Below are 57,671 nucleotides of genomic sequence, written 5' to 3' on the forward strand. Positions count from 1 at the left end.
TGTAATTAACATCAAGGGTGGTATGCTTGAAGGTAAGCTTACTTCTAAGGAAGAAATCAAGCAACTCGCTTCTATTCCAGGTCGCGAAGGATTGCTTTCAATGCTTGTTTCTGTATTGCAAGCTCCTGTGCGTGACTTCGCTTACGCCGTTAAGGCTGTTGCTGAATCTAAGGACGAAGACTAAGATTCAGATTTGTAATTATTGTAAATTGTATTTAATTTCTAATATCTAAATTTCGGAGGATACTTAAATGGCTTTAGATACTGAAAAGATTATTGAAGAATTAAAGGGTGCTACTATCCTTGAATTAAACGACTTAGTAAAAGCTATCGAAGAAGAATTTGACGTTACTGCTGCTGCACCAGTTGCTGCTGCAGGTGCTGCTGCAGGTGCTGCTGCTAAGACTGAATTCGATGTTGAATTGACTGAAGCAGGTCAAGAAAAGGTTAAGGTTATCAAGGCAGTTCGTGAAATCACTGGTCTTGGCCTTAAGGATTCTAAGGACCTTGTTGATGGCGCACCTAAGGTTATCAAGGAAGGCGTTTCAGAAGACGAAGCTAACGACATCAAGGCTAAGCTTGAAGAAGTTGGCGCAACTGTTACTGTTAAGTAATTTCGCCTTTATATTAAAGGAAGACAATCTACTTTATGTGGATTGTCTTTTTTTTGCTTATTTTTGTTATAATCTTACTAGAAGCGAGGAAAGATATGGCAGAACAATATTTTACTGAAAATCCCAATGTTGAACATGACTTGAAAATAGTTGACTATCACTTAGATGGTATTGATTTGAAATTAACGACTGATGCTGGCGTCTTTTCGAAGAATCGAGTAGATTATGGCAGTGGCGTTTTGATTCGAAATATGTTGGCAGAAAATCCTGTGGCTGGTGATATTTTAGATGTTGGTTGTGGCTACGGTCCAATTGGCCTTTTTGCTGCGAAAAAGTGGCAGCAGCGTCAAGTGGACATGGTTGATGTTAATGAACGGGCAATGGATTTGGCTAGAAAAAATGCTGAAGTTAATGGTGTAAGTAACGTTAACATTTTTGCTTCCAATGTGTATGAAAATGTTAAAGGTAGTTATGCTATGATTTTGACGAACCCACCAATTAGAGCTGGTAAGAGCGTGGTAAGCGAGATTTTGGCTAAGAGTGCTGATCATTTGCTTGCTGGTGGTGAGTTACTAGTTGTGATTCAGAAAAAGCAAGGAGCTCCTAGTGCTAAGAAGTTGATGGAAGCTACTTTTGGTAATTGTGAAATCCTTGAAAGAGATAAGGGATACTACATTTTAAAGAGTGTAAAATAAAAAAGCCGCAGAAGCGGCTTTTAGTTTACTTATACATGATTAAGGTATGGAATCCTTCCATATCTCCTAAGAGGCCTAGATTTTTTAAGGAATCAAATTTGATATCGACAATTTCATAACCGTCATCTTGTAAGTGATTGATGATAGTTCCAACCTGTTCGGTGTATTTGGTTTCAACACCAAAGTTTAGGTTGTTTAAAAACTTGCTAAAGCTGTTAATCATTACGATGTGAACTTTGCCATCTTGTGCAACTAGTTGCGGCTTAACTTCTTTTTCGTAGAGATTAGCACCACTTTGTTTACGTGAGTTTGATAAAAATCCCATTACTGCCACCTCATAATCGAAATTTATAATATATAAGCAATAATAGCTTATGAATGATTTTTTGACAATGGAATTTAGAAAGGACTAACTATGTTTTCGAGTGAAGAAAAAAAGCATTACATGACACTTGCTTTTGATGAGGCTAAAAAGGCCGAAGAACAAGACGAAGTGCCAATTGGTGCAATTGTGGTTGATCCCGATGGTAAGGTGATTGGGCGCGGTTATAACCGGCGCGAGCTTGATAATATCGCTACCCACCATGCCGAAATTTTGGCCATTAATGAAGCTTGTCAAAATTTGAATTCTTGGCGCCTAATTGACTGCAGCTTGTTTGTTACTTTAGAGCCTTGTGCAATGTGCGCCGGTGCAATTATCAATGCCCGGCTAAAAGCAGTTTACTATGGCGCACCTGATCATAAGGCTGGAGCTAGTGGCAGTGTGGTTGACTTGTTTAAAGTTGAGAAGTTTAATCACCATCCTCAGGTTGTCCCTGGACTTTTTAGAGAACAAGCTGGTCAAATGCTAACTAACTTTTTTAGGGCGATTCGGGCCAAGCAAAAGGCAAAAAAAGCCCAAGAAAAAGCAGATGATGCTAGCCAAAATGACGAAAATAAGTTATCATAGTTTACGGGCAATGTTTGACTTTTGAACCGTGTCAGGACCGGAAGGTAGCAGCACTAAGATTGTTCAGGCATGTGCCTTTTATTAGATAATTAACAAGCTCCTAGCAGCACTAGCTAGGAGTTTTTTTACTAAAGGAGTAAAAGATGGCTTATCAAGCGCTATACCGTAAGTGGCGGCCACGGACTTTTGCAAGTGTCGTCGGTCAAGAAGCTATTACCGATACTCTAAAAAATGCAATTATTCGGAAGACTGTTTCCCACGCATTCTTGTTTGCAGGGCCAAGAGGGACTGGTAAGACTTCTTGTGCAAAGATTTTTGCCAAGGCCTTGAATTGTACTAATTTGCAAGATGGTGAACCCTGCAATGAATGTGAGAATTGTAAGAGTGCAGATTTAGGCTCGATGCCTGATATCATCGAAATTGATGCCGCTTCTAACAACGGGGTTGATGAGATTCGGGAGATTCGAGATAAGGTAAAGTACGCCCCAACTCAAGGTAAATATAAAGTATATATTATTGACGAAGTTCATATGCTTTCAATCGGAGCCTTCAATGCCTTACTGAAAACATTAGAAGAGCCGCCTGAGCATGTGGTTTTCATTTTAGCAACAACTGAACTGCAAAAGGTTCCAGCAACAATTATTTCCAGAACTCAGCGTTATAACTTTAAGCGGATTACGCAGGCTGACTTAATTAAGCGGATGGAATATATCCTGGATCAAGAGCAGATTCCATATGAAGAAAAGGCCCTTGAAGTTATTGCTCAAGTAGCTGATGGTGGGATGCGGGATTCGCTCAGTATTTTGGACCAGCTCCTCAGTTTTGAAAAGGGGAAGGTTGAGTATCAAGATGCCCTTGATATTACCGGATTTGCTGCTAGAGAGCAGACTGAACAGCTTTTATTAGATTTATTAACTAAGAAAACGCAAGCTGCTTTAGAGTTAAGTCGCAACTTACTGAAAGCTGGAGCAACAGCTAAAAATATTTTGTCAGAGTTGATAGATTTAACTACTCAGACAGTATTAGTTTTGAAAGCTGGACAAAAGAGTAAGTTTTTAACGGCAGACTTTACAGTGCAAGTTAAAGATGTAGATGAAAAGAGCTTCTTCCAGCTGATTACGGCAGCTAATGAAGCTTTGAATGACTTACGCTATACCAATCAAGAACAAATTGCTTTAGACGTTTTTATTGTTAAGACTAGTCAAGAGCCAAGTACTGCAGCAGTAACTAATAGTGAAACTGCTAATGGCAATGTTTCTCAATTAGAAATAAAAATTAAGAATTTGACTGAACAATTAGCTAATTTAAGTCAAAAAGTCAATAACTTACGTCCTGGAATTAGTTCACAACAAGTCTTTCAAATTGATGATGCACCTAAAGTTAAGAAAGCTAAACAGTCAGAAAAGCCTGCACCTAAACCAGTTAAGAAGAAAAGAGTTAATAATGAACTCAATAAAAAGGCTGTCTATGCAGTTTTAGAAAAGGCGACTAGGAAAGACTTAGAAGCAATTCGGGATGTTTGGCCAGATTTACAATCTGTTTTAGGAGTCTCACAAAGGGCATTGCTTGATGTACTTGAACCAGTTGCTGCAAGTAGTGATAAGGTAGTAATGAAGTGTAAGTATGCCTTATGGTTTGAAAAGACCAGCTCAGATACTGATTTAATGCAATTATTAACCAGTAATCTCTCCAAGTTCTTAAAGCATGATTTAGAAATTGTGTTAGTACCCGATAATGACTGGCTCAGTGTGAGAAAAGAATTCTTAAGTAAGCATAAAGATGAAATCTTACGTCGGCAAAAAGAAAATAAGGCTGAAATCGAATTAGACGATAGCGATAAAGAAGATGAAGCTGCAAAAAAAGTTGTTGATAAGGCCAAAGAATTCTTCGGAGAGGATATAATAAACATTAAAGACTAATAAATAATCAAAGTGAGGTAATAATTATGGGAAAAAGACCTAGTTTTGGTGGCATGGGTGGAATGAACATGCAACAAATGATGAAGCAAGCTAAGAAGTTGCAAGCTCAAATGCAAGAAGAACAAGCAAATATCACAGCTCAAGACTTTGTAGGTAAGTCTGCAGATGATATTGTAATTGCCACTTTTTCTGGCGATAGAAAGTTAAAGGATATTCAAATTAAGCCTGAAGCTATCGATCCGGATGACCCAGATATGTTGCAAGATTTAATCATTGATGCGGTAAACAAGGCTTTAGCGGAAATTGACCAAGCTACTCAGGCAGGTTTAGGTAAGTACACCAAGGGGTTATTTTAATGCAATATCCATTACCAATTGCGCGTTTAATTGAAAGCTACATGAAATTGCCCGGAATTGGTGAAAAAACAGCAACTCGCATAGCCTTTTACACTCTCGATATGCCTGAAGATGATGTGGAGCAATTTGCTCAATCACTTAAAGATGTAAAGACTTTGCTTCATGAATGTTCAATTTGTGGCAATATCACTGAAACTGATCCATGTGCGATTTGTCGCGATAGTAACCGTGATCAAAGCGTCGTCATGGTAGTGGAACAACCCAAGGATGTTATGGCTTTTGAAGAAATGGGCGAATACGATGGACTTTATCACGTTTTGCATGGTGTACTATCACCAATGGAAGGTAAAGGGCCAGAAGACATCAATATCAAGACTTTAATTACTCGTTTACAAAAAAATGATGAGATTAAAGAAGTGATTATTGCCCTGAATTCAACACCGGAAGGTGAATCAACTGCGATGTACATTGCTAAATTACTCAAACCTGCTGGAATTAAGGTGACTCGTTTAGCAAGTGGTTTGGCAGTTGGAACTGACATTGAATATGCCAATTCAATTACTCTAAAAAGAGCAGTTCAAGGGAGAATAAACCTATAATGTTCAACAGAAAAGAAAAAATTAAACAACTAGGTGATGAGCAATTAATGGCAACTATTTCTAAGTTGCAAAGACAACTTTTGAATGAACAAGAACTTGATCCAACTACGCTTGATTATTCTGAAGATAATATAATTGCTGATAAAATTTTGAAGGCTAAGTACAGCTTTTTATATAATGAAGCTCGCCGTCGAAATACTAAATCTAGTGTAACTAACAATGCAATCACACAATAATTAGGTCCAATTTTGGACCTTTTTTTGTATTTTAGACTGTTAATCGGCTTTTCTTTCAAGTAAAATCAATAATTGGAGGTTTACTCAATGAAGTCAGGATATTTTATTACTTTTGAAGGACCAGATGGTGCTGGAAAAACCACAGTTATTAACAAGTTAGTCGATTTACTTAATTTAGGGGACGAAGTTTTATTAACGCGTGAACCAGGTGGTTCAAAGATTGCCGAAAAAATTCGTGAGATTATTTTAGATCCTAAAAATGAAGAAATGGATGACAAGACCGAAGCCTTGCTCTATGCAGCAGCTCGGGCCCAACACTTAGAAGAAGTGATTAATCCAGCTTTAAAGGCTGGAAAGTTAGTCATTAGTGACCGTTATTTAGATTCTTCTTTGGCCTACCAAGGAATGGGCAGAGGTTTAGGAATAGATGCGGTTTATCAAATTAATCAGTTCGCAACTGATGGCTTATTACCTGATTTAACGATTTTGCTTGATTTAAAGCCCGAAGAAGGATTAAAGAGAATTGGCAAATACCGTTCTGAAGATCGGCTTGAATTAGCTGGCTTAGAATTTCATCAAAAGGTTTATACTGGTTATCAAGAAGTTGCTAAGAAATATCCTGAGCGAGTAAAGATGGTTGATGCAAGTCAGTCAGTCGATCAGGTAGTAGCTGATTGCTTGCAACTTATTAAAGAAAAATTACCTAACTTAGTAAAAGGAGAGTAAAAATGAAATTAGTTTATGCAATTGTCCAAAATAAAGATGCTAATCTCCTAGCTAAAAAATTTTCTGAAAATGGAATTAGAGCAACTAAACTAGCATCAACTGGTGGCTTTTTAAGTGAAGGTAATACTACTTTTATTATCGGAATTGCTGATGAAAAAGTAGCAGATGTAATGAAGGTTATCAAAGAAAATTGTCACCAAAGAGAAGAATTTGTCAGTCCAGTTGTTAATTCACATGCTGGTGAATTAACTCAACCAGTTCAAATTAAAGTTGGCGGTGCGATTGTCTTTGTTACCCCAGTTGATGAATTTCGTAGGTTTTAAATGATTGATTTAAAGAATGCAGCGACTAAACCCTGTCAGCTGTTGAAGTCAGCGGTTAATAAAAAGCAATTGGCACATGCATATTTGTTTTCGTCTAAGTTAACACAGCAAGCCCTAGCGACTGCATATTGGTTGGCATGCTTAGTTAACTGTACAGGCGATAATAAGCCAGATGGGACTTGTCGCAATTGCCAAAGAATTCTCTCAGGCAATCATCCAGATGTTTTCTTGGTGCAGCCAGAAGGCCGTAAAAGCCTCTCAATTGAGCAAATAAGACCTTTAAAAGAAGAATTAGCTAAAAGTCCGGTTGAAGGAACCCGGCGCTTTTTCATTGTTGAATCAGCCCAGTTATTAACTATGCCCGCAGCTAATGCCTTACTAAATTTGCTTGAAGAGCCAGTAGCACCAGTAACGACGATTTTGCTAACCAATAATCCAGAGCAAATTTTGCCTACTGTACGTTCAAGAGTTCAAACGATTGAATTTGTTCAAGCTGATACTGATAGTAAGACTAGTGAATTACTTGAATATGGTCTTAGTGAAGCTGAGATAGAAAATTTGGGTGATACAAGTAAGCTTGATCAAAGTATTAAGTATTTCTATCAAGAGCTAATTGCTGGTGATAAATTGGCTTTTGTAAGTGCACATAAGCTTACAAATCAACTTAAAACTAGCGAACAAGAACAATATGTTTGGTTCTGCTTAAAAAAGTGGTGCCAAAAAGACTTAGTTCAAAATCAAGCCAGTGGTCGCTTATTATCCAAATTGGTAGAATGTGATAAAATGCAGGCAAGCAACGTTAGCTTTTTAAATCGATTAGATTATTTAGTTTTAGGATAGTAGGTGAAATAAGGTGGACCCATATACAAAATTGCGACAAATGCGTCAAACACTTGAAGCAATGTCAAAAATGGTCGGAGGATTAGAGGATGATATCCTCAATGCCCTCAAGGAAAATACCGAATTAAAAGTTGAAAACCAACTTTTGCGTGAAAAACTTGATAAAGTAACTGCGAAAAAGACTGATAAAGAAGTTATCAAGAGTCAAAATGGGTTAGAGTCATTACGAAAGATTTATGATTCTGGATATCATATTTGTAATATGTATTATGGTACCCACCGTGATCCAGGAGCAGATTGCATGTTTTGCCTAGATATATTGGATAATTTTGAAAATAGGGGTAAAATATAGTCATGCAAATACAAAGTAGTTTTGCAAATGATGGGGGAAAGCTATATTTGGTTCCAACCCCAATCGGTAATTTAGAAGATATTACACTTCGCGCTAAGCGAATCTTGACTGAGGCAGATTATATTGCTGCAGAAGATACTAGAACTAGTGGAATTATGCTAGATAAGATTGGTATTCATAATAAGATGATTTCTTTTCATAAGTATAATTCTAAGCAGCGAGCACCAGAATTAATTGAAATGATGAAAAATGGCACTGTTATTGCTGAAATTAGTGATGCAGGGATGCCGGTGATTTCTGATCCAGGTTATATTTTGGTTCAAGCCTGTATTGAACATGATATTCCAGTTGTTCCTTTGCCAGGACCATCAGCTTTTGCGACCGCTTTAATTGCTTCTGGCTTTGATGCACAGCCATTTACTTATTATGGCTTTTTACCAAGAAAAGCTAGTGAGCAAAAACCTTTCTTTGAGCAGATGGAAAAAGCACGTGCAACTTCTATTTTTTATGAAGCACCGCACCGCTTGGTTAAGACTTTGACAACTTTAAGTGAGGTCTTGAAGCCTGACCGTGAAATTGTTTGTGCTCGTGAATTAACTAAGATTCACGAAGAATTTGCTCGAGGCAGTATTAGTGAAGTCTTGGATCACTTTAAGACAACTGAACCACGAGGAGAATTTGTAGTACTTGTTTCACCTAATACTGAAGAAGTAGCTGTTTCACTGGCTGATTTAGTTAAGCTAGTTGATGAGTTAGTTGCTAGTGGTAAGAGTAAAAAGGATGCAATTAAAGAGGTTGCTAAAGAAAATGGCGTCTCTAAGAATGATTTATATGATTTTTATCATCAAGGATAAGGTATGGAATATCAAGAAAAGTATCAAATTCAATATGCCGATTGTGATGAGACAGGCACAATTAAATTACAAAATTTAGTTGATGCCTTTATGCATGTTTCAAATCGTCAATTGGAGCATACTAAGGCTAGTTCAAAGGCAATGAATTCTGCCAACTTAGGCTGGGTAGTGACTCAGTATCAAATGGATATTCAGCGTCTTCCACAAGTTGGTGAAGTAGTCACACTTGTTACTAAGCCTACTGGTTATAATCGCTTCTTTGAATATCGTGATTTTTATTTGCGATTTAATGGCCAAGAATTAGTCAAGATTCAAAGTCAATGGGTCATCTTAGATTTGGAAAAGCGTAAGATTGTTCCACCAGATAGTGAGCTAATGGCTAGCTTTGAATCACCGTTACTAGCACATAATCCGCGCTTACCTAGAATAAAAGTGCGTGATAGCTATGATAAAAAGCGAAGCTATCACGTGCGCTATGATGATTTAGATTTAAATCACCATATGACAAATTCCCATTATTTTTCTTGGATGCTAGACATGCTAGAGCGTGAATATTTGAATCAACATGAATTAACCAAGGTTGATATTAAGTTTAGTCATGAAGTTTTGTATGGGCAAGACGTACGTTCAGAGTGTGAACTTGACGGTGATACTAGTTATCATCTAATTTCTCAAAATGGGCAATCATCGGCAATTGCTGAATTTGGATGGAGAAAGCGACAGGATGAAGAACAATAAACTTTCTTTAAAAAAATTAGTAATCATAGCCATAATTGTGGCAGTTAAGCTTTGCTTATCCTCAGTTGCAATTGGTCCGGCCTACTTTAAACTAGGCTTTGCTTTTTTAGGTAGTGTTGCCTTAGGGTATCTAGTTGGCCCCTGGTGGGGTGCAGTTGGTGGCTTTTCAAGTGGGTTGGTTCATTTTATTGTTTTTGGTGATAAGGCTAATTTCTTATTTGCAAGCTTGCTGTCTGCAAGCTTGACTCCACTTATTTATGGTTTATTTTTATATAAATATCCACTTAAGTTTTGGCGAGTGGTCGTAGCTCAACTTGCCGTTAGTGTCTTAATAAATATTGGCTTAACTAACTTCCTTTATGCTTGGCAAAATGGCCTGTCTATCGAAGTTGCTTTTATTCAGCGTTTACCCAAAGAGATGTTACTTCCTTGGGGACAGATGCTTTTGAGTTATTTATTATTATGTTATTTAGTTAGAATTAAATCTAAGGTTATAAATTTTAATTCTTAATGCTGGAGGTAAGTACCTTTGAAGAAATACTTTTTTAAATTAAACTTGAGTCAGTTAGTCTTTCTGGGATTAGTTATAGCCATAAAAATTATTTTAGGGCGCTTTTCCGTTGGACCAGAACTTGTTAAAGTAGGCTTAGGCTTTATTGGTAGTGTTGCTTTAGGCTACTTTTTTGGACCCATTTGGGGTGCAGTAGGTGGCGGAGTTAGTGACTTAGTTTCATCAGCTTTATTTGGTAATCAAGGTGGCTTTTTTATCGGCTTTACTTTGACAGCAATGTTAGGGCCAATGATTTATGGCTTCTTTTTCTATGAGCAACCTAGGAAAATTTGGCGAATTGTTGTTGCTACAGTGACTGTAACTTTTTTGGTTAACATATTGTTAAACACAATTTGGTTACACCTCCTTTATAAGGTCAATTTCCAAGTGGCCTTTAATGCCAGAATCTTAAAGAATTTAATTGTGCCTTGGTTACAAATGATTATCATTTATTTTGTGCTTGATGGTTTGAGCCGAGTAAAAACACGTATGAATAAGTTAGAAAAGAGTAGAATGTAATGAAAATTTTGTCTGTTTCAACGGCAACTAATTTCTTAACAGTTAGCGTTAGTGAAGACGAACAAATTTTAGCAGAATTAGAAGAACAAGATCAGAGAAATCATAGTGAGCATCTTGATCCTATGATTGATCAAATTTTAAAACAAACTAAAATTCCCTTACAAGAAATCGACCGTTTTGCAGTTGCAATCGGACCAGGTTCTTATACTGGTTTAAGAATTGGAATTACCACAATGAAGATGTTTGCTAGCATCTTAAATAAAGAAGTGGTACCAATTTCAACTTTGGCTGCCTTAAGCCAAAATAATGAAGATAAGACGGCTTTAACTTTAGCAGCACTCGATGCTAGAAATGACAACTATTTTGCTGGGGCTTATTTAGCTAAGGAAAATTTAATTGCAGATGGGCACTACCATTTTGATAAGTTATTTGCCAAGTTAAAGGAAGTAGTTCACCAAAAACAAATAAAAAAGCTTGTGGTTTTGGGGAGCAGTTTGGCTAAACATCAAAGTGAAATAGAACAATTACCATGTGAGGTTGAGTTTGGAACTGATACAGCTAATCAAATTCATGCTCACCAAATAGCGTTACTTGCATTAGATGCTATAACTGTAGCACCTGATCAATTAGTTCCAACTTATTTACGCCGAACTCAAGCGGAGATGGACTGGCATGAAAAAACAGGAAAGCCTTTTGAGCCGGATAGCAACTATGTTGAAGAAGTTTAGTCATTTTTTTGAAAAACCGGCCGAAGTCGATTTGAGTTTTAACCCTTATGTTACTCAAATTTCAGGTCATACTTTACAAGTAATGCAAGCTAGTGATAGTAATATTAGTGACTTGCTCAAGCTAGAAGAGAAAGTTTATTCTGGTAGAACACCTTGGAGCTCTTTTTCATTTGCAAGTGAACTTAGAAAATGGCATAACTCAGTCTATTTGGTAATTTATGAAGGAAGCCAGCTAGTTGGTTTCGTGGGCGGAAGATTTATTCCATGCGAAGGCCATATTACTAATATTGCAGTTGACCCTGCTTATCAAAATCAAGGCATTGGAACTTATTTAATGAAATTGATGATTGATATGGCTCGACGTAATGGTGCTAACCAGGTGACCTTAGAAGTACGAGTAGACAATGAAAAAGCCCAAATGCTTTATCGTAATTTAGGATTTGTTGATGGCTTTGTCAGAGTAGGATATTATCGAGAAGATCATGTAGATGGCTTAGAAATGATCTTATATTTGAAGGGAAAGAAGAAGTAAAGTGACAGAAAAAAAGGATATTCGCATTTTAGCTTATGAAAGTTCTTGCGATGAAACTTCAACTAGTGTCATTAAGAACGGCTGTGAAATTGAAAGTTTAATCGTTGCAACTCAGATTAAGTCGCATCAAAGATTTGGTGGTGTAGTTCCAGAAGTTGCTTCTAGACACCATATTGAAGTTATTAGCCAAATTACTAAAGAAGCGCTTAGTGAGGCTAAGGTAACTTGGAATGATATTGATGCTATTGCAGTTACATATGGACCAGGCCTAGTTGGAGCTTTGTTAATTGGAGTAAGTGCGGCTAAGGCAGCAAGTATGGCGACAGGAATTCCATTAATCGGAGTTGACCATATCATGGGGCATATTATGGCAGCACAACTTGAAGATAAAATTGAATATCCAGCTTTAGCTTTGCAGGTATCAGGTGGACATACTGAGCTTGTTTTAATGCATGATCCAATTCATTTTGAAATTATTGGTGATACACGTGATGATGCAGCTGGAGAAGCATATGATAAGATTGGCCGAGTTTTGGGAGTAAATTACCCTGCAGGTAAGACGATTGATAACTGGGCTCACCAAGGTAAAGATACTTTTAATTTCCCACGGGCAATGCTTGAAGATGATGATTATGATTTCTCATTTTCTGGACTTAAGAGTGCTTTTATTAATACTTGTCATCATGCTGATCAAATTGGGGAAAAACTTGATAAATATGACTTAGCTGCAAGTTTTCAAGCGGCTGTAGTTGATGTCTTAAGTCATAAAACAATTCGAGCAATTAAAGAATTTAAGCCTAAGACTTTTGTTTTAGGTGGGGGAGTTGCTGCTAACAAAGGCTTACGTGAACGCTTAGAAATGGAGATTGCTAAGTTAAAAGATAAGCCAAAAGTAATTATTCCTCCAATGAAGTTATGTGGCGATAATGCGGCAATGATAGGAGCTGCTGCATATAATTTATACCAGGCAGGTAAGTTTAGTAGCTTAGACTTAAATGCAGATCCATCACTTGAACTTCCTTATGCAGATTCAGTTCTAAATTGATGAAATTTAAAATTATTACTTATAAAGGTATGCAAAAAGAGCAGTCAATTATTTGACTGCTCTTTTATTATCCTAACTAAAATTATTAATCAAAGTTAACTTCTTTGTCGTTAACTTTAACGCTGTATTCAAGACTTGCTAAATCAAGGTTCAAAACAGCTTTTCTAGTCTTAGCCTTGTTTTCACGAATGATTTGGATTTGGCTTTCGCTAGGAGTAGTGATATCGATGCTACCTTCTAAGTCAAAGGCTTCTTCTTCGTTTCTGAATCGTAATAAGTTAAGTAATTTAGCAACTACTGGACGCTTAACTTCTTCAGCTACTTCATCAACTTCGTAGTAGTGACGGTTAATGTTTCTACCTTCCTTAGTTTCTTCAAGTAACTTCAAGTCGTTTTGACCAGCAAGTAAACCAACGTAGTAAACTTGTGGGATACCAGGTGCAAAGACTTGAACAAGACGTGAAATGAAGTACTTCTTGTCATCGTCACCTAAAGCTGAGTAGTAAGTAGTGTTGATTTGGTAAATGTCAAGGTTGTGGTATTCAGCTGAAGAGTACTTACGCTTAACATTAGCACCCACCTTGTATAATTCGTTAGTGGTCATGTCAATTTCGTCATCAGCTAAAATGTCCTTGGCATCAACAACACCCAAACCATCGTGAGTATCCAAAGTAGTGAATTGCTTCATTGGGCTCTTACGTAACCAATCAGCAAGACGCTTAGATTTACCATTGTAAAGTGAGTAAAGTAATACCATAGGTAAAGCAAAGTCATAAACAAAGTATCCGTGTTCACTAACCTTGAATGGGTACTTGTAGTGTTCGTGAATTTCTGGAAGAAGTTGAGCATCAGTACCCTTTAAGTCATCATTAGCTTCTTTTAATAAGTCCCAAATTTCTGGTTCAACGAAGAAGTCATTACTATCAAGCTTCTTAACTGCGTATGCAAATGCATCTAATCTGATTAAACTTGCACCGTGGTTTGCCAAGTTAACTAAGTTATCCTTAACGAACTTCTTAGTAGTTTCAGTTCTAATATCTAAGTCAAGTTGGTCTTCACCAAAAGTGTTCCAGATATTAGTCTTAGTGCCATCAGCAAATTCAATAGTTTGGTATGGTGCACGGTCCTTACGCTTGTAGATTAAGTCTACATCTGCTTGAGTAGGACGATTTTCTGGCCAAAACTTATCCCAGTTAAGGTAAAGGTCCTTGTACTTACTCTTATCCTTGTTTTTAACAAAGTCCTTGTAGTATTCAGAGTGCTTTGATAAGTGGTTAATCATGAAGTCAAACATAGTGTAGTACTTGCTTGATAATGCTTCAATATCGCTCCAGTCACCGAACTTTTCATCGACTTTGTCGTAAGTCATTGGTGAAAAGCCACGGTCTCCAGCTGATGGGAAAAATGGCAAGATGTGTAAACCACCAATAGCACCCTTTAAATAATTTTCCAAAACATAGTTTAGGTCTTTGAGGTTGTGACCCATACTATCAGGGTAGGTAATTAACATTACTTTGTTTTGTAATTTCATAACTATTTACTCCTTGTTATAGCGCTTTCAGTTGATTTTATATTGAAATTGTATAAAATAGTTGTATCATATGTAACTATTTACACAAATTTACATAAAATACAATCTCATATTTTATTATAACGAAAACAAGGTGATAAAGTGAATGCTAATATTAATGATGTAGCTAAAAAAGCTGGAGTTTCAATTGCGACAGTTTCACGCTATGTAAATCAAAATGGTTATGTTGCTAATGCAACTGCAGAGAAGATTGAAGCCGCAATTAATGAATTAAATTATAAGCCTAAAAACGGCCATAGGAACACTAATACTTCCAGATCAATTGGCATAATTTTTCCTTCGATTCGCAATCCCTTATTTTCAGAATTATTTACACATATTGAAAAATCACTTGCAGAAAAAGGATACAGCAGTACTTTATTTTTAGATAATAATGAATCACATAGTATTGATGACTATGTTGATTTAATTGCTCAAGGGAAGATTAAAGCAATTATTAATAGCTCTCCTCTTAAGACTAAAAAAATAACTTATCAAGGCGTTCCAATTGTTTCATTTGATCGTAATCTTGGACCTAGTATCCCAATGATTTCATGCAATAACTTAGACGGTGGCTTCAAGATCGCTAAGGAAGTTCTTGCGAGAAAAGCTAAGAAAATTTTGATTCTATCTGGGAATAAGCAAGACTATTTTCCAATCACTGACCGGATAAAGGGAATGGTTAAGGTTTTTAATTACTATAATCTAGATATAAAAACAGCCTATACTGATTTTGAAAGCTCTGAAATTGTTCGCAAAGTGCAAATTGATAAATTAATAAAAGATAAAGAATATGATGCAATTTGTACTACAGATGATATCACGGCATTATTGGTTCGAGAACAAGCTAGTCTGATTGACTACAGCCCAATTATTACCGGCTTTGATGGATCAACCTTTATTAACCACTTATTCCCTAATTTAATTACGATTCGGCAACCACTAGAAGAAATTGCGGGCTTATTGGTAGAAATCTGTCTAAGTCAAAGTGAGAATTACAAAGAAAACATCGAAAAAAGATACATTTTGCCTGTTGAGCTAATTAGATAAAGTAAATTTATTTAAGCCTTGGATTATAATCCAAGGCTTTTTGTTTTGCTTTATTTTTTATAAGGTGATAAAAGTAATTTTTAGTAAACATCAACCGTTTTTATCCTTATTTTGGTAAACGTTTCAAATTCAATATTTACAACACTTATACCCTAAATAAGCACTACTACCGCATCGGTGTAAGTGTTTACAAAAAATGAATATAAAGGTACTATGTAACCGTTAACAAAAGACAAATTTAAAGAAAAGAGTAGTAATATGATCACATTTGATGAACAACAAAAAGTTTTTAACCTCTCAAATTCATCTATTTCTTATCTCTTCTCAATTGAAGAAGGCGGATTACTAAGTCACCTATACTATGGCCCTACGATTAGAGGCTATCATGGTGAACGCTTCTACCCAAGAGTTGATCGTGGGTTCTCTGGTAATTTACCTAATTCAATGGACCGCACTTATTCAAAAGATGATTTGCTCCAAGAATACTCTGGTAACAATACTGGCGATTTTAGACTACCTGCCGTTGTAATTAAAACTAAAAACGGCGCAAGAATGACTGATTTTCGTTATCACTCATACAAAATTATTGATGGCAAGCCCAAGCTTGATGGTCTGCCACAAAGTTATGTAGAAAGTGATCAAGAGGCTCAAACATTGGAAGTAACTTTACGTGATGATGTTATCAAGGCTGATTTAGTTTTAACTTATACAATTTATCGTGATCGCCCAGTTATCACTAGAAATGCTCGTGTGATTAACCGTAGCGATGATGCTTTCTACGTTGAAAAGTTAGCTTCCATGCAACTTGACTTAACTAAGCAAGACTACGATTTAGTTTACTTACCAGGCCAATATGGGGTTGAACGTCAAACAAGACGTAAGTCAATTGATCAAGGAATTTTTGAAATGTCTAGTCGGCGCGGTGCAAGTTCTCACCATATGAATCCATTTGCTGCAATTGTTGATAAGAACACCGATGAATTCCACGGCAATGTTATGGCAACCTTACTTGTATATTCTGGCAACTTTAAGATTAGTTTGGAAAGTGACCAAATTGATCAAATCCGTTTGCTTGCTGGAATTAACGATGACAATTTTAGCTGGAAATTAAATCCAGGTGAAAGCTTCCAAACTCCTGAAGCTATTAACGTTTACTCAACTAAGGGACTTAATGGTATGACTAAAGTTTTCCACCATTTATTGCGCGAACGAGTAGCACGTGGAAAATGGCGGGATCGTCAGCGTCCAATCATTATCAATAACTGGGAAGCTACTGAAATGAACTTTGATGCTGCTAAGCTTGAGCAAATTGTTGAAGAAGCTAAGCCGCTAGGCATTGAAATGTTTGTCTTAGATGACGGCTGGTTTGGTCACAGAAATGATGACAATTCGAGTCTTGGTGACTGGTATGTCAATACCAAGAAAATTGACTTACATAAAGTAGCTAACCAAACTCACGACGCTGGTATGAAATTTGGTCTATGGTTTGAACCAGAAATGATTTCTAAAGATTCAGACTTATATAAGGCTCATCCAGATTACGTTTTGCATGAACCTGGACGTGGAATGACTTTAGCTAGAAACCAATTGGTACTTGATTTTAGCCGTCCAGAAGTTGTTGACAATATCTTTAATCAAATTTGCAAGATTCTAGATGATGTAGATATTGATTACATCAAGTGGGATTGCAACCGGAACTTAACTGAAGTTTATTCAGCTGCTTATCCAGCAAATCAAGAAGGTGAAATTGCTCACCGTCATATCTTGGGTGTCTACAGTTTAATGGAAAGATTAATTGAAAGATATCCAGATATCTTATTTGAAAGTTGTTCTGGTGGTGGTGGTCGTGATGATGCAGGACTACTTTACTACATGCCACAATGCTGGCCATCAGATAATACAGATGCTAATGAACGCTTAAGAATTCAAGAAGGCACTAGTTTAGTTTATCCAATGTCTTCAGTTACTGGTCACGTTTCTGCAGTGCCAAATGGTCATACAGCCCGCATTACTAGTTTCAAGATGCGTGGCGATGTTGCAATGAGTTCAACATTTGGTTATGAATTAGATCCAGGTGCATTAACTGATGCAGAAAAAGCACAAGTAAAAGAGCAAGTTGCCTTTTATAAGAAGCATCGACAATTAGTCCAATTTGGTAACTTCTACCGCTTGCAGAGTGCTTTTACTGGCAACCATGTTGCTTGGGAATTCGTTAGCCCAGACAAGAGCGAAGCCTTACTCTTTATGTATCGTAAGCTAAGTTCAGTTCGCTATGAAATTGTTAATACCAAGATGTATGCCCTTGATCCTGATAAGAATTATCAAGATAGTGTAACTGGTAAAGTTTATGGTGGGGACGAATTGATGAATGTTGGATTATTTAGAGATCCAACCCATAAAGGTGATTTTATTAGTGAAGTTCATTACTTCAAAGAAGTTAAATAATTGAAATAATAAATATTTTGGAGATAAAAACATTATGCAAAAGTGGAAAAATACCATTGCCTACGGATTAGGGGCATTTGGACATGACTCATTTTACGGAATTTTAAATACTTATTTATTAATGTTTATCACTAGTATTATGTTTTCTGGTGGAGATAAACATTACACTACTCATATGGTAGCCATTACAACAATGATTATCATGGTGGTTAGAATTATCGAATTAGTGCTTGATCCATTTATTGGTTCAATGATTGATAAAACTAATTCCAAATGGGGAAAGTATCGCCCTTGGATTTTAGGAACTGGTTTGATTTTGGGATTAGGCAGTCCATTCTTGTTTACTACTATGAATGGTTTATCTACCAAGAATGGAAACTTGTTCTTAATTTTATTCACTATTATGTTCTTTGTTTTGTATATTGTATATGCATTTAAGGACATTTCTTTCTGGGGATTATTACCAGCAATGTCATTATCATCAGATGATCGTGGTTTTACAGCTACCGGTGCGAGAATTGGCTCAACTATTGGTGGTAACATTATTACTGTTTTGTATGCAGTTTTGTTAACTTACTTCTCAGGTTCAAGTAACTTTAATGAACATGGTTGGTTCATGTTTGCATTAGTAATTGGTTTAACACAATTTGTTGGTGCAGCCTTCACTGCCTTTGGTACTAAGGAAAAGGCTTCTATTGTTACTGATCAAAACCAAAAAGAAATTACTATTGGCCAAATTTTTAAAACTATTGGTACTAACGACCAATTAGGCTGGATGTCACTTTCATACATTATTTATGGTCTAGGTACCTCAATTACCAACAGTTTTATGCTTTATTACTTCCGTTATGTACTTGATGCACAAGATAAGTGGCAATATGTTGGTTGGTTAGGTATTTTTAGTGGATTTGTTTCAATCATCTCATATCCATTCTTAGCTAAATTCTTTGGTCGTCGTAAGATTATGGTTGGTTCAATGCTTACTATGGTCTTGTCATATATCATCTTCTCACTTACTCAAAACGTTGCTATGACTTTAGTAGCACAACTTTTCTACACTTTAGCTGGTCCGCTTGTATTTATGGTATTATTATTAACTATTGCCGACTGTGTAGAATATGGTCAATTAAAGACTGGTCACAGATCAGAAGCTGCCACTAGTGCGGTTCGTCCAATGCTTGATAAGTTCAATGGTGCCGTAACTACTGGTTTAACAGGTGTGATTGCCGGTATTGTTGGGATGACAGGTAATGTAGCAGCATCAAGTATTACTGCTCATGATGTATTCTTATTTAAGACCTTTGCCTTTTACATTCCATTATTAACTACAATCATTGGGATGATTATCTTTGCTACTAAGGTTAAGCTAGATGAAAAGATGCACGCTGATATTGTTAATAAGTTAGCTAAAGATATTAAAGCAGAAGAAAATAAGTAATCAGTAATTCATAAATGGAAAAAGAATCTAGGCAACTAGATTCTTTTTTTGATTATTTTTTAGTTTTTGCACTACTTTCTCTTTCAATAAATTTAGATGGTAGTAACAAATGATAGGGAATAGTTCGATGATTAACGAAGCGGTCATGCAATAGCCGGATAGCTGCTTGCCCCATTTCAAAACTTGGAGCACTGATTGAGCTAAGTGAAGGTACTAGATATGATGCGACTTCAGAGTTGTTATAACTAACGACTTCAATATCTGCTGGAATTTGTTTTTGGCTAAGGTGAATAGCGCGATATGCGCCAACAGCTAAGACGTCACTAGCTATAATCACAACTTTAGGAGGATTTTCAATACTGAGCAGTTGCTTCATCGCACTAAAACCTTCTTCTAAGGTCCAGTTAGTCAAAACCTCTTTAATTGGTAAATTATGTAACTTCATCCAGGTTTCGTAAGCTTGAGTTCTGGGATCTAGGTTACTTTTTCTAGATAAGTGAGTTTGGTTCATTTCGTTGATGTATCCGCCAATAAAACCGATATTAGTTTCATTTCTTTCTTGAAGTAAATTCAAAATTCGATTAGTAAAATCAGAGTAAGTGTTGCGAATTAAATCGAATTTGTCAAAGTGGCGATATTCATCGATAATCACAATATTAGAATTATAAAGTGAAACGCGTTTAATGAAACTAGCAGTAAAGGTTCCAATAATGATTACGCCGTCAAAGTTTTTAACATTTGAAAAAATAAAATCAGGTTTTGGAAAATGGATAAAACTACTAATTTCATAATGATTAGCTAGAGCTTCTTCTTGTAAGCCACGATTAATATTTGAAAAATATAAGTCACGATTAAGTTGCTCAATACTTAAAGCACATAAGACAATAATTTTTCGTTTTTTATTGTTGATATTAATTAAAAGGCGGTTAGGTCGTGGGTCATAATGTAATTTATTTGCTACAGCTAATACTTTTTGTCTAGTTGAATCTTTAATTGAAAATGTTTTATCTTGACTTAAAACTCGCGAAACAGTTGCTGGAGAAACCCCAGCTTTTCTGGCAATTTCTCTTATACTAGTCATAAATTTCACCTCTGTCAGTAAATATTAAGTAAACGTTTCAATTATTTATTATAAAGGATTCATAGTGCTTTTTCTATGAAAATGTAACCGCTATAATGTTTACAAATTCATAGCTCTAGTTTACTATGAAACCGTTAACAGTAATTGGAAGCGCATTTATAGAATAAATTTGGGTGTAAATTATTGCAAATTTATTTTTGGTGAGAGGAGAATTGCGATGAAAAAATGGCTAAAACCGTTTGCTGTTGGAATGGTTGCACTAGCTTCATTATGCTTAACTGGTTGTAAGCAAAAAGAGGCTGCAAGCAATCAGAAAGTTACAATTGAATTTTTTAATCAAAAACGGGAAATGCAACCAACTTTGAAAAAAATAATTAAAAAATTCGAAAAAGAGCATCCAAATATTCGAGTGAAAGAAACCGATGTCCCTTCAGCTGGCGATGTTTTGAAGGTTAGAATGCTCTCGGGGGATGCACCGGATGTAATTAATATTTATCCACAAAACCTTGACTATCAAACCTGGGCTAAGGCTGGTTATTTTGTTGATATGACGCATAAGTCTTACATTAAGAATATCGTTAATAATTATGCCGAAAAGTTTGCGATTAATGGAAAGATTTATAATGCTCCATTAAGTGCTAATTTATATGGCTTTTTCTATAATGCAACTGAATTCAAGAAGTTAGGCTTAAAGATACCAAAAACTTGGGCTGAAATGAAAGCCTTAGTTAAAGAAATAAAGGCTAAAGGAAAGACTCCATTTGCCTTAGCAGGAACTGAGCCATGGACTTTAAACGGCTATCATAACTTAGCTTTAGCAACAGTAACAGGTGGCTTTAACCAAGCTGAAAACTTGGTTAGATATTCTCCTGTCAACTCAATTTCTTTGAAAAATAAATATATTCAATCTGATATTAAGCGACTCGACTTATTACGTGGAACTGCTCAAAAGAATTGGCAAGGGGCTAGCTATAACGACGCGGTTACTGCCTTTACTAGTGGTAAGGCCTTGATTATGCCTCAAGGATCTTGGGCATTACCTGTAATTACTTCACAAAATCCTAAGTTTAAAGTTAGAACTTTTGCTTTTCCAGGGAATAAGGTAGGGCAAGAAATGACTGTTGGTTCAGGTGACATGGCCTTGTCAATATCATCAAGATCTAAACATAAAAAAGCAGCTGATGAGTTCTTAAAGTTTATGTGTAGTCCTGAAGCAATGCAAATTTACTATGACAAAGATGGCTCTCCATGTACGATTAAAGGTGTTAAGCAAAAGGGTAAGAATTCAGAGTTAGGTGGCTTAAGCCAGTATGCCTTTACTAAGAAGCATATGGTATGGCTAGGTCAAAAATGGACAACTGAAAATGACTTCTTCAACTTAACTGGAAATTACTTACTAACAGGTGATAAGAAGCAATTAATTAGCGACTTTAATACCACCTTTAACCCAATGAAGGCTACTAATTAATTTGGATAGGAGGGTCAAAAATGACATTAAAAAAATTTGCTGCTAAGTATTGGGGTTGGACCTTTCTAATTGTCCCAATTATTTTGCAAGTTATCTTTTTTTACTTTCCAATGGTTCAAGGCGCCTTTTATAGTTTGACTGATTGGAATGGCTTTACTTATAACTTCAACTTTGTAGGCTTAAACAACTATAAGATTCTTTTTATGGATGCTAAGTTTATGAAAGCAATTGGTTTTACCTTATTATTAACGGTATGTTTAATTGCTGGTGAAATTACATTCGGGATTTTAATTGCTCGAGCATTGAATGCAAAAATTAAGGGACGTTTATTCTGGCGGGCATGGTTCTTCTTCCCAGCAGTTTTATCAGGTTTAACTGTTTCTTTGATTTTTAAACAGGTCTTTAACTATGGTTTGCCTGCAATTGGAAATTGGTTACATTTACAATTCTTAACTGATTCAATTTTAGGTAGCCAAGTTGGTGCGATTATTGCTGTCATCTTCGTTATGCTTTGGCAAGGAATCGCGATGCCAGTCATCATTTTCTTAGCTGGGTTGCAAAGTATTCCCGATGAAATTAAAGAAGCAGCTGAAATTGATGGAGCTAACAATACGCAAATCTTTTGGAAAATTGAATTACCATATCTTCTTCCAAGTATTTCGATGGTCTTTATTATGGCGCTAAAGGCAGGATTTACCGCCTTTGATCAAATCTTTGCTTTAACTAGCGGTGGACCAACAGACTCTACTACTTCAATTGGCTTGTTGATTTATAACTACGCCTTTAAGAATAATCAATATGGTTATGCCAATGCGATTGCTTTAGTACTATTTGTGGTAATAGCTTTAATTTCAATTCTACAAGTTAAGTTATCTAGCAAGTATGAAGTGAACTAGAGGGAGGATTAATCATGCAAAGTAAACGTGAACCTGGAAATTTCTGGAAATATGTCTTACTAATTTCCGGTGGGATATTAATTTTAGTACCGATTTTATATTCATTTTTGAGTTCGTTTAAGACTACTAAACAAATCATGGCTAACTTCTTTGCCTTCCCTAATCCATGGACCTGGGCTAACTATCAAAGATTATTTGCTGATGGAATTGGTGGCTATTTCTGGAATTCAATTGTAATTAGTGTTGGTTCTGTAATTGCTGTGATGCTCTTTGTGCCAATGGCTGCATATTCAATTGCAAGAAATATGAGCAAAAAGCGGGCCTTTAACATTATGTACTCACTTTTAATTTTAGGAATCTTTGTTCCATTCCAAGTAATTATGATTCCAATCACTGTTTTAATGAATCGGATTGGCCTAGCAAATATGTGGGGCTTAATTATTTTGTACTTAACTTATGCAATTCCGCAAACGCTCTTCTTATATGTTGGTTACATTAAGTTAAGCATTCCTGAAAGTTTAGATGAAGCAGCTGAAATTGATGGTGCAAGTAGATGGACAACTTACTTTAAGATTGCCTTTCCATTAATGAAGCCAATGCACGCCACGACTTTAATTGTGAATGCGATGTGGTTTTGGAATGACTTTATGTTACCATTACTAATTTTGAATAAAGACAACCACATGTGGACCTTACCACTATTTCAATACAATTATACTGGACAATACTTCAATGATTACGGTCCAAGCTTTGCTTCATATGTAGTCGGAATTATTACGATTACAATCGTATATTTGATTTTCCAAAAGAATATTATTGCTGGTATGAGCAATGGGGCAGTTAAGTAAAAGAATAGATGGAGATAAAAAATGGTTAAAGTAGATTTAGATCACGTATATAAAAAATATGATAATGCAAGTGATTATTCAGTAACTGACTTCAATTTGCACATCAATGATCATGAATTTATTGTGTTTGTTGGGCCTTCTGGTTGTGGTAAATCAACCACTTTGAGAATGATTGCTGGACTTGAAGAAATTTCAAAAGGGACGCTAAAAATTGGCGGTAAGGTCATGAATGATGTTGCTCCAAAAGATCGCCAAATTGCGATGGTTTTTCAAAATTATGCCTTGTATCCACATATGAGTGTTTATGACAATATGGCTTTTGGCTTAAAGTTGCGGCATTATTCAAAAGAAGATATCGACAAAAAAGTTAAAAATGCTGCAGAAGTCTTAGGACTAGCACATTTGCTTGATCGAAAGCCAGCAGCTTTATCAGGTGGTCAACGTCAGCGTGTAGCACTGGGGCGGGCCATCGTGCGGGATGCACCAATCTTTTTGATGGATGAACCTTTAAGTAACTTAGATGCTAAACTTAGAGTATCAATGAGAGCAGAAATTGCTAAGCTGCACCAAGATTTGAAGACAACAACAATTTATGTTACTCACGACCAAACTGAAGCAATGACTTTAGCTGATAGAATTGTAGTTTTGAAAGATGGTAAAATTCAACAAGTTGGCAGTCCCTTAGAAGTCTACAATAAGCCAGCTAATGTCTTTGTTGCCGGTTTCATTGGGTCACCAGCGATGAACTTCTTCCATGTCATTTTGAAAGATGGCAAGATTGTTGATAAAGATAACCAAGACTTTGCTATTCCAGTCCCAGAAGGTAAGTTAAAGGTACTTAAAGAAAAAGGCTATGACAACAAAGAAATTATCTTTGGTATTCGTCCTGAAGATGTCCATACTGAAGAAGTCTTCTTAGAAGCCTTTCCAGAAACTGTTGTCACAGCAACTGTAACTGTATCTGAATTATTAGGTGCTGAAACTCAGCTCTATACTAAAGTTGGTACAAGTGAATTAGTTTCTCGCGTTGACGCTCGTGACTTTACCAAGCCCGGTAGCAAGATTAAGATGGGCTTTGAAATGAATAAGGCTCACTTCTTTGATGCAGAAACTGAATTGACAATTGACTAAAGCAAAATGAGATAGCGAAGATAGATTTATCTATACTACCAAAAAAGACGCCACCAGGCGCCTTTTTGTTTATGCAAAATTATCTAAATCATTTACTGCTTGTTCCCAATCATTAGTTGCCTGTTCAAGCTCAGCTTGAACTTTTGATAAGTCCTCTTGCAGGGGCCCTAACTTATCAAAGTTAGAAGCAATTTCTGGATTTGCCATTTCAGTTTGAATATCATTTTCTTTTTGTTCTAATTCGTCAATTTTTGCTTCTAAATCATCAACTTTTCTTTGAAGTTTACGTTTTTGGGAATCAAGCTTCTTTTGTTCTTGGTAAGAAAGCTTGTTTTCGCTAACTTTAGGACTTGCTTCAGTTTCAACAGTAGTGACTTGGTTGACTGGCTTGTTCTTTTCTGCGAGGTAATATTCATAGTTACCTTCGTATATTTTTGCTTGGCCAGCTCTAACAGAAATAATCTTATTAGCAAGTTGATTAATGAAGTAACGGTCGTGAGATACAAATAAAAGTGTCCCATCGAACTTACTTAAAGCTTGTTCTAGCACTTCTTTGGCTTCAATATCTAAGTGGTTGGTAGGTTCGTCCATGATTAAGAAATTATCATGTTCTAAGGCTAAAACTGTTAAAGTTAGCCGAGCCCTTTGACCACCTGATAATTGACCAACAACCTTATCGATGTCTTTAGCAGTAAAAAGAAAACTAGCTAAAATTGAACGGACATCTTTTTCAGGCATTGACTTGTGACGGTCCCAGATGGTGTCAATCACAGTCTTCTTATAGTCGAGCCCTTGGAGTTCTTGGTCGTAATATCCAATATCTAAACTAGCCCCGTACTTAATTGAACCAGACTTAATTGCGAGTTTTTTCATAATGGTCTTAAGTAAAGTAGACTTACCAATCCCATTAGGTCCAATAATTGCCACACGGTCGCCTTTGTTAACTTGGAAGGAAATATCTTTGACCATGGTCTTGTCAGGATAACCAATAGTTAAGTCTTGGGCAATCAAGACTTCTTTACCAGAAGGGCGGTCAGCCTTAAAGTTAATCTTGACCTTGCCACTATGCTTAGGTGGGTCAATTCGCTCTAGTTTTTCTAATTGCTTACGCCGACTTTGAGCCCGCTTAGTGGTAGAAGCACGAACCAAGTTCTTTTGAATAAAGTCTTCGGCAGCTTTAATTTCTTCTTGTTGCTTTTCATAAGCGGCTTCTTGTTGAGCATCACGTAATTCACGCTCTGCTAAGTAGTGAGTATAGTCTCCTTTAAAGACGGTCAATTTGCCATACCGCATTTCAAAGATTTGATTGGCCAAATGGTCTAAGAAATATTGGTCGTGAGAGACGGTTAAGATGGCACCAGTATAGTTTTTCAAAAAGCCTTCGAGCCAATCTAAAGTATCTAAGTCAAGATAGTTAGTAGGTTCGTCAAGCAAAAGTAGGTCTGGCTTTTTAAGTAGCAATTTAACAAAACTAAGTCTAGTCTTTTCACCACCAGATAAAGAGCCAATTTGTTTATCCCAAGTAGCACTTGGAAAGTTAAAACCATTCAGCACACTTTTAATATCAGCTTGGTAAGTGTAGCCGCCATTTTGTTCAAAATCAAATTGCATTTGATCATAGCGTTTAAGTAAGTCGCTATCTTCAGGATGGTCTGCAATTTGAGCTTGCATTCTGGTTAAGTTCTCACCTTGAGCAATTAACGGCTTAAAGACTGTTAACATTTCCTCCCAGATGCTTTTACTTTCATCAAGGGCGTTTTCCTGGGCGATGTAGCCAACATCGATGTCTTTATTAACAGTAAATTCACCCTTAGTTGATTCTTCTTCACCCGTCATAATCTTAAGTAAAGTGGTCTTGCCGACACCATTAGGTCCGACTAGGCCGATACGGGCATTATTTTCAATTGAAAAGTTAATATCTTTAAATAATGTAGTTGCCCCGAATTGTTTTTCGAGGTCATGTCCTTGTGCAATAATCATATAAATTCACCTGTGAAATATTTTACCATAGCTGCTAGAATCTAAGTAGCACTTGGAATCAGCTTTTTTAATTTGTGAAAATTACTTGCAATATAAACACATTTATAGGTATGATATTCATGAAATAATTTTCACATTCTTTTATGGATGTAGAAAAGGAGCACAGTAAGCATGGATAAGATTAAAATTCCTAAAGCAACCGCAAGAAGATTGCCACTTTATTATCGGTATTTGATTTTATTAAATGAAGAAGGCAAGGATAAAGTATCATCAACTGAATTATCTGAAGCGGTTCAAGTAGATAGTGCTTCTATTCGGCGTGATTTTTCATACTTTGGTGCGCTAGGTAAACGTGGCTATGGTTATGATGTTAAGAGCTTACTTACTTTCTTTAAAAAGATTTTGAACCAAGATACTTTGACTAATGTCGCCTTAATTGGTGTTGGTAACTTGGGACATGCTTTACTTAACTACAACTTTAAGCGAAGCAATAATATTAGAATCTCTTGTGCCTTTGATATTAATCCAGAATTAACTGGTCGTATTCTTAGCGGAGTACCGGTTTATGATATGAAGGATATGGTAGAACAGATTCGCGAACAACAGATTTCAATCGCAATTTTGACTGTGCCACAAGGTAATGCCCAAAAGACTGCTAATGAAATTGTCCAAGCTGGTGTTAAAGGAATTATGAACTTTACTCCGGTTAGAATTTCTGCTCCAGCTGGTGTGCGGATTCAAAATGTCGATTTGGCAACAGAACTACAAACTTTAGTCTACTTTCTTGAAGCTGATAAGAAGTTAGATGATTAAGCAACTAAGCAATTAGTTGCTTTTTTGTTGCGTAAAAATAAAATTAGCACTCAAATGAAAAAAGTGCTATTTTTTGCTTGCATCGAGAAGAAAAACATATTATTATAAGCATTGTAAGTTAGCACTTAGAAATTAAGAGTGCTAAAAATAAAGACAAGAATTAAATATAGGAGGGACTAAACGTGTTACAACCTATTGGTGATCGCGTGATCGTAAAAGTTAAAAAAGAAGAAGAAGAAACTGTTGGCGGTATCGTCCTTGCTTCAAATGCTAAACAAAAGCCAACTGAAGGTGAAGTGGTTGCTGTTGGTAATGGCTTAGTTACTAGCGAAGGTAAGGTTTTGCCAATGACTGTTAAGGAAGGCGACCGCGTAGTATACGACAAGTACTCTGGCACTAATGTTAAGTACGATGGTGAAGAATACTTGGTCCTTCATGAAAAAGACATTTTAGCAATCGTAAAATAATTTGACTATTAACTAAAAATTCAAACTAAAACGAAAAGGAGTTAGGCGTTATGGCAAAAGATATTAAATTTGATGAAAAAGCAAGACGCTCACTTTTAAAGGGTGTTGATAAGTTAGCTGACACTGTTAAGACTACATTAGGACCTAAGGGTCGCAACGTTGTTCTTGAAAAGAGCTACGGTGCACCAGAAATTACTAATGACGGTGTAACTATTGCGAAGGCAATTGAACTTAAGGACCACTTCGAAAACATGGGTGCTAAGCTTGTTAGCGAAGTTGCTCAAAAGACTAACGATATTGCTGGTGACGGTACTACTACTGCTACTGTTTTAACTCAAGCTATCGTTAACGAAGGTATGAAGAACGTAACTGCTGGTGCTAACCCAGTTGGTATTCGTCGCGGGATTGAAAAGGCAACTAAGGCTGCTGTTGATGAATTACACAAGATTAGCCACAAGGTTTCTGGTCGTGATGAAATTGCCCAAGTAGCTAGCGTATCAAGTGCTTCAGAAGAAGTAGGTAACTTGATTGCTGACGCTATGGAAAAGGTTGGTCACGATGGTGTTATCTCAATTGAAGAATCAAAGGGTGTTAACACTGAACTTTCAGTAGTTGAAGGGATGCAATTTGACCGTGGTTACCTTTCACAATACATGGTAACTGACAACGACAAGATGGAAGCAGACCTTGATAACCCATACATCTTGATTACTGATAAGAAGATTTCTAACATTCAAGATATCTTGCCATTACTTCAAGAAATCGTACAACAAGGTAAGTCATTACTTATCATTGCTGATGATGTTGAAGGTGAAGCTTTACCAACTCTTGTTTTGAACAAGATTCGTGGTACTTTCAACGTTGTTGCTGTTAAGGCTCCTGGCTTTGGTGACCGTCGTAAGGCTCAATTACAAGATATTGCTGCTTTAACTGGTGGTACTGTAATTACCGAAGACTTAGGCTTAGAACTTAAGGACACTAAGATTGATCAATTAGGTCAAGCTGGTAAGGTAACTGTAACTAAGGACTCAACTACTATTGTTGAAGGTGCTGGTACTAAGGAAGCTATTGCTGAAAGAGTTGACTCAATTAGAAAAGAAATTGAAAACTCAACTAGTGACTTTGACAAAGAAAAGTTACAAGAACGTCTTGCTAAACTTGCTGGTGGTGTTGCCGTAATCAAGGTTGGTGCTGCTACTGAAACTGAATTGAAGGAACGTAAGTACAGAATCGAAGATGCCTTGAACTCAACTCGTGCCGCAGTTGAAGAAGGTTACGTTGCTGGTGGTGGTACTGCCTTAGTAGACGTTAAGAAGGCTATCACTAAGCTTACTAGCGACAATGAAGATGAACAAACTGGTATTAACATCGTTTTACGTGCACTTAGCGCACCAGTTCGTCAAATCGCTGAAAATGCTGGTAAAGATGGCTCAGTTATCTTAGACCACTTAATGAGTGCTGATCCAGAAGTTGGTTACAACGCTGCAACTGACAAGTGGGAAAACATGGTTAAGGCCGGAATTATCGACCCAACCAAGGTAACTCGTTCAGCTTTGCAAAATGCTGCATCAATCGCTGCATTACTCTTAACTACTGAAGCTGTAGTTGCTGAAATTCCAGAAGAAAAGCCAGCTGCACCTGCTAACCCAGCTGCAGGTATGGGCGGCATGATGTAAAAATCTAGCTTATAATTTTAAAGCTCTAGGACATAGAAGTTCTAGGGCTTTTTATTTTGCAGAAAATTTTGGCATTTATTTTCGTATTTATAAATATAAGGAAAAATATAGGAGGAAAATGAATGCTAGAAGAGCAAAAGTACTATGGCTTTACAAATGATGAGATTTTTGGCAGTATTATGCAAAATAAGCGCTTTTGTAAGGCGATTATTCAGGCAGCGCTACCAGATGTGAATGTGGTGTCGATAGAAAGTGTTGATGCGCAAAAAGAATTGGGTACTAAGAGTGATAAGCGAAGTAAGTCTATCAGGCTCGATATTGCAGTCAAAGACAAGGTAGGGAATTTGTATGACGTCGAGATGCAGGTAAACAACAATCACGATATTGGGCCACGGATGCGATATTATCAGTCGTCGATGGATAGGGATACTTTAGATAGAGGCGAACCGTACACTTCATTATCACGTACTTATTTAATTTTCTTGTGTGCCTTTGATCCGTTTGGCAGGGGCAAGCTACGGTATAGTTTTCACTTGTATGACGATGAAGATAAGAGTATTCAGCTAAAAAACAATGCTGAGAATATCATCATTAATTCAAAGGGTAGCGGAAATGGCGACACCGATTTGTTAAATCTCCAAAAGTTGATGAACGATGATAAAATAGAAGCAACAGGAGTTTTTAAAGAAATTCAGACAAAAATTCAAGAGTATAATGATGATCCAAAAAGGAGAAATCTTATGAGAACAGCAGAATTACGAATGAAGGAAGAAATTGCTGTAGCAACTAGACAAGAAGCACGTAGAAAAGATCAGAATACGGTAATAGCTTTCGTAACATTCTTTAAACGTACGCAACCTAAAATAAGTGAAGCAGAAGTATATTCAGCAATCAAAGATTCGGTTGGTCCAGACTTCAGCCTCAGTGATGGTGAAATTCGAGAAATAATCCATCAGAATTTGAAGTAAGCTACAAGGAGAAATCTTATGAGAACAGCAAAGAAATAAAGCTTGCTGAAAAATATTCTCCAAAATAAGAAACTGGTAAGTTAGCCCATGCTGATTTACCAGCTTTTTGTATACAATTATCAGGTGAAAAAGATATCGTGATGATATACTTAACTTAAATACCGGGAGGGATAGCTATGGAAATTGGGGAAGCATTGAAAATTACACGGAAGAAGTTGAATCTCAGCCAAAGTGAAATGGCGGGAGATATTTTGACTAAGTCTTATTATTCTAAGATAGAGCGTGGGATTCATGAAATTAATGCGCGAGATTTAATTGATATCCTCAATTTGCATGGCATTAGAATTCAGGACTTCTTTGAGGAATTTAATTTTGAAAAAAACACCTTCGGAAAAAGTAACTTTGATAATTTACACAGGTTAGTGGGAAATGCTTATTATCAAAAAGATACTGATGGGCTTTTGAAAGTTATTGATGCAATAGATAAATTCCCAAATAGTCAAAATAATCGGCTGGCTAGGGGGCTTCGAGTCGAAGCAAAACTACTTTATCAAGGATTAAAATATGGTCCAGAAAAGATTGATGACGAAACAATCAGAGAAGTTAAACAGCTGATGTTTAATTCAGATAATTGGGATGAGTTGAGTTTGACTCTGTTGTCAGTTTCGCTTTCGTTTTTTAAGAATGATGAATTAAGCGCAATTATCAAAGCAATAGTAACTAGAAATAAGCCAGATAAGTTAACTTCTAGAAATCGAGAAATAGTATCTTCAATTCTGATTAACTATTTAGCTTATTCATATAATAGAAAAATCACTAAAGGAGCGGCACTTTCTCTGACATTTTCCTGGTTAAGCGAGCTGGATTCATCACCTAAAAATTGTTTGACTAAAATTTATGCTAACTATTTTCAAATGTTACTGTCTGGCAATAAAGAAAAAGCTAATCAAATTCGCCAATTTTTGAATGATAATGGCATGGAAGACTTAACACGCTATTTAGCAAGATAAAAAGTGTCAATTTCGACACTTTTTTATTTTGTTTGAATTACATGATATTATTAATTAAAAATAAGAAAACAAAAACGGAGGGAGAGCCATGATCTACCAAAACTATTCAAAGTTCAAGTTCTTTTGGCTTAACTTTTTTGGCTTAATCTATAGTACCGAAAATATTATTATGGCCTACATGGTCGGTAGCTTAACCAATATGGCTACTAAGAAAGAATTCTCAGCATTGCCTCAGCTATTCATTCAGCTAGTGGTCATCTTAACGGTAGTCTTGATTTCTAATTTAATTTTTAATTATTTGAAGGCTGACGCGATTAAAACTACTAATATTAAGCTTAGGACTAGCGTGCTTAAGGGGATGCTTACTAGTAAACATGAAGATAGTGCGAACTTGGGCTTTTTGACCAATGACTTCAAGCTCCTTGAGACTAATCGCTATGAAGCCGAGATTCAAATCTTGTTCTATTCATATACAGTCGTGCTGGCTCTAGGTTATTCGCTCTACCTCAACTGGATGCTGACACTGGTCTTCTTAGTTGGTGCTAGTCTGCCAGCAGTTGTGTCAAACATCTTCCAAAAGCAAATTCAAACTAGCTCCGTTGCTTGGACTAAGGCCAACGACAAGTACGTTAACCAGACTAAGCACTTGTTAGCTGGGACTGAAGTTTTCAGTTTATTCAATAAAAGAAATGCAGCAGTTGCGCAAAATCGAGTCACTGTTGACAATCTTGAAGATAAGCTTGCCAAGATGAACCTAGCAAAAGATAATACCAATGCTTTCTTGAACATTATTGCAATTGGCGGCACCTTTCTTGTACCGTTTGCAATTGGGGTGGTGCTGGTCATTCAAGGCCAAACAACTCTTGGCGCTTTATTTGCGATTATTCAATTATCGAACTCCTTCGTTAACCCAATCTTACAAATTTTGAGTGAACGGAATAACTTAACAACCACCAAGGATATCGTTGAAAAAATTAAGCAGTTGTCAGCTCAAGGTCAAAAGGTTGAAAAAGCTGCAATTTCTGACTTTAGTAGCTTAGCAGTTAAAGATATTAACTTGAGCCGGCAAGGTAATAAGTTGGCAAACGGGATTAGCTTTACTTTGAATAAAGGTGAAAAGCTTGCCGTCATTGGACCATCAGGTTCAGGAAAGTCGACGCTGCTCCAATTCTTGTTATATGGTGACTTCGGGAGCGCAGATGAAATTAAGCTTGATAACTCGAGTGTGAAAGCTGGCAGCTTCAGCAACTTATTCAGTTACGCTAGTCAAAAGGCTATCATCTTTCCTGAAAGTCTCTGGTTCAATCTGACCTTAGGTGCTGAGCTAGCTGAAAGTGAAGTAAGAGCAGTGTGCGAGCAACTTGACTTAGGTGACTTGGTTCGGGAGAAGGGCTTTGACTATCAGTTAGGTGATAATGCCGATCAGCTCTCAGGTGGGCAACTATCAAGAATTGGCCTTGCGCGGGCGATTTTAGCTAAGCGACCAGTTTTACTATTAGATGAAATTAACGCTTCACTTGATAAGAAGACCGCAGCTGATGTTGAAAATTACTTGCTTAATTCAGACTTGACCTTCATTGAAATTAACCACCACTATGATAGTGAAAGCTTGGCTAAGTATGACCAAGTAGTGGACTTTAGTAAATATATGTAGGAAAAATTTAGAAAGAAAAACGGCCTCAGTCATAGGAACACCTATGTGAGGTCGTTTTTTTGCATAATTATTGGGTTAAACCTTGAGTGTTGTTGACGCGATTGACGTAAGTCTTAACTTGGGCATCTGAGTAGTGTTCAGCAACATAAACAATGATTTGCTTAACGTTAGCTTGACCTAAAATCTTGTATTCAGGCTCAAGCGGATTTTGGCCAACTGACTTGAAAAGTTGAATAGTGTCGCCACTGACAAAGTAACCATAAGAAGCATCTGTTTGTTCAGCAGTAATTGAAAACTTGGATTTTGATTTATCTTTATCGTCAGGGCCACCAGCGACATTGAGGTAGTTAGTCTTGTTACTAGTGGTTAAAATCTGGTTGTAAAAGCTATTTGGCAACTTGCCTGCAGCATATAGTAAGACGAAAGCACCAAATTGATCTGCGTTGATATTTTGTGGATCAAAGGCCTGATGACCACTAACTGTTTGGCTGAGGTTACCGACCTTGTATTTTGCTAAAGCAGCAGTTGCTGGGTCAGTCTTTTTGGCAGCTTTCGAAGTGCTTGAGCTAGCTTTTTGGGTAGACTTGGTTGAAGAATTGGTAGACTTCTTTTCAACCTTGCTAGAACTAATGGTGCTAGATTGATGGGTAACGATGGCTTTTGTAGAGTGAAAAACATACAAAAGTATGCCTACTACAATACCAACAATTAGCCACACTTTTTTATTTTTAGTATTCATATATTCCCTCCATGTGGTTTGAAACTATGATTTTATTATAGCGGAAAAATGCGTGCAGGCAATGTGCAGGGATGGTGGAGAAGTGCGTAGTTGTTGGATATAATTATAGGTATCTAAGCACAAGGAAGCGTAAATATTGGATCAAAATAAAGTTACTGTAGCTGAATTTCTTAATAGTCAAAAAGTTTATCCGACAGGATACTACATTTTAGATACTGCCGGAGAAAAGACTAATCATTTTGCTGATGCGGATAAAGATTACATTGAATATTCATATAATGTTGGTCGATATAATAAGTTAAAAGTAGGCTCTGTCTTTTTATATCGCAGAACAACTTCTACCACTAAAGAAGGAAAATTCAAGTTTGATGGTGGTGGAATAATTTCAGCGATCAGTGAACCAGATAATGAAAAGAATGTAGTTGCTAAAATTACAAATGCCTTTATTTTTGATCATCCAATTATGCAAGGAGATCCTGGATTAGAGCAGATGACGTGGGAAAGCAAGAAGAAAAAAGTGCCCGGAAAATGGAGCCATTTTTGGAATCAGTATGGGATGCAGGAGATTAGTGAAAGAGATTTTCAAAATCTAACTGCAAATCATTTGGTAAAACCACTTGTAAAGGCTTTCTCACCTAAGGCTACATTTTCAGCTGAAACTATTTCTTCAATGATGACACTTACAATTTATCAGATGAATCAGGAGCACCAATTTGTCTGTCATACTGAAAAAATAGCTAATGATCTTAGTTTTGCCAAAAATGAAATTGTAGCTGGTCAACTTGGAAAAGAATTGGTCTATCGCTGGTTATGTAAAAAAGCAGTAGAGACTGGAAGTAAACGACCAGAAATTATAGATGGTAAATCTGCCGGCGATATCAGGTATTTTGATAGGGATGGTAAAAGAAAAATTGTGGTAGTTAAGACGACAATTGCTAGTTATGTGGACAAGTTTTCTTTGAATTCTGTGGAATTGAAATTATTAGCACGAAAACCAGAAGATTTTGAAGTCTTTAGAGTATTTAACTTGGATAGAAATCATTTAGCTTATGCTGATATAGCAATATATCAGAACTTATGTGATAATAAGAATTTTGTTCAGGTGCCAACTAGAGTCAGAGTTGAATTGAATCGAGAAAAGAAGTAGAGAGTTTTAAAGTTATAAAAGGAGGAAAAATATTGAAACGACTGATTGTACTAGGAAATGGTTTTGATATTCATTGCGGATTAAAAAGTTCTTATTCTGATTTTTTCTTGGATAGATTTAAAACATTATTTGGTAAAGGTAAAGAGAATATAAAATCTATTGAAGAATTAGATGATATTTTGTCTAAAAAAAGGGACCAAATATTATTTGTTATCTCAAATGTAAAAAGTAGTCTGAATTTTAATCCACAAGAAAATCATGACAGCGATTATTTTAAACATTATAAAGATAAATATATTTCAAAAGATAGTGATATCACAAGATGGGATTTATTCTTTTTATTTGCTCAAGCTTGTGTAGGTAAGGAAGTAACATCTTATGAATGGCAGGATGTAGAATCAATTATCTTTGAAGTGGTATCAATGGCTTTAAATGAGAAGTATAGTCCTAAGGTATCTTATAAAGATGAAATTACGATTGGCACGCGTTCATTAAGTGGTAGAAAATTATTTAAAGAAATTATTTATTACCTTTCGTATGTAGGGAAAAACACTTCTGAAGAAGTAGCTGCAGAGTTGTTAAGTGAATTAAAAAAATTCGAAGACGTTTTTAGCAAATTTATTTCTAGTCAAATTAATTTAGATTGTGCAGATGACGGATATGTTAAGAATGCGATTGACTTATATGAAAATATTTCTAAGTGCAATAAACGCAATAAAAATGCGTCAGGAGAACGAGTAGATGTATTAAGCTTTAACTACTCATTGGATGAGGAGTTCAAAAATACTTTAGATAGTAAAATAGATGATATGAGATTGAAATCTTGGTCTAATATACATGGAATTGCTCATCATGAAAAGACCCCATATTATCCTGCTCCTGTTTTTGGAATTGATAACCATGATATTGTGTCTCAAGTTGAAGGAAATGACTTTCGAATATCCTTTACTAAAGAGTATAGGGTAATAGAAAATGGAATCAACGAAGTAAGAGCTTCGAACGGATACACAAATACAGATGTGATTTCAATTTATGGGCATTCTTTAGGTGAAGCCGATTATTCGTACTTTGAAGCATTATTTGATGAAAATGATCTTTATTTCTCTAACTGTAAATTGGAATATTATTATTACTCTGGTAAAAGTGAAGCAGAGAAGTTGATAAATCGGCAGATGGCTATTAAAAGTTTGTATAAATTACTTATGAATTATGGAAAAACTTTGAGTGATACACATGGTGCTAATATTGTTACTAAGTTAAATTTAGAAAATAGACTTAGTTTAATTCCAAGTAAATAGCTTCAAGGTGAGTGGGGCGTTTCTTGAAAAGAGAATCATATTGATAATTTAACAAGTTATCAGTCACAAAAAAGTATATTTTAAAATATTGAGATCAAGATTTTCTTATTATGGATATCTTGATCTTTTTATTTGTGATTGTACAAGTAAGATCTGCTATTGCTATAATGATCTTATATTTTGGTGTTTTATAGGAGAAGATAAATGATCAAGGATAATGAAAATTACAATGAGAATGTAAAAGCCAATACTGCATTCTTGAATGAATTAAAAGAAAAATTGCCAGAATTTTTCGGGGGGGGTACGGACCACTTCGACTACGAAAAGTTCAAGCAAGCATTAAAAGAGCATAATGTTGAAGAATTAAAAGATGGATATCAACTCAACTTTATCGGTAAGGACTATGCGCGTCGACAAGCTGGAGAACTGCCAACTAGTGTAATTGTTCCAGATGAAGAACAAAATAATGGTGAGGGGAAAGATAGTAAGAATCTGTTCTTTACAGGAGATAACTTAGAAGTCTTACGTCATTTGCAAGCAAATTATACAGGAAAAATTGACATAATTTATATTGATCCTCCGTATAATACAGGAGGAGATGGCTTTACATATCCAGATGATTTTGAATATTCAGATAGTCAATTGAAAGAAATGTTTGGTTTAGATGAAGATGAAGTTGAACGAATGAAAAGTATTCAAGGAAGTTCAAGTCATTCAGCATGGTTGACATTTATGTATCCTAGAATCTTCTTAGCTAGACATTTATTATCAAATAAAGGGTGTTTCTTTATGAGTATAGATGATAATGAATTATCTAATGCAAAATTAATGATGGATGAAATATTCGGTGAAAAACAATATATCTGCATAGCTCCTAGAAAGACAGGCGCCGGCGCCGCGGCCACTAGATCGGATTCTGAATTACGTAAATTAAATGACTATGTTTTAATTTATTCCAAAAACATTGTTAAATTTAGAAAGAAAGTTGTAGGAGTAAAAGAATATCCACTTTCTGATAAATATGGAGAATATAGGTTGGGACAATTTCAGGCTTCAGGTTCTGATGCAACAAGAATGGCAAGGCCTAATATGTACTATCCTATATATTTAACTAAAGATGGACGCCTTACCATAAGATTTAAGGAAGATGTAATAAAAACTATTTTCCCAAGCCAAGTTAATGGATTAGACGGTAGATGGATGTGGAAACCAGAAAAATTTGAAAAAGATAATGAAAAATTTATTGAGTATGATGGGAGAAATCTAAAAAGGAAAATTTATAAAAATCCTTTAGAAGATCAAACAAAATATCAAGTTGAGAAAGCTTGGTTAGAAAAATATCCAAATAAAAATGGTACAGTTCATTTGGCCGATTTGTTAAAAAAGAAGGGGTTGTTTAGTAATCCAAAACCTGTGGAATTAATTGAATTTCTTTTGAACTTGGTTGATGTAAAATCACCATTAATTTTAGATTTTTTTGCTGGCTCATCAACCACAGCAGAAGCTACATTGAGATTGAATATTGAAGATGGCGAAAATCGCAAATTTATTATGGTACAGTTACCTCAAAAGACTTATAGTTTTAAAAAAAATGGAGAAGAGGTACCAGCTAAAGGGACAGAAGCGGCATATAAAGCAGGCTTCCGCTCAATCGATGAAATTTCTCGTGAACGTATTCGTCGAGCAGCAGCTAAGATTAAAGAAGAAAATGAACTAACCTTATCTAAAGATTTTGATGGAAGCTTCAAGCATTATTATGTTGTAAAGCCACAGCAAAAGACGTTAGATGAGATTAATGACTTTGATCCTAATAATACGGACTTGTTTAACAACATGTTGGACAATTTCTCTAGCAAAAATCTTGATGTTCAAGGAAATGCTAAGGGTGAAGATACAGTTATAACAACTTGGTTAGCTAAAGATGGATATCAATTCGATGCACCTATTAATAAAATAGATCTTGCTGGTTATCAAGGAACAATTGTTGATGAAACTCGCTTATATTTAATTGCACCAAATTGGACTAGTAAAAACACACAAGATCTTCTTAATAAACTTGGTACCAATCAATTAACAATTCAAACAGTTGTGATTTTTGGATATTCATTCAATATTGCAGAGCTAAAAGAGTTAGAAACGGGTTTGAAACAACTCGATTCTAATATAAACTTAGTAAAGAGATATTAAGACTAAGTTTATAGAGGAGATTAGTATGATTAAGGATAATGAGCAATATAATCAAGAAGTAACTCCAACTTCTGCTTTTGAAAAAGAATTAAGAGAAAAGCTACCTGAATTTTTCGGGGGGGGGTACAGCCGGCTTTGATTACGAGAAGTTCAAGTCTGCACTCAGAAGCAACGGTGTTAAAGAATTAAAAGATGGGTATCAGCTCAACTTTATTGGTAAAGATTATGCACGTCGACAAGCTGGGGAATTGCCAACTAGTGTAATTGTTCCAGATGAAAAACAAAACAATGGTGAAGGTAAAGACAGTAAGAATCTGTTCTTTACAGGAGATAACTTAGAAGTTTTACGCCACTTGCAAGCAAACTACACTGGTAAAATTGACGTGATTTATATTGATCCTCCATATAATACAGGGAATGGAGACTTTGTTTATCCAGATAACTTTGATTATACAGATAGTCAACTTAAAGAAATGTTTGGACTAGATGCCGATGAAGTTGAACGAATGAAAAGTATTCAAGGGAGTTCAAGTCATTCAGCATGGTTGACTTTTATGTATCCGAGATTAGTTTTAGCTAAGAAACTTTTAGCAAGTGTAGGTGTTGTTCTTGTATCGATTGACGACAATGAGCAATCAAATCTTTATCAGTTACTTTCAGATATTTTTGGTGAAAGCGAAATTGATACAATGATCTGGAATAAGGAATCTGAAGGAAGTAGTGGTAGCTTAAAAGCTGTAAATCGATTTAAAGGCTCACACGAATATGTATTAATAGCTTATAAATTTAAAGCTGAAACTAAATTTAATCAGATACATGAAGCACTTAAAGGAAGAGAAAAAGAATTAGTTACTGCTAATTTAGCAGTAAATCAAAGTGTGGAAAATAAAAACCATCCTAATTTCTTTACTATAACTAATCCTTCAGGAGATAGTTTTACTAGACAATGGAAATGGAATAAAGAAAAAATTGATGCCCTAATTAATGAAAATTTGATTTATTGGGGAAGTGATGGACATAAACAGCCACGCTTAATAATTCCATTAGATGAAAGACGTACTATATATTTAAATTCCATTTTAAATTATGGAAGTACAACTCAAGGAAGAGTTGATTTTGAAGCCCTTTTTGGTAATGCTTTATTTTCCTACCCTAAACCGGTAGTTTTATTAAAGAAGTTGCTAGAAGCTGTTACTTCAAAAGAATCGATTATCCTCGACTTCTTTGCCGGCTCCTCAACGACAGCCGATGCTGTAATGCAACTTAACGCAGAAGATGGCGGAAATCGTAAGTTCATCATGGTGCAGTTACCAGAAAAGACCTACACTACAAACAAAGATGGCAAAGAAGTTCCAACTAAGGGTGGTAAAGCTGCTTATGATGCGGGCTTCCGTTCAATTGACGAAATTTCCCGTGAACGTATTCGCCGTGCAGCTGTCAAAATTAAAGAAGAAAAAGGATCAGATTTACCTGAAAACTTTGATGGAAGTTTTAAACACTACCGTGTTGTGAAGCCAAATACCCAAACTCTAAAAGAAATCGATGACTTTGATCCAAATGCAATTGACTTGTTTAACAATATGTTAGATAACTTCTCTAGTGAAAAATTAAATCTCCCTGGAAATACTACAGGAGAAGAAACTGTTCTTACTACTTGGCTTGCAGCTGATGGTTATAGCTTTGATGCTGATATAAAAGAACTGAAGATAAATGATTATATTGCTCATATTGTAGAAAATAACCGTCTTTACTTAATTAAAGATGGCTGGACTGCAGAAAATACTAAGACCTTAATCAATTTACTAGGCACTAATCAATTAGCAATTCAATCTATCGTATTATTTGGCTATTCATTCAATATTGCTGAATTACGTGAACTTGAAAATGCGCTTAAACAATTGGATGCAAATGTAAACTTAATCAAGAGGTATTAGAATGAGAATAAAACTTGAAACATTGCCTCATCAAACTCGGGCATTAGAGGCAATTAATAAGAAATTCCCAGGAATTGATAAGTATAGTGATGATCCTGATGCTAACTATATTTATGCAAATCCTTTAATTAAAGGTAGATATCAAGAAAAGAATAATATTGATATAAAAATGGAAACAGGTACTGGTAAAACTTATGTTTATACCAGAATGATGTATGAACTACATAAACAACATGGCTTATTTAAGTTCATTATAGTTGTACCTTCTCCAAGTATTAAGGAAGGTACTCGTAGCTTTATTACTAGTGATTATGCTAAGCAACACTTTTCTGAATTTTATGAAAATACAAGTGTTCAACTTAACGTAATTAATAAGGGGGACTTTAATAGTCGCTCAGGTAGAAAAAATTTCCCTGCTCAATTATCTGAATTTGTAGAAGCAACTAGACAAAATGTTAATCAGATTCAAGTGCTTTTAATTAATGCAGGGATGCTTAATTCTAAGAACATGAAGTCATCTGATTATGACCAAACTTTGCTTGGTGGTGAAACTTGTCCTTTAAAGGCAATTGCGGCTACAAGACCAGTAGTTATAATTGATGAACCTCACCGCTTTCCTAGAGATAAGAAGTTCTACAAAATGATTGAAGAACTCAAGCCACAATGGATTGTTAGATTTGGGGCTACTTTCCCAGAAATTACTGAAGGTAGGGGAAAGAATAAAGTAGTTAAACGGGATTACTATCGTGGTGAACCTCAATTTGATTTGAATGCGATTGATAGTTTCAATCAGGGATTAGTTAAAGGAATTGATATTGACTATCCAGATCTTTCAAAAGAAGAAGCAAGTAATCTTTATAAAGTTAAATCTGCTAAACCACGTGAGTTAACTCTGACTAAGGATGGAAAAGAATATACCATTAAAAATGGTGAAAATTTAGCAGATATTGATCCTGAATTTGCTGGTTCTATTACCTATGAAGGTAGTTCTGATCACTTGCTGTCAAATGGTTTAGCTCTTGAAAAAGATATGAAGTTAATCCCAGGGATATATTCAACTTCTTATCAGGATCAAATTATTACAGAAGCAATTGATAAGCACTTTAAGGCTGAGAAAGCTAACTTTTTAAGACCAAATAATGCACCAAAGATAAAGACACTTTCATTATTCTTTATTGATAGTATCTACAGTTTTAGAGGATCAAAAGATGGCAATGGTAAAGGCTGGTTAGCTGAACATTTTGAAAAGATCTTAACTAAAAAGTTGAAGGATGAAATCGAAGAAGCAGAATTTGCAATTTCTGATCGTGAAAAAGAGTATGCCTCATTTTTGAAAGCAACTTTAAAGAGCCTAAATTCAGATAATCAAGATGTATATGCTGGTTATTTTAGTGAAGATAATGCTAATAGTGATGAAGAGATCCAAAAGCAAGTAGATGATATTCTTAAGAACAAAGAGAAGCTTTTAAGTTTTAAGGATAAAAATGGTAATTGGATTACCAGAAGATTCTTATTCTCTAAATGGACTTTGCGTGAAGGTTGGGATAATCCTAATGTATTCGTAATTGCTAAGTTACGTTCTTCAGGTTCAGAAAATAGTAAGATTCAAGAAGTAGGTCGTGGTTTGCGTTTACCAGTTGATGAAAATGGTCACCGACTTCCACAAGAAGAATGGCAAAGTCGTTTATCTTTCTTAATCAGTTTTGATGAAGAAGAATTCGCCAGTAAATTAGTTGGAGAAATTAACAGCGACGTACGAATTAAAATCGATAAGACTAAACTTACTGATGATATGGTGGATTTAGCAGTTAAGGAAATACAAAAAGATAATCCTGACTATTCTAAGAAAGATTTACTTAACAAACTTGGTAAGCTAGGAGTAATTGACTTCGATCATAATTTTGAAGATAGAGTAACAGTTGATAATGAAGAAATGTCAGGTTATGACGCATTTATGAAACTCTATCCTGCTGTTGAACACAAGACTCATATTGTTGAAGGTACAGTAAGAGATATGAAAGCAGCTAAAATCGATCCAACTAGAATTAAGCTTCGCAAGAGTAATTGGGATATGTTAAAAGATCTTTGGCAACAATTAGCTCGTAGACAAATGATCGTTTACAGCGATGGTATGAATGAGCAAGCCGCTTCAATTGCTAAAGAAGTGTTCAGAAATGATGATAATTTTGTAATTCATTCACGTGAAATCATTCACCAAGAAATTAGATCTGGACAAGATAAAACTAAAGTCGAAATTCGTGATACTCGCCAAGATTATAATTCTGGATATTACACTCTAGCTTATGGTAAATTCCTTAAGCAATTAGCAGTAAGTACTAACTTATCAGTTAATTTGATAAATAACTTGATGATTGATGCTATGGCGCGTTTTAATAATCAAAAGAAATATATCAATGAAAAAACTTTAGCCAACTTAATTAGAGACTTTAACAAGCGATTCAATGAAGTGTTAAAGGAAAACTATCATTATCAAAAGTTAGACTTTTACAGTAATACGTCTATTTACAATTCTCAAAAGCAAGAATTTGTTGATACTGTTCCAGCGACTGCCTTAGGAATTTATTCTGATAATGCGGTTGAAGATGATAAATATTTGTACGATCGTCCACCTCTTCGCTTTGATAGTACTGATCCAGAATTGAAAATTTTAAAGCGTACATATGATGATAAGATCATTGCTTTTGGTAAATTACCTAAGAGTGCAATTAAGATCCCAAGATATGACAAGGGAACTACTACCCCTGACTTTATTTTTGTAATTGAACGAGAAGATGGTCAGAATTCTTATCTTGTAGTAGAAACTAAAGCTGAAAATATGCGTAAAGATGATGAAGTGATTACGTCAATTCAAAAGAATTACTTTGATCAATTAAAGAATAGTAATGTCTACTATAAGATGGCTACAAGTGAAGATGACTTTAGAAATAAACTTCAAGAAGTGGAAGATAGTGAGGAGATTAATTAATGACATCACTGATGCAATTAGTTGAAAGTGGTCAAATTGAAAAAACAGGTGCTAAGCCTAAACTGCCAGTTAAGATAGATGGAATAAATGAAGAAAATTTATATGTATATCGAATTCCGCTAGATTTACTATTTTATAATGATAAAAATGGCCGTATTGCGACAGGGATGCAAAGGCTCGCAATGACTATGGATCCTGTTTCTGATAGAATTGATCCTTCATATAACGATCAAATTGCTGAACTGATTGAAGCTGATAATAAAGCAGCTTTAAAGCAAACCCAAGCATCTATCAAAAAGAATGGTCAAAAGTTATTTGGTTATGTTCTAGATGATGGCCGGATTATTGATGGTAATCGTCGTTTTACAGCACTTAGAAATTTGCAGAAAGAAACTGGCAAGACCTATTATTATGAAGCGGTTATTTTGCCATTTACTTTTGATGCACAAACTGATCGAATTAAGATTAAAAAGCTTGAAATTGCTATTCAAATGGGAATTGAAGAGCGGCAATCTTATAATCCAGTTGACTTAGCACTTGATGTTTATAACACAACTTCTGGTGAAAATAAGATGATGTCAATTGAGGATTATGCTTCTGATGCCAATATGAAAATTAAAGAAGCAAAACAAATCCTTGATGCTGCTATTTATATGCGCAAGTTCTTGGAATTTATAGGTGCAGATCAAAATAACTTCTCAATTATCAAAGATTCTAAGACGTATTCTCTTTTTGTTGAAATGGCTAGAAAACTTGAGAGTGGCAAAATCTTTGGTGATGACTTAGATAGTGAAGTCGAAAAAAATGAAACTATTAGAACTTATTTTGCCTTGATTCTTTATGAAATCAAAGTTGGAGCTACGAGCAATCAAAGTACTCTAGCTTATAAAATGAGAGATTATGTCAAAAAAATTGTTGATTCAGATAAAAATGAAGACTTTAATGACGACATGAGTGATCATGTTGATGACATTGAAGATACTTTAAACGATCAAACAATTAATAATTTGACTGATCTTTCAAATGCAATGAAAGAAGTAAATGATCAATTTGATCAAGTTGGTGAAAAGTTCGATCGGCAATTAAGAGAATCTAACAAGCAAGAAACCGCAGAAGCATTGGTTTCAGATGTTTCAGATGCTGTTTCATTATTGAAAGAACTTGAGCAAAATGGTGGATTGAAGACTAATCTTACTTATAGTCAATTTGATCGTGATCAAATTCAAAAATTGCAGTATAGTATGCGTGATTTAGCAATTTTAGCCAAGAAGTTGTTTGAAAAATATGGTGAAGAATTAGATGAATCCTAAAGTTATCGAAACTGAAACTGGTCAATTTCAATTAGTGGATGATGAAGCTCAAACTTTACAAACAAGAGCTGCACAAAGAGTAATTAAGACATTCGCTCCTTATTTTGAAGATGAAGACGCAATGGTTTTTAAAGCAGAATTAAATTATGTTCAGATGTTAACCTTGATTGATAAACTAAACAAAAAACTCGCCAAGAAAAATCTCCCCTTAGTTGAAACAAGTCAAGATTTCAATGACTTTGTTGATCAGCGTAAATATGCTATTAAAGAGCAACGTGATGCTGGAATTATGATCAAAGACGGCAATCCAAGATGGCAAAAAGAATTCGAAGAGTTTAAGCGAATAGTTGCTAATGAAGTAAGTCGTCCATTAAAGCCAGAACAAGAAAAGGCTAGTTTTTTCTTAAGTGTTATGAAAAGAGCTGCTAATTTTTCTGTTCCTGGTGCGGGCAAGACGGCTATGACCTATGGTGCATTTGCATATCTTTCAAGTCCAGAGAAAAATGAAGTAGACAAAATGCTAGTTGTTTGCCCTTTGAACGCCTTTTATGCTTGGCAAAGTGAATTTAAAGAAGTATTTGGTGATAAGAGACAGCTCAAGGTATTAAACTTCAGAGCCAGTCAATTTGATAACAATTCTGGTGCAATCGAGTTTGCATGGCCAAATATTAATTTGGCAATTATTAATTATGAATCACTTGCCAAAAATAAAGATTTGATCAATCGTTTAGTCGATGAAAAAACTATGTTAGTTTTTGACGAAGTCCATAGAATTAAAGGTGTTCATGGTCAAAGAGCAAAAGCTGCTCTAAACTTGAGCAAGAAGCCATATTATCGTTATGTTTTAACAGGTACACCAATTCCGAATGGTTATCAAGATATATTTAATTTCTTGCATATTATGTATCCAGATGAATATTCATCGTTTTTTGCTTGGAGTTTGAATGATTTAAGTCATATTGATGCCGAATCGGTAAATGAAAAATTAGCTCCATTTTTTTGGCGAACAAATAAAGAGGATCTCGAAGTTCCAAAGCCTGATCCAGATATAATTTATAAAAATGTACCAAGTGAAGATCAAGTGGCACTTGCTGAATCAATTTATGAGCATGAAAATGGAGCTTTGGCTCTTTATATTCGTTTGTTACAGGCATCAACCAATCCAAGCTTATTGAGATATAACATCAATTACCAAGATCTTGGATTAACCGAAGGTGAGTCTAAAGAATGGGATGAAAGTAAGACTAAGATTGAACGACAAAATATCAGTAACGCTGACAATTATCGGAAATTTAAGCTTGAAAAAATGAGCTCTCCGAAATTTGAGAGAGGGATCAAGTTAGTAAAAGAGCTAACATCCCAAGGTAAAAAGGTATTAATCTGGGGGATGTTTGTTGGTACGATGGAAAAGATTACTGATACTTTAAATAAAGCGGGTATCAAATCTATTTTAATTTATGGTGGAACTCCTAAGGAAATGCGGGATGGATTAATTGAGCAATTTAGACATGGTGATGTTCAGGTATTAGTATCTAATCCAAATACTTTAGGAGAATCCATTTCATTGCACCAAACCGTTCACGATGCAATTTATTTTGAATATAATTTCAACTTAACATTTATGTTGCAGTCACGTGATAGAATTAATCGTTTGGGACTTCCAGCAGATCAATATACTAGATATCATTATTTGATGACTGAAGGAGATACTGCTCATGCAAGTTTTATTGATGAAAAAGTGTATGAGCGATTAAAAGAAAAAGAACAAGTCATGATTGATGCGATAGATGGTAAGATGCTTGTTCCTGAATATACTGATGATTATCTCGAAGAAGTTAAGAAGATTGTTATGGATAGATAAATTTAAAATAAAAGGCCAGTTTTTACTGGTCTTTTATTTGAGGTTACGCCCCAAAATGGATTTATGTTATTCCTAGAACTTAAGGTGGTGCTATTAAATGTTTTTATCTGTTTTAAAACTTATTAATGATGTATTTTCTGTTGATTTTATGAACACGCTAGTTAGCATAATTGGAACTTTGTCCATTCCTATAATAATTAGCGCTTGGACTTCATGGGGAATAGATAGTAAAGAAGAATCTAGTTGGATAAGTTTACAAAAAAATAAAATAATGGCCCAGCCCAAACAAATCGTTGCTTTAACCGCTGCTTTTATAATTTCAATTTTCTTTTGTGGATTAATTGGACAAGCAATTGAACAATTCAAGAAAGAAATGATTTCATTATATAAAATAAGGATATTTTTTATTTTAGTGTTTTGCATTAGCTGTATCTGGACGTTTAGATTTCTTTATCTATCTACCTTCCTATTCAAAACTGATATAAGGCCTGATAAGCGTTATGATAAAAAGGGAGTGTATTTGTTAACAAATACAAAAGTTAAGCCGGATAAACAGTTAGAATATTGGATTGTTTTCTTGAAATATGCATCATTAACTAATAGAACAGTTGATAGCGATAATATCTATATTGATAATTTTTATAATATGCTAATTATTGCAAGTAAAAGATTTGCAGAATTGGATGAATATTGGTTTAACTCGTTTGTCTTTCAAATAAGGGCATATTTCGATAAATTACAGTTGAATAAAGGAACAAAGGATTCGCAGATAAATGAAAAGTATCTGTACCTTTGCTTTAAAGAAGAACTAAGGAATCGTACTGCATTAAGTGGTTGGTTTAATTTGCTGAAAATGCAAAAAGATTATATTACGTCATTAAAAACGTCAACAACTATGGATTCATTCTATTTTATGAGAGTGATATCAAAATTAAATAATGAATTGTCAGAGAGTAAGAATAATGAGGGAAAGTTAAAGATACTTTATCGATATTATGTGACCGCACAATTAAATGCTAAAAGTAATTTAGGCTCTGTTGAAGAGTTGAAAATAACATCTAGTGGTTTGAAATCAGATAATAGAAATCTATACTTGCTTTTAGACCTCTTTTTCAAAGAGCTTCAAAATCTTGATGTAATTTCGAATGATAGCGCAATATATAATTTATTCCCAGATTCTAATGCGGTTGTTGTTTTAAAATTGTATCTATTAATGATGAACTTCTTACTTCTACCTGGGGTGACAAGTGATGAAAATCAACATTTGGGAGAACAGTTATTAAGTGCGCCGGATAAATATAAAATAATTTCAACCACTCCTGTAATGGTTGAAGAAAGTAGACTTAAACAGGAGCAGGAAAGAAGAGATATCGAGAGTTTTAAGATTTATGCTTTTTATTTTATTAAAATCGGGTATTATAACCGAATTGTGAAGAGATGTAATTCCTTAATTGAATTATTAAATGATGATCGTTGGGATAATAAATACAGCAATAGAAAATTATATTTATATTTAACCCAAAAGTTTTTAGAAATTTTGAAACAATGTCATCAGGAATCTAAAAGAGAAAATCAAAATAATTAAATTTACACTAATAAAGTGCTCTTGCTAAAATATAGTTACGGATCATGCTTGGTAGCCTACGAGGCGCTGAGCTCTTTACATAAGGAGAATGAAATATTATGAAGTGGCAAAATTTTGAACCTTTATTTCAATATCTTGGTACTTTAGGTTTTTCCTATCTATTAGTAGATTTGTACTATTGGTATAAAGACCATAAAAATAAATAACCATAATCTAGACTTTTCAAACGTCGAGTTTTTCTCGGCGTTTTTCTTTTTGCTATAATAGAAACAGTAATTTCTTTTTTAAGGGGAACAGGTAACTAATGGCTGACACAACTCCAATGATGCAACAATACTATGATATTAAGGCGCAATATCCTGATGCCTTTTTGTTCTACCGCGTTGGTGACTTCTATGAACTGTTTGAAGATGATGCGGTAAAAGGCGCGCAAATCTTAGAATTGACCCTGACCCACCGCTCTAATAAGAGTGAGAATCCGATTCCTATGGCTGGTGTGCCTCACCAAGCAGTGGATTCTTATGTGAATACTTTGGTCGAGAAGGGGTATAAGGTAGCGCTTTGTGAACAACTTGAAGACCCTAAGCAGGCTAAGGGAATGGTTAAGCGTGGAATTATCCAGTTAGTCACTCCCGGAACTATGATGAACGAAGGGCATAATGGTAGCGATAGTAACTATTTGACTTCGGTCTTTTCAACTAAGACTGGTTTTGGGCTAGCTTATTCTGATTTATCCACTGGTGAAATTTACACAACTCACCTTAAGAGTTTTAATGATGTCTTGAATGAGTTATTGTCCTTGCGTACTAAGGAAGTTGTCTATGAAGGAGCCTTGACTGCTAAGGAAAAGGATATCTTAAAAAAGAGCAATATCACTATTTCTCAACCAGTAAAAGCTGAAAAAGAACATGCCGAAGTGTCTTATGCGGTGCAAAAGTTGACTAATCCTGGGGAAAAGAATGCAACTAAGCAGTTAGTTGTGTATTTGTTGTCAACCCAAAAAAGGAGCCTGGCGCACCTTCAAATTGCTCAAAGTTATGAAGTATCACAATATTTGCAAATGTCACATGTGGTGCAAAATAACTTGGAATTAGTTGCTAGTGCTAAGACCGGTAAGAAGATGGGGTCGCTATTTTGGGTGCTAGATAAGACTAATACTGCAATGGGAAGTCGCTTGCTTAAGCAGTGGTTGGCACGGCCACTTTTGAGTAAGGAGGCAATTGTGGCTCGGCAAGATATGGTTCAGGCCTTACTTGATAACTACTTTAGCCGGGAAAATATTAAGGATGCTCTAAAGGGTGTCTATGACTTAGAGCGCTTGATTGGCCGAATTGCCTTCGGGAGTGCAAATGCGCGTGAACTCTTGCAGTTAAGTAACTCACTTGAAGCAATTCCAGTGATTAAGCAGGCTTTGTTTGAAGCAGGCGATGAGACTTTAGCTAAGTTTGCGGATGATATTTTAGACTTGTCTGAAGTAGCCAAGAAGATTCGCAAGACGATTGTTGACGACCCGCCAGTTTTAACTACTGATGGTGGCATTATTCGTGCAGGCGTTGACGAGCAACTTGACCGCTATAAAGATGCGATGAATAACGGTAAGAATTGGGTGGCACAACTTCAAGCTAAAGAGCGTGAAGTTACCGGAATTGAAAACTTGAAGGTGGGCTACAATAAGGTCTTCGGCTACTTTATTCAAGTGTCTAAGGGTAACGTTGCTAAGGTGCCAGAAGGGCGTTATATTCGTAAACAAACTTTAACTAGTTCAGAGCGTTATATCACTCCTGAACTAAAAGAGCATGAAAACTTAATTCTTGAAGCAGAAAATAAGTCAACTGACCTTGAATATCAAATCTTTACCCAGTTAAGAGAATATATCAAGACCTTTATCCCTAAGTTGCAAGCCTTAGCAAATACTGTGGCTAGCTTGGATGTCTTTGCCGGCCTAGCAACAGTAGCTGAAAGCAATAATTACTGCCGGCCAAGTTTTGATACTGACCACCAAGCAATTAAGGTTGTAGCTGGTCGGCACCCAGTAGTTGAAAAGGTCTTAGTTGATGGTGAATATATCCCTAACGATGTTCGCATGGATGAAGCTACTAGTGTCTTCTTGATTACTGGACCTAACATGTCTGGTAAGAGTACTTACATGCGGCAGATGGCGCTGATTGCTATCATGGCTCAGATTGGTTCATTTGTCCCAGCTCAAGAAGCTAAATTGCCAATCTTTGATCAGATTTTTACCAGAATTGGGGCAGCTGATGACCTAATTAGTGGGCAGTCAACCTTCATGGTAGAAATGAGCGAAGCTAATGATGCTTTGCAACATGCCACTAAGCGCTCACTCGTCTTATTTGATGAAATTGGCCGCGGAACTGCGACTTACGATGGGATGGCGTTAGCTGGGGCAATTGTTAAGTACTTGCATGACAAGATTGGCGCTAAGACCTTATTTGCAACCCACTACCATGAATTAACTGATATGGATAAGACACTGGACCATTTGAAGAATATCCACGTGGGTGCCACTGAAGAAAATGGCAAGTTGATTTTCTTACATAAGATTTTGCCAGGCCCAGCTGATCAATCATACGGTATTCACGTTGCCCAACTTGCGGGTTTGCCAACGCGGGTCTTAACTGAAGCTAGCAAGATGCTTAAGCGACTAGAAGCTCAAGGAGCTAGTGCGGTTGAGCCAGCAAGTTTGCAACTGGATTTGTTTAGTCCAAGTCAAGCAGATGAAGCAAGTGAAGCTGCTGAGACTAGCAGTTTAACTAAGGCCCAAGAGCAAGTCTTAGATGAATTAAACAGTCTATATTTAGCTGACAAGACACCACTAGAAATCATGCAACTAGTCAATAATTGGCAACAAGATTTGAAGGATGAAAATTAATGGCTAAAATTCATGAACTATCAGAAAATTTAACCAACCAGATTGCTGCTGGTGAGGTAATTGAACGGCCTGCAAGTGTGGTCAAAGAATTAGTTGAAAACGCAATTGATGCCGGCAGTAGTCAAATTGAAGTTGAATTTTTTGATGCGGGTTTAAAGAAAATTGTGGTCTCTGACAATGGTAGCGGGATTGCAGCTGATGAGCTTGACTTAGCCTTTAAGCGGCATGCAACTAGCAAAATTGCCACTGAACGTGACTTGTTTAAGATTGCGACCCTGGGTTTTCGCGGGGAAGCCTTAGCTTCGATTGTGGCAGTTTCACACACTGAGGTTGTTACTAGTAGTGACGGTATCAGTGCCGTGAAGGCTGAATTTGCCGGTGGGCAAAAATTAAGTAGTGAGACTAGCGCTGGTACTAAGGGGACCAAGATTAGCGTTAGTGACCTCTTTTACAACACGCCAGCGCGCTTGAAATACCTTAAGAGTCCGCGAACTGAAACGATGAAGATTGTGGATATTGTTAACCGGATTGCATTAGGGCACAGCGATATCAGTTTCACCTTAAAAAATGAAGGTAAGATTTTACTCAAGACTGTTGGCAATGGCAATTTACGCCAAGATTTAGCCAATATTTATGGTCGCTTCATTGCCCAAGACATGTTAGAAGTTAAGCAGGCTGATCCTGATTTTACCTTAACTGGATTAATTTCTAAGCCAGAGACAACTCGGTCTAGTCGCAACTTTATTTCGATTTTACTTAATGGCCGCTATATTAAAAACTTTCAGCTAAACAAGGCCATCTTAGCCGGCTACGGTAGTAAAATTGCAACCGGACGGTATCCAATTGTGGTTTTAGAAATTAAACTTGATCCGCTATTAGTTGATGTCAACGTCCACCCAACTAAAGAGCAGGTCCGCCTGTCAAAAGAAAAAGAACTCAGCCGTTTGATTACAACAGCAATTAGTTCAACTTTAACTAGTGAGCAGACCAGTCTTTCGGGCCTAGATAATTTAACCAAGAAGCCAGATTTACAAGCTCAATTAGCCTTTAACTTAGGCAAAAATGTCGTTGACACCAGTCGCTCTTACCAAAAAGAGACGCCAGCTCCGAAGATTGCTGAAAGTAGCAGTCAATATGTTAACTTAAATGAGGTGCGCGAAGACAGCCGGTACGTTTTGACCGCTAGTTGGGACCAAAATGTTGCTGCGCAAGCTAAGCTAACGCCATTTGGCCAGGATCAGGCCAAGCAAGATGTGATTAGTGCAGGGGATGAAGCACTAGCGCACTCCTTGCCAAACTTGACCTATTTTGGGCATAATAGTAGCTATATTTTTGCTGGTAGTGAAGGCGACTTATATTTAGTTGACCAATTAGCTGCTCAGCGTAGTGTGCTCTTTAATGAAGTGCTAACTGAAATGGAGGCGCAAGACAAGTACTCACAGACCTTGCTGACGCCACTAGTTTTAGACTTTGGTAGTAGCGACTTTTTGAAGCTGAAGGATCAAGCTGATACTTTAGCTAAGCTTGGCATCAAGCTCGAAGTCTTTGGCCAAAATAGTTTTATCCTGGCAGCATATCCCCTTTGGATGCAAGTCCAAAATGAAAATACCTTGCGGACCATTTTGGATGAATTTTTAAATAGCAAGGATTTAGCTGATTTGAAATTTAACTTGGCTAAAGCCGAAGTGAAGCGGCGAACCAGAAAAGCGCCGAAGTTAGCAGCAGCAGCTTGCCAGGACTTATTAGAGCAATTAGGTCAACTGGCCGACCCATTTCATGATCCATTTGGTCAGGTTACGCTAGTTAAGTTCACCCAGACAGAATTAAATCGAATGTTTAAAAAAGGCGAATAAGAATGTACGAATATTTAGAAGGAACAATTACGATTATTACCCCTAGTTACCTAGCGTTAGATGTTGGCGGTCAAGGCTTCAAGGTGTATAGTGCCAAGCCTTATAGCTACAGCCAGGGGCAACACGTGCGCTTGTATGTTGAACAAGTTGTGCGTGATAATGACATTAGCTTGTATGGTTTTAGTTCAAGCGAGGAAAAGGACTTATTCTTACGCTTGTTGAGTGTTTCAGGAATTGGCCCTAAGAGTGCGATGGCGATTATGGCGGCAGAAAATTCTGATTCACTAGCCCAAGCAATTGAAAATGGTGAAGTTAACTACTTGACTAAGTTTCCTGGTGTCGGCAAGAAGACTGCTAGCCAGATTGTGCTTGATTTAAAAGGTAAGCTTGGCAGCTTTGTCCAGCAGGATCTCTTTACTCAAGATACTTCTCAAGCCCTTAGTGATGCCTTGATGGCACTAGCTGCATTAGGCTACACGCAAAAAGAGATTGCCAAGATTAAGCCTAAGCTTGAAAAACAAAATTGCAGTGAAGCTGACGAATATGTCAAAGAGGGCTTGAAGTTATTACTTAAGAAATAAACGATAGCATTATTACAGGAAAGGTGGGAATTATGGATTCAGAGCGAATTGTTGAAGCAGACGAAACAAGTAGCGACAGCAGTGAACTTTCTTTGAGACCGCAAACCTTTAGCCAGTATATCGGCCAAAAGCGGGTAAAAGAAGAGATGGAAGTTTACATTCAAGCTGCCAAAAAACGTGATGAGGCGCTTGACCACGTCTTGCTTTATGGACCACCAGGTCTAGGGAAGACGACTATGGCCTTTGTCATTGCCAATGAACTTGGAGTCAACATCAAAAATACTTCAGGACCCGCAATTGAGCGGGCTGGCGACCTAGTGGCCCTACTATCTGACCTTGAGCCGGGGGATGTTTTATTTATTGATGAAATTCACCGCTTGGCTAAGCCAATTGAAGAAATTCTTTATTCAGCCATGGAAGACTTTTATGTCGATATTGTGGTCGGCGAAGGCTCAAGCAGTCATGCAGTACATGTCCCACTTCCACCTTTTACCTTGATTGGAGCCACAACGCGGGCCGGGGACTTATCAGCTCCTTTGCGTGATCGCTTCGGGATTGTAGCTCATATGCAGTACTACACAATTAGTGACTTAGAAAAGATTATTGCCCGCTCTAGCCAAGTTTTTGGTACCGAAATTGGTAAAACTGCCGCCCATGAACTTGCCCGCAGAAGTCGGGGGACGCCGCGAATTGCCAACCGTTTACTCAAGCGGGTGCGTGATTTTGCCCAAGTTAAGGGTGAAGTAAAAATTTCCTTTGCGACGACCAGCGATGCCTTAGATAAGTTGCAAGTCGATAATGCAGGTTTAGATTTAACTGACCGGAAGATTTTACAAACAATTATTGAAGCTTATAATGGTGGCCCGGTTGGTATTCGCACTTTAGCTGCTAATATCGGGGAAGATATTGATACGCTAGAAGCGGTTTATGAGCCATACCTCTTGCAGCACAAGTTCATTACGATGACTCCACGGGGCAGAATGGCGACGAAGAAGGCCTACTTACAACTAGGAATAGTCTATCCAGAACAATAACTAGCAAATGTAATAAAGTTTAGTATAATATTATTAGTTAATATAATGAGGTGAAAGATTTGAGTAATTTAATTTTTGCCGGTGCAGCTGCCGGTTTTGGTGGAGCTTACGGCTCAATTTTGATGTTCGTTGTTTTAATTGCTTTCATGTACTTTTTCATGATTCGCCCACAAAAGAAGCAAAATGACGCACGGATGAAGATGATTAACCAACTTAAGAAGGGCGATAAGGTTATTTTAGTTGATGGCTTACATGCCAAGATTGACTCAATCAACGATGAAAAGAAAACTATTGTGGTTGATGCTGATGGTATCTACTTAACTTTTAGCCGGATTGCAGTTCGTGAAGTAATCCCTGCTGAAACTGAAACTAAGCCTGAAACTACTGAAAAGTCAGCAGATTCAGAAAAGTCAGAAACTAAAGAAGACAAGTAAAAAAGCGCCGAAAGGCGTTTTTTCTATGCCAGCAAAGATTATGTTGTAAAATATGATTGATAGTGAATGATTTTGATTAAAGGAGCTTTTTTATGAAAAATGTCCCAGTTGTAATAGTTATTTTTGGGGGGAGTGGTGATTTGGCTCACCGCAAGCTTTATCCTGCCCTTTATAACTTATTTGAACAAGGCCTACTAGCAGAAAATTTTGCAGTTATTGGGACGGCCCGCAGACCATGGAGTCATGACTATTTGCGTGAGCAAGTAATTGACAGTGTCAAAGAAACAGGCGCAAAGACAAATTTAGACCGCTTAACAGATTTTGCTAGTCACTTTTACTACCAATCTCATGATGTAACTAATGTTGAACACTATACTGCAGTTAAGGATTTAGCAACAGAACTTGATCAAAAGTATCAAGCTCAAGGAAATAGAATCTTTTACATGGCAATGGCGCCACGCTTTTTTGGTACGATTGCAACCCACATTAATGATCAAAAACTTACCGGTTCTGGTTTCAACCGAATCGTAGTGGAAAAGCCATTTGGCCATTCATTAGACTCAGCTAAGGTGTTAAATGACGAAATCAAGGCCTCATTTGATGAGTCAGAAATTTATCGAATTGACCACTATTTGGGCAAAGAAATGATTCAAAACATTTTGCCAATGCGCTTATCTAATCCTTTGATTAAGAATATTTGGTCAAGTAAATACATCAAAAACGTACAAGTAACCTTAGCAGAGAACCTCGGTGTTGAAGCTCGCGGTGCTTATTATGAAACTTCAGGTGCCTTGCGTGATATGGTGCAAAACCACATCTTCCAAATTATTACCTTACTTGCCATGGGCGAGCCGGCTTCTTTATCTAGTAGCGATATCCACGCTAAAAAGCAAGAACTAGTCGATAGTATGCTAATTCCTGATAGTGAGTTTGTTACTCGCCACTTTGTTCGTGGACAATATGATCGCACTGATGATACTTTTAGTTACTTGCAAGAACCTAATGTTGCCCCTGACTCTAAGACTGAAACTTATGTAGCTGGTGAAGTTAAGTTCAAGGCTGGTGCCTTGAAGGATGTACCGATTTACTTTAGAACCGGGAAGAAGATGCGCGAAAAGAAGAGCCGAATTGATATCGTCTTGCGCCATATGAATAACTTGTATGGCCAAGCGCACTCTAACAACATCACCATTATTATTGATCCAAGAAGTGAAATCTATATCACAATTAATGGTAAAAAGATTGTCGGTAGTGGTATTCGCCGTGAGAACTTAACTTATCGCTTTGATGATTATGAAAATGCCCAAGTAGCTGATGGCTACGAACGCTTATTAAGAGATGTTGTTTGCGGTGACCAAACTAACTTCACCCACTGGAGTGAATTAGCCAAATTCTGGGAATTTATTGATGCAGTTGAACTTGCTTGGAGCAAAGAAAATGAAGCTGGCAAGGCAGTAATTGCCCAATATCCTCAAGGAAAGCTTGGCCCAGTTGAAGCGGATGAAATTTTTGAAACTCCAACTGAGCGCTGGATTTATGAATAATGCAATTGCTGCCAAAAAATGATTATCACCGTAAAATTATTCATTTAGATATGGATGCGTTTTATGCTTCTGTTGAGATGCGTGATAATCCTGCTCTAAAGACCAAGGCCTTGGTTATTGGCCATGATCCCCGGCAAAATGGTGGGCATGGAGTAGTTGCTACGGCGAATTATTTAGCTCGTCAGTACGGCGTCCATAGTGCAATGCCGGCAAGTCGTGCTTTAAGGTTAGTTCCAAAAGATTTATTAGCTTTTGTTAAACCAAATTTTGACAAGTATCGCCAAGTTTCTCAGCAAGTTCATGAAATTATGCATGAAGTTACAGACCAAGTTGAAAGTGTAGCACTAGATGAAGCTTATATGGATGTAACTAAAAATAAGCTGGGCGACTATAGCGCAGTTGAACTGGGGAGTTACATGCAAGACAAAATCTATCAAGAGCTTCACTTAACAGCTAGTTTTGGCGTAAGTTTTAATAAGTTTTTGGCCAAGATGGGGTCGGAATATGCAAAGCCTTTTGGTAGAACGATTATCTTGCCGGAAACTAGTTTGGCTTTTTTAGCTCGCCAGCCAGTTGACCATTTCCCAGGAGTCGGAAAAAAGACCAGCCAGATTCTACATGAAGCTGGAATTGAGACGGGACTTGATTTACAGAAATTGCCGGTTGATTATTTTACTAAGAATTTTGGAAAATTCGGTTATGCAATTTATTTACACGCCCATGCCATTGACTTTAGTCCGGTTAAAGCCCAAAGACAGCGTAAGTCAATTGGAAAAGAGACTACTTTTATTCCGTTTGTTTTTAATCGAAATGAACTGTGGCAGCAACTTAAAAATTTTGCCCAACTGATTTGTCAAAAGTTGCAAAGTCAAAACTTAACTTGTAAGGTAGTGACCTTAAAGTATCGTAGTCCAGACTTTGTCACTTTGACTAAACGCATTACTCTAGCTAAAAGAACAAATGATAGTAAAATCGTCTATCAAACAGCAGTTGAACTCTTAGAGTTAGTGCCCTATGATAACGGCGTAAGATTATTAGGCTTGAGCGTGAGTGAACTAGAACATGCAAATTTTGAAGAAATCAGTCTTGGTTTATTTCCAACTGATTGGTAAAATTAATATTTAAAAAGTAAATTTGAAACTGTTACTAAGGAGACAATGATGGCTAATACAACTTTTGATGAAATTTATAAGAAGATTAAAGAATATGACACAATTA

Annotated in this window: 53 protein-coding genes and 1 other RNA gene (2 of these 54 running past the window's edge); 49 read left to right on the top strand and 5 right to left on the bottom strand. The window is 36.3% G+C overall.

Annotation, left to right across the window (positions count from 1 at the left end; genetic code table 11):
* The 3 genes from rplJ to H628_RS0106730 all read left to right on the top strand — a co-directional run.
* Positions 1 to 184, top strand: partial view of a 50S ribosomal protein L10 gene (gene rplJ / locus H628_RS0106720; protein ID WP_027825774.1) — the 3' end only. The gene continues 320 nt to the left of window position 1, outside the view; 184 of the gene's 504 nt are visible here — the last part of the coding sequence; its start codon lies off the left edge, out of view; the stop codon is at positions 182 to 184.
* 67 nt (positions 185 to 251) lie between these two features.
* Positions 252 to 614 (top strand): 50S ribosomal protein L7/L12, encoded by a 363-nt coding sequence (gene rplL / locus H628_RS0106725; protein ID WP_006585809.1) that lies wholly within the window; start codon positions 252 to 254, stop codon positions 612 to 614.
* A gap of 95 nt (positions 615 to 709) precedes the next feature.
* Positions 710 to 1,309 carry a class I SAM-dependent methyltransferase gene (locus tag H628_RS0106730; protein WP_027825775.1) on the top strand — a complete coding sequence of 200 codons (600 nt, stop codon included), beginning with the start codon at positions 710 to 712 and terminating at the stop codon, positions 1,307 to 1,309.
* Positions 1,310 to 1,334: 25 nt separating this feature from the next.
* On the opposite strand, the gene H628_RS0106735 is transcribed toward H628_RS0106730, so the two are convergent.
* A complete protein-coding gene (locus H628_RS0106735; protein WP_027825776.1) occupies positions 1,335 to 1,634 on the bottom strand; it encodes a hypothetical protein in 300 nt (99 codons plus the stop codon).
* Between the two features lie 90 nt (positions 1,635 to 1,724).
* Between H628_RS0106735 and tadA the strand changes: the two genes are divergently transcribed.
* The 17 genes from tadA (at position 1,725) to tsaD (ending at position 12,575) form a co-directional block, all read left to right on the top strand.
* The gene (gene tadA, locus H628_RS0106740) at positions 1,725 to 2,258 is read left to right on the top strand and encodes a tRNA adenosine(34) deaminase TadA (RefSeq protein WP_027825777.1); all 534 of its coding nucleotides are present in this window, start codon (positions 1,725 to 1,727) and stop codon (positions 2,256 to 2,258) included.
* Positions 2,253 to 2,348: signal recognition particle sRNA small type (ffs, locus tag H628_RS07630), an RNA gene on the top strand. Before tadA ends, ffs begins: the two co-directional genes overlap by 6 nt.
* A gap of 53 nt (positions 2,349 to 2,401) precedes the next feature.
* Positions 2,402 to 4,177 (top strand): DNA polymerase III subunit gamma/tau, encoded by a 1,776-nt coding sequence (gene dnaX, locus H628_RS0106745; protein WP_027825778.1) that lies wholly within the window; start codon positions 2,402 to 2,404, stop codon positions 4,175 to 4,177.
* A 26-nt stretch (positions 4,178 to 4,203) separates the two neighbouring features.
* Positions 4,204 to 4,533: a YbaB/EbfC family nucleoid-associated protein gene (locus H628_RS0106750; protein ID WP_027825779.1), complete on the top strand. Its 330-nt coding sequence runs from the start codon at positions 4,204 to 4,206 to the stop codon at positions 4,531 to 4,533.
* Complete coding sequence (gene recR / locus H628_RS0106755) at positions 4,533 to 5,132, top strand: recombination mediator RecR (protein ID WP_027825780.1); 600 nt, start codon at positions 4,533 to 4,535, stop codon at positions 5,130 to 5,132. The genes H628_RS0106750 and recR overlap by 1 nt, the downstream gene beginning before the upstream one ends.
* Positions 5,132 to 5,368, top strand: a complete 237-nt coding sequence (locus tag H628_RS0106760) for a YaaL family protein (RefSeq protein ID WP_027825781.1) — start codon at positions 5,132 to 5,134, stop codon at positions 5,366 to 5,368. The genes recR and H628_RS0106760 overlap by 1 nt, the downstream gene beginning before the upstream one ends.
* Before the next feature lie 87 nt (positions 5,369 to 5,455).
* The gene (tmk, locus tag H628_RS0106765) at positions 5,456 to 6,094 is read left to right on the top strand and encodes a dTMP kinase (protein WP_027825782.1); all 639 of its coding nucleotides are present in this window, start codon (positions 5,456 to 5,458) and stop codon (positions 6,092 to 6,094) included.
* A 2-nt stretch (positions 6,095 to 6,096) separates the two neighbouring features.
* Positions 6,097 to 6,417, top strand: coding sequence for a cyclic-di-AMP receptor (locus H628_RS0106770; RefSeq protein ID WP_027825783.1), 321 nt, complete (start codon positions 6,097 to 6,099; stop codon positions 6,415 to 6,417).
* Positions 6,418 to 7,257: a DNA polymerase III subunit delta gene (locus H628_RS0106775; protein WP_027825784.1), complete on the top strand. Its 840-nt coding sequence runs from the start codon at positions 6,418 to 6,420 to the stop codon at positions 7,255 to 7,257.
* A 13-nt stretch (positions 7,258 to 7,270) separates the two neighbouring features.
* On the top strand, positions 7,271 to 7,609 hold the full coding sequence (gene yabA, locus H628_RS0106780; RefSeq protein ID WP_027825785.1) for a DNA replication initiation control protein YabA: 339 nt from the start codon (positions 7,271 to 7,273) through the stop codon (positions 7,607 to 7,609).
* Between the two features lie 2 nt (positions 7,610 to 7,611).
* Positions 7,612 to 8,463: a 16S rRNA (cytidine(1402)-2'-O)-methyltransferase gene (gene rsmI, locus H628_RS0106785; RefSeq protein ID WP_027825786.1), complete on the top strand. Its 852-nt coding sequence runs from the start codon at positions 7,612 to 7,614 to the stop codon at positions 8,461 to 8,463.
* 3 nt (positions 8,464 to 8,466) lie between these two features.
* Positions 8,467 to 9,201 (top strand): acyl-[acyl-carrier-protein] thioesterase, encoded by a 735-nt coding sequence (locus H628_RS0106790; protein WP_027825787.1) that lies wholly within the window; start codon positions 8,467 to 8,469, stop codon positions 9,199 to 9,201.
* A complete protein-coding gene (locus tag H628_RS07415; protein ID WP_034538448.1) occupies positions 9,188 to 9,712 on the top strand; it encodes an ECF transporter S component family protein in 525 nt (174 codons plus the stop codon). Before H628_RS0106790 ends, H628_RS07415 begins: the two co-directional genes overlap by 14 nt.
* Before the next feature lie 18 nt (positions 9,713 to 9,730).
* Positions 9,731 to 10,270 carry a folate family ECF transporter S component gene (locus tag H628_RS0106800; protein WP_027825788.1) on the top strand — a complete coding sequence of 180 codons (540 nt, stop codon included), beginning with the start codon at positions 9,731 to 9,733 and terminating at the stop codon, positions 10,268 to 10,270.
* Entirely contained in the window at positions 10,270 to 10,998 is a 729-nt protein-coding gene (gene tsaB, locus H628_RS0106805; RefSeq protein ID WP_027825789.1) for a tRNA (adenosine(37)-N6)-threonylcarbamoyltransferase complex dimerization subunit type 1 TsaB, read from the top strand. The genes H628_RS0106800 and tsaB overlap by 1 nt, the downstream gene beginning before the upstream one ends.
* Entirely contained in the window at positions 10,982 to 11,530 is a 549-nt protein-coding gene (gene rimI / locus H628_RS0106810) for a ribosomal protein S18-alanine N-acetyltransferase (RefSeq protein ID WP_027825790.1), read from the top strand. The genes tsaB and rimI overlap by 17 nt, the downstream gene beginning before the upstream one ends.
* Position 11,531: 1 nt before the next feature.
* Positions 11,532 to 12,575: a tRNA (adenosine(37)-N6)-threonylcarbamoyltransferase complex transferase subunit TsaD gene (gene tsaD, locus H628_RS0106815; protein WP_027825791.1), complete on the top strand. Its 1,044-nt coding sequence runs from the start codon at positions 11,532 to 11,534 to the stop codon at positions 12,573 to 12,575.
* An 85-nt stretch (positions 12,576 to 12,660) separates the two neighbouring features.
* Here the strand turns inward: tsaD and gtfA are convergent, their stop codons facing one another.
* The gene (gene gtfA, locus H628_RS0106820) at positions 12,661 to 14,106 is read right to left on the bottom strand and encodes a sucrose phosphorylase (RefSeq protein WP_027825792.1); all 1,446 of its coding nucleotides are present in this window, start codon (positions 14,104 to 14,106) and stop codon (positions 12,661 to 12,663) included.
* 141 nt (positions 14,107 to 14,247) lie between these two features.
* On the opposite strand from gtfA, the gene H628_RS0106825 reads away from it, so the two are divergent.
* The 3 genes from H628_RS0106825 to H628_RS0106835 all read left to right on the top strand — a co-directional run bounded on the left by H628_RS0106825 (position 14,248) and on the right by H628_RS0106835 (position 19,078).
* Complete coding sequence (locus tag H628_RS0106825) at positions 14,248 to 15,195, top strand: LacI family DNA-binding transcriptional regulator (protein ID WP_027825793.1); 948 nt, start codon at positions 14,248 to 14,250, stop codon at positions 15,193 to 15,195.
* 258 nt (positions 15,196 to 15,453) lie between these two features.
* On the top strand, positions 15,454 to 17,640 hold the full coding sequence (locus H628_RS0106830; RefSeq protein ID WP_027825794.1) for an alpha-galactosidase: 2,187 nt from the start codon (positions 15,454 to 15,456) through the stop codon (positions 17,638 to 17,640).
* A gap of 34 nt (positions 17,641 to 17,674) precedes the next feature.
* Positions 17,675 to 19,078, top strand: coding sequence for a glycoside-pentoside-hexuronide (GPH):cation symporter (locus H628_RS0106835; RefSeq protein WP_027825795.1), 1,404 nt, complete (start codon positions 17,675 to 17,677; stop codon positions 19,076 to 19,078).
* A gap of 52 nt (positions 19,079 to 19,130) precedes the next feature.
* Here the strand turns inward: H628_RS0106835 and H628_RS0106840 are convergent, their stop codons facing one another.
* The gene (locus H628_RS0106840) at positions 19,131 to 20,159 is read right to left on the bottom strand and encodes a LacI family DNA-binding transcriptional regulator (RefSeq protein ID WP_027825796.1); all 1,029 of its coding nucleotides are present in this window, start codon (positions 20,157 to 20,159) and stop codon (positions 19,131 to 19,133) included.
* Positions 20,160 to 20,376: 217 nt separating this feature from the next.
* Here H628_RS0106840 and H628_RS0106845 point away from each other — a divergent pair, with 217 nt between their 5' ends.
* The 4 genes from H628_RS0106845 to H628_RS0106860 are packed head-to-tail and all read left to right on the top strand — an operon-like array spanning position 20,377 to position 24,502.
* Complete coding sequence (locus H628_RS0106845) at positions 20,377 to 21,627, top strand: extracellular solute-binding protein (protein ID WP_027825797.1); 1,251 nt, start codon at positions 20,377 to 20,379, stop codon at positions 21,625 to 21,627.
* Between the two features lie 20 nt (positions 21,628 to 21,647).
* On the top strand, positions 21,648 to 22,523 hold the full coding sequence (locus H628_RS0106850; protein ID WP_027825798.1) for a carbohydrate ABC transporter permease: 876 nt from the start codon (positions 21,648 to 21,650) through the stop codon (positions 22,521 to 22,523).
* A gap of 14 nt (positions 22,524 to 22,537) precedes the next feature.
* The gene (locus H628_RS0106855; protein WP_027825799.1) at positions 22,538 to 23,371 is read left to right on the top strand and encodes a carbohydrate ABC transporter permease; all 834 of its coding nucleotides are present in this window, start codon (positions 22,538 to 22,540) and stop codon (positions 23,369 to 23,371) included.
* Positions 23,372 to 23,392: 21 nt separating this feature from the next.
* On the top strand, positions 23,393 to 24,502 hold the full coding sequence (locus H628_RS0106860; protein ID WP_027825800.1) for an ABC transporter ATP-binding protein: 1,110 nt from the start codon (positions 23,393 to 23,395) through the stop codon (positions 24,500 to 24,502).
* 69 nt (positions 24,503 to 24,571) lie between these two features.
* Here the strand turns inward: H628_RS0106860 and H628_RS0106865 are convergent, their stop codons facing one another.
* The gene (locus tag H628_RS0106865) at positions 24,572 to 26,482 is read right to left on the bottom strand and encodes an ABC-F family ATP-binding cassette domain-containing protein (protein ID WP_027825801.1); all 1,911 of its coding nucleotides are present in this window, start codon (positions 26,480 to 26,482) and stop codon (positions 24,572 to 24,574) included.
* A 171-nt stretch (positions 26,483 to 26,653) separates the two neighbouring features.
* Here H628_RS0106865 and H628_RS0106870 point away from each other — a divergent pair, with 171 nt between their 5' ends.
* The 6 genes from H628_RS0106870 to H628_RS0106895 all read left to right on the top strand — a co-directional run bounded on the left by H628_RS0106870 (position 26,654) and on the right by H628_RS0106895 (position 33,070).
* Positions 26,654 to 27,295, top strand: a complete 642-nt coding sequence (locus H628_RS0106870; RefSeq protein ID WP_027825802.1) for a redox-sensing transcriptional repressor Rex — start codon at positions 26,654 to 26,656, stop codon at positions 27,293 to 27,295.
* 182 nt (positions 27,296 to 27,477) lie between these two features.
* Positions 27,478 to 27,762, top strand: coding sequence for a co-chaperone GroES (groES, locus tag H628_RS0106875; RefSeq protein WP_006588230.1), 285 nt, complete (start codon positions 27,478 to 27,480; stop codon positions 27,760 to 27,762).
* 50 nt (positions 27,763 to 27,812) lie between these two features.
* A complete protein-coding gene (groL, locus tag H628_RS0106880) occupies positions 27,813 to 29,438 on the top strand; it encodes a chaperonin GroEL (protein ID WP_027825803.1) in 1,626 nt (541 codons plus the stop codon).
* A 122-nt stretch (positions 29,439 to 29,560) separates the two neighbouring features.
* The gene (locus tag H628_RS0106885; protein WP_027825804.1) at positions 29,561 to 30,406 is read left to right on the top strand and encodes an Rpn family recombination-promoting nuclease/putative transposase; all 846 of its coding nucleotides are present in this window, start codon (positions 29,561 to 29,563) and stop codon (positions 30,404 to 30,406) included.
* 176 nt (positions 30,407 to 30,582) lie between these two features.
* On the top strand, positions 30,583 to 31,416 hold the full coding sequence (locus tag H628_RS0106890) for a helix-turn-helix domain-containing protein (protein WP_027825805.1): 834 nt from the start codon (positions 30,583 to 30,585) through the stop codon (positions 31,414 to 31,416).
* A gap of 88 nt (positions 31,417 to 31,504) precedes the next feature.
* Positions 31,505 to 33,070 carry an ATP-binding cassette domain-containing protein gene (locus H628_RS0106895; protein WP_027825806.1) on the top strand — a complete coding sequence of 522 codons (1,566 nt, stop codon included), beginning with the start codon at positions 31,505 to 31,507 and terminating at the stop codon, positions 33,068 to 33,070.
* A gap of 67 nt (positions 33,071 to 33,137) precedes the next feature.
* Here H628_RS0106895 and H628_RS0106900 read toward each other — a convergent pair whose 3' ends face one another.
* Positions 33,138 to 33,809: a hypothetical protein gene (locus H628_RS0106900; protein ID WP_027825807.1), complete on the bottom strand. Its 672-nt coding sequence runs from the start codon at positions 33,807 to 33,809 to the stop codon at positions 33,138 to 33,140.
* A gap of 136 nt (positions 33,810 to 33,945) precedes the next feature.
* On the opposite strand from H628_RS0106900, the gene H628_RS0106905 reads away from it, so the two are divergent.
* The 16 genes from H628_RS0106905 to H628_RS0106990 all read left to right on the top strand — a co-directional run.
* A complete protein-coding gene (locus H628_RS0106905) occupies positions 33,946 to 34,956 on the top strand; it encodes a protein NO VEIN domain-containing protein (RefSeq protein ID WP_027825808.1) in 1,011 nt (336 codons plus the stop codon).
* A 32-nt stretch (positions 34,957 to 34,988) separates the two neighbouring features.
* Entirely contained in the window at positions 34,989 to 36,254 is a 1,266-nt protein-coding gene (locus tag H628_RS0106910; RefSeq protein ID WP_027825809.1) for an AbiH family protein, read from the top strand.
* Positions 36,255 to 36,458: 204 nt separating this feature from the next.
* Complete coding sequence (locus tag H628_RS0106915; RefSeq protein ID WP_027825810.1) at positions 36,459 to 38,441, top strand: site-specific DNA-methyltransferase; 1,983 nt, start codon at positions 36,459 to 36,461, stop codon at positions 38,439 to 38,441.
* 248 nt (positions 38,442 to 38,689) lie between these two features.
* Entirely contained in the window at positions 38,690 to 40,375 is a 1,686-nt protein-coding gene (locus H628_RS0106925) for a site-specific DNA-methyltransferase (protein ID WP_027825811.1), read from the top strand.
* 1 nt (position 40,376) lies between these two features.
* Entirely contained in the window at positions 40,377 to 43,361 is a 2,985-nt protein-coding gene (locus tag H628_RS0106930; RefSeq protein WP_027825812.1) for a type III restriction-modification system endonuclease, read from the top strand.
* Positions 43,361 to 44,671, top strand: a complete 1,311-nt coding sequence (locus tag H628_RS0106935) for a ParB N-terminal domain-containing protein (protein ID WP_027825813.1) — start codon at positions 43,361 to 43,363, stop codon at positions 44,669 to 44,671. Before H628_RS0106930 ends, H628_RS0106935 begins: the two co-directional genes overlap by 1 nt.
* Entirely contained in the window at positions 44,661 to 46,532 is a 1,872-nt protein-coding gene (locus H628_RS0106940) for a DEAD/DEAH box helicase (RefSeq protein ID WP_027825814.1), read from the top strand. Before H628_RS0106935 ends, H628_RS0106940 begins: the two co-directional genes overlap by 11 nt.
* A gap of 97 nt (positions 46,533 to 46,629) precedes the next feature.
* Positions 46,630 to 48,117, top strand: coding sequence for a hypothetical protein (locus tag H628_RS0106945; RefSeq protein ID WP_027825815.1), 1,488 nt, complete (start codon positions 46,630 to 46,632; stop codon positions 48,115 to 48,117).
* 322 nt (positions 48,118 to 48,439) lie between these two features.
* Positions 48,440 to 51,007 (top strand): DNA mismatch repair protein MutS, encoded by a 2,568-nt coding sequence (mutS, locus tag H628_RS0106955; protein ID WP_201780425.1) that lies wholly within the window; start codon positions 48,440 to 48,442, stop codon positions 51,005 to 51,007.
* Entirely contained in the window at positions 51,007 to 52,860 is a 1,854-nt protein-coding gene (gene mutL / locus H628_RS0106960) for a DNA mismatch repair endonuclease MutL (RefSeq protein ID WP_027825817.1), read from the top strand. The genes mutS and mutL overlap by 1 nt, the downstream gene beginning before the upstream one ends.
* Before the next feature lie 2 nt (positions 52,861 to 52,862).
* Entirely contained in the window at positions 52,863 to 53,441 is a 579-nt protein-coding gene (ruvA, locus tag H628_RS0106965; RefSeq protein ID WP_027825818.1) for a Holliday junction branch migration protein RuvA, read from the top strand.
* Positions 53,442 to 53,473: 32 nt separating this feature from the next.
* The gene (ruvB, locus tag H628_RS0106970; RefSeq protein WP_155825182.1) at positions 53,474 to 54,475 is read left to right on the top strand and encodes a Holliday junction branch migration DNA helicase RuvB; all 1,002 of its coding nucleotides are present in this window, start codon (positions 53,474 to 53,476) and stop codon (positions 54,473 to 54,475) included.
* Positions 54,476 to 54,525: 50 nt separating this feature from the next.
* Positions 54,526 to 54,909, top strand: a complete 384-nt coding sequence (gene yajC / locus H628_RS0106975; protein WP_027825820.1) for a preprotein translocase subunit YajC — start codon at positions 54,526 to 54,528, stop codon at positions 54,907 to 54,909.
* Between the two features lie 92 nt (positions 54,910 to 55,001).
* Complete coding sequence (zwf, locus tag H628_RS0106980; protein ID WP_027825821.1) at positions 55,002 to 56,453, top strand: glucose-6-phosphate dehydrogenase; 1,452 nt, start codon at positions 55,002 to 55,004, stop codon at positions 56,451 to 56,453.
* Entirely contained in the window at positions 56,453 to 57,565 is a 1,113-nt protein-coding gene (dinB, locus tag H628_RS0106985; protein ID WP_034538453.1) for a DNA polymerase IV, read from the top strand. Before zwf ends, dinB begins: the two co-directional genes overlap by 1 nt.
* A gap of 48 nt (positions 57,566 to 57,613) precedes the next feature.
* On the top strand, positions 57,614 to 57,671 hold the 5' portion of the coding sequence (locus tag H628_RS0106990) for a DHH family phosphoesterase (protein ID WP_034538454.1). It continues 902 nt past the right edge of the window; 58 of the gene's 960 nt are visible here — the first part of the coding sequence; its start codon is at positions 57,614 to 57,616; its stop codon lies off the right edge, out of view.

The organism is Lactobacillus psittaci DSM 15354 (genome assembly GCF_000425905.1).
GTDB classification, from domain to species: Bacteria; Bacillota; Bacilli; order Lactobacillales; family Lactobacillaceae; genus Lactobacillus; species Lactobacillus psittaci.

Excerpts from the sequence above, each read along its gene's own strand:
- H628_RS0106935 (WP_027825813.1), top strand. The coding sequence starts at position 43,361 with ATGACATCACTGATGCAATTAGTTGAAAGTGGTCAAATTGAAAAAACA.
- H628_RS0106790 (WP_027825787.1), top strand. The coding sequence starts at position 8,467 with ATGGAATATCAAGAAAAGTATCAAATTCAATATGCCGATTGTGATGAG.
- H628_RS0106870 (WP_027825802.1), top strand. The coding sequence starts at position 26,654 with ATGGATAAGATTAAAATTCCTAAAGCAACCGCAAGAAGATTGCCACTT.
- H628_RS0106940 (WP_027825814.1), top strand. The coding sequence starts at position 44,661 with ATGAATCCTAAAGTTATCGAAACTGAAACTGGTCAATTTCAATTAGTG.
- H628_RS0106850 (WP_027825798.1), top strand. The coding sequence starts at position 21,648 with ATGACATTAAAAAAATTTGCTGCTAAGTATTGGGGTTGGACCTTTCTA.
- H628_RS0106845 (WP_027825797.1), top strand. The coding sequence starts at position 20,377 with ATGAAAAAATGGCTAAAACCGTTTGCTGTTGGAATGGTTGCACTAGCT.
- H628_RS0106855 (WP_027825799.1), top strand. The coding sequence starts at position 22,538 with ATGCAAAGTAAACGTGAACCTGGAAATTTCTGGAAATATGTCTTACTA.
- H628_RS0106885 (WP_027825804.1), top strand. The coding sequence starts at position 29,561 with ATGCTAGAAGAGCAAAAGTACTATGGCTTTACAAATGATGAGATTTTT.
- ruvB (WP_155825182.1), top strand. The coding sequence starts at position 53,474 with ATGGATTCAGAGCGAATTGTTGAAGCAGACGAAACAAGTAGCGACAGC.
- H628_RS0106930 (WP_027825812.1), top strand. The coding sequence starts at position 40,377 with ATGAGAATAAAACTTGAAACATTGCCTCATCAAACTCGGGCATTAGAG.
- rsmI (WP_027825786.1), top strand. The coding sequence starts at position 7,612 with ATGCAAATACAAAGTAGTTTTGCAAATGATGGGGGAAAGCTATATTTG.
- H628_RS0106890 (WP_027825805.1), top strand. The coding sequence starts at position 30,583 with ATGGAAATTGGGGAAGCATTGAAAATTACACGGAAGAAGTTGAATCTC.
- H628_RS0106840 (WP_027825796.1), bottom strand. The coding sequence starts at position 20,159 with ATGACTAGTATAAGAGAAATTGCCAGAAAAGCTGGGGTTTCTCCAGCA.
- dinB (WP_034538453.1), top strand. The coding sequence starts at position 56,453 with ATGCAATTGCTGCCAAAAAATGATTATCACCGTAAAATTATTCATTTA.
- rimI (WP_027825790.1), top strand. The coding sequence starts at position 10,982 with ATGTTGAAGAAGTTTAGTCATTTTTTTGAAAAACCGGCCGAAGTCGAT.
- gtfA (WP_027825792.1), bottom strand. The coding sequence starts at position 14,106 with ATGAAATTACAAAACAAAGTAATGTTAATTACCTACCCTGATAGTATG.
- H628_RS0106865 (WP_027825801.1), bottom strand. The coding sequence starts at position 26,482 with ATGATTATTGCACAAGGACATGACCTCGAAAAACAATTCGGGGCAACT.
- H628_RS0106895 (WP_027825806.1), top strand. The coding sequence starts at position 31,505 with ATGATCTACCAAAACTATTCAAAGTTCAAGTTCTTTTGGCTTAACTTT.
- H628_RS0106860 (WP_027825800.1), top strand. The coding sequence starts at position 23,393 with ATGGTTAAAGTAGATTTAGATCACGTATATAAAAAATATGATAATGCA.
- H628_RS0106900 (WP_027825807.1), bottom strand. The coding sequence starts at position 33,809 with ATGAATACTAAAAATAAAAAAGTGTGGCTAATTGTTGGTATTGTAGTA.
- groL (WP_027825803.1), top strand. The coding sequence starts at position 27,813 with ATGGCAAAAGATATTAAATTTGATGAAAAAGCAAGACGCTCACTTTTA.
- H628_RS0106775 (WP_027825784.1), top strand. The coding sequence starts at position 6,418 with ATGATTGATTTAAAGAATGCAGCGACTAAACCCTGTCAGCTGTTGAAG.
- tsaB (WP_027825789.1), top strand. The coding sequence starts at position 10,270 with ATGAAAATTTTGTCTGTTTCAACGGCAACTAATTTCTTAACAGTTAGC.
- dnaX (WP_027825778.1), top strand. The coding sequence starts at position 2,402 with ATGGCTTATCAAGCGCTATACCGTAAGTGGCGGCCACGGACTTTTGCA.
- H628_RS0106770 (WP_027825783.1), top strand. The coding sequence starts at position 6,097 with ATGAAATTAGTTTATGCAATTGTCCAAAATAAAGATGCTAATCTCCTA.
- H628_RS0106750 (WP_027825779.1), top strand. The coding sequence starts at position 4,204 with ATGGGAAAAAGACCTAGTTTTGGTGGCATGGGTGGAATGAACATGCAA.
- mutS (WP_201780425.1), top strand. The coding sequence starts at position 48,440 with ATGATGCAACAATACTATGATATTAAGGCGCAATATCCTGATGCCTTT.
- zwf (WP_027825821.1), top strand. The coding sequence starts at position 55,002 with ATGAAAAATGTCCCAGTTGTAATAGTTATTTTTGGGGGGAGTGGTGAT.
- tadA (WP_027825777.1), top strand. The coding sequence starts at position 1,725 with ATGTTTTCGAGTGAAGAAAAAAAGCATTACATGACACTTGCTTTTGAT.
- H628_RS0106945 (WP_027825815.1), top strand. The coding sequence starts at position 46,630 with ATGTTTTTATCTGTTTTAAAACTTATTAATGATGTATTTTCTGTTGAT.
- ruvA (WP_027825818.1), top strand. The coding sequence starts at position 52,863 with ATGTACGAATATTTAGAAGGAACAATTACGATTATTACCCCTAGTTAC.
- H628_RS0106835 (WP_027825795.1), top strand. The coding sequence starts at position 17,675 with ATGCAAAAGTGGAAAAATACCATTGCCTACGGATTAGGGGCATTTGGA.
- mutL (WP_027825817.1), top strand. The coding sequence starts at position 51,007 with ATGGCTAAAATTCATGAACTATCAGAAAATTTAACCAACCAGATTGCT.
- tmk (WP_027825782.1), top strand. The coding sequence starts at position 5,456 with ATGAAGTCAGGATATTTTATTACTTTTGAAGGACCAGATGGTGCTGGA.
- H628_RS0106735 (WP_027825776.1), bottom strand. The coding sequence starts at position 1,634 with ATGGGATTTTTATCAAACTCACGTAAACAAAGTGGTGCTAATCTCTAC.
- recR (WP_027825780.1), top strand. The coding sequence starts at position 4,533 with ATGCAATATCCATTACCAATTGCGCGTTTAATTGAAAGCTACATGAAA.
- H628_RS0106915 (WP_027825810.1), top strand. The coding sequence starts at position 36,459 with ATGATCAAGGATAATGAAAATTACAATGAGAATGTAAAAGCCAATACT.
- H628_RS0106760 (WP_027825781.1), top strand. The coding sequence starts at position 5,132 with ATGTTCAACAGAAAAGAAAAAATTAAACAACTAGGTGATGAGCAATTA.
- H628_RS0106830 (WP_027825794.1), top strand. The coding sequence starts at position 15,454 with ATGATCACATTTGATGAACAACAAAAAGTTTTTAACCTCTCAAATTCA.
- H628_RS07415 (WP_034538448.1), top strand. The coding sequence starts at position 9,188 with ATGAAGAACAATAAACTTTCTTTAAAAAAATTAGTAATCATAGCCATA.
- H628_RS0106730 (WP_027825775.1), top strand. The coding sequence starts at position 710 with ATGGCAGAACAATATTTTACTGAAAATCCCAATGTTGAACATGACTTG.
- rplL (WP_006585809.1), top strand. The coding sequence starts at position 252 with ATGGCTTTAGATACTGAAAAGATTATTGAAGAATTAAAGGGTGCTACT.